The following is a 57,671-nucleotide window of genomic DNA, read 5'->3' as shown; positions in this document are numbered from 1 at the left end:
GCCGATGACCGATCAGAAGTTCAGCCTGCTGCTCGCTTCCGGCGATATTCCGGACATCTTCATGAATACGTGGCTGCAATACCCGGGCGGTCCGGAGAAAGCGGTCGAGCAAGGCTATATTTTGAAGCTCAACGATTATATCGATAAGTATGCGCCCAATCTGAAGAAGGCGCTCGAGGAAAATCCCGAGATCGACAAAATGATCAAAACGGACGACGGCACCTATTACGCCTTCCCGTTCATCCGCTCGGAAGCGGGCCGCGTCTACGGCGGACCGATCATCCGCAAAGATTGGCTCGACGAGCTGGGTCTTCCGATTCCAGAGACGATCGACGAATGGCACACCGTGCTGAAGGCCTTCAAGGAAAAGAAAAACGCCGCATCGCCGGTTACGTTCCGGACGATGTTCCTCGGCGAGCGCACAGGCGGATTCGCCGGCGCGTTCGGCGTCATGGGCAATTTCTACGTGAATGACGGCAAGGTGACCTACGGTTACCTGGAGCCGGCGTATAAGGAATATCTCAAGACGATGAGCGAGTGGTATAAGGAAGGACTCATCGACAAGGACTTCGCCTCCATCGACGCGGCGACGGTCGACAAGAAGATGACCTCCGCGGTGAGCGGCGCGACCTTCGGTTGGCAGTTCTATATCGAGAAGTACAACGCGACGGCGCAGACGACCGATCCGAAAGCGAACTATGTCGCGGCGCCATATCCGACGCTTACGAAGGGGACGAAGCCGGAGTTCGGCCAACTCGACAACGCCTATGCGGGCACAAGCTCGGCCGCTATCTCCGCGAATAGCAAGAATATCGAAGCGGCCATGCGCTGGCTGGATTACGCGTATTCCGAGGAAGGCAGCCTGCTGAACACGTTCGGCATCGAAGGCGTGACGTATGCGCTGCAAGACGGCAAGCCGGTCTACACGGACCTCGTCGTCAAGAATCCGGAGGGCCTCGGCAGCGACCAGGTGATGCAGCAATATTCGCACGGCACGAACTTTCCGATGATTCAGCAAGACAACAATCTGCCGTCGAAATATCCGCAGACCGCAGAAGCCATCGGGATCTGGAAAGAAACGAATCATGAGAGCCATCTGCTGCCGCCGGTCACGCCAACGGCCGAGGAAGCCGACGAAATGGCGAGCATCATGAACGACATTAACGCGCTCGTGAAAGAAGCGGAGCTCAAGATCATCATGGGCACCGAATCGATCGAGGCATACGACAAGTACGTCGAGCAAATGAAGAGCCTCGGCATCGAACGCGCGCTAGAAATCCAACAAGCCGCCTACGAGCGTTACCTCCAACGTTAAGCGTAACCGCCGTTTGCCAGCAAACGGCGGTTTTTCTAAAAGGCGTCAAGCCTTTTAGAAGAACGTAAAGCGTGTCCACGAAGATGGACGTCAAGCGAGGACCAGCACGTTGATGATTCAACGAGTAAACGCGGAGGTCACCACTAAGCAACCCAACGTAAAGCGTGTCCACGAAAGTGGACGTCAAGCGAGGCCCAGCACGTTGATGCTTCAACGAGTAAACGCGGGGGCCACCACCAAGCAGCCGAACGTAAAGCGTGTCCACGAAGGTGGACGTCAAGCGGGAGTCAGCACATTGATGATCCAACGAGTAAACGCGGGGGCTACCTCCAAGCCAACGTAAAGCGTGTCCACGAAAGTGGACGTCAAGCGATGACCAACACGTTGATGATTCAACGAGTAAACGCGGGGGTCACCACCAAGCAGTCGAACGTAAAGCGTGTCCACGAAGGTGGACGTCAAGCGATGACCAGCACATTGATGATCCAACGAGTAGACACGGGGGCCACCACCCAAGGCAAACCATACTGAACGAAGCTCGAGCCGAGAGCTTTGTTCCACGGGGGATTGGTGCCAAACCAATCCCCCGTGGAACAAAAGCGGGCCAACCACGAAAGGACACATCGAGGACGGCCGCGTAACGAGCGACGCCGATTACGGGTGTCCAGAGGGCGGTTGCCCTCTGGTTCCCCTCCAATGGAGGGGGAAGGGGCGAGGATAAAAGCAAAGGTCTTAGGGGCGCAGCCCCTTAATAAAGGAATATGCGGGGTCACAAGGGGCGGCAGCCCCTAGAATCTGCAGGGTTTAAGGGGCAGCAGCCCCTAGAATCTAGCAGGGTTTTAAGGGGCGGCCAGCCCCTAAAATGTAAGGGAGTCCAGAGGGCCCACCCTCTGGTTCTCCCCAGGAGGAAGGAGGATTTTTCAATGACACGGCTCACCAAAGATCTCATCCGCAACAAATGGCTCTACATCATGATGCTGCCCGTGCTGGCCTATTATGTCATGTTCCACTACGTGCCGATGTACGGCGCGATCATCGCCTTCAAGCAGTTCGTGCCGGCCAAAGGCATTCTCGGCAGCGAATGGGTGGGCTTCAAGCATTTTCGGGAGTTTTTCGACAGCATCTATTTCTTCCGGGTCATCAAGAACACGATCCTGCTCAGCTTCTTCAACCTGCTCTTCGGCTTCCCGGCGCCGATCATGCTGGCGCTCTTGCTCAATGAGTTGAAGAGCTCGTGGTTCCGCCGGGTGACGCAGACGATCACGTATATGCCGCACTTCATTACGCTCGTCGTCGTGGCGGGCATCATCCGCTATTTCACGCTATCGGACGGACTGATCAACGACGTCATCGCGTTCTTCGGCGGGGAGCGCGTCGCGTTCCTGCAGCAGCCGGAATCGTTCCGGGCGATCTATGTCATTAGCGAAATCTGGCAGCAGGTCGGCTGGGGCACGATCATCTATCTTGCGGCGATCTCCGGGATCGACCAGCAGCAGTACGAGGCGGCGAAGATGGACGGCGCGACGAAGTTCCGGCAGATCTGGCACATTACGCTGCCGGGCATTATGCCGACCGTGATGATCATGCTCATCCTGTCGCTCGGCAATCTGATGAACGTCGGCTTCGAGAAGATCATCTTGCTCTACAGCGCGGGCATCTACGAGACGGCGGACGTCATCTCCACATTCGTGTACCGCAAAGGGATTCTGGAGTTCGACTACGGCTATAGTACGGCGGTCGGGTTGTTCAACTCGGTCATCAACTTCACGATTCTGCTGTTGGCCAACTATTTCAGCAAACGGGTCAGCCAGAACAGCTTATGGTAAGGAGGTAAAGCGCAATGAACAAAATCTCTATCGGCGAACGGGCTTTCGACGTCGTCAACGTCACGATCATGCTGATCTTGATGGTCGCCACGCTGTACCCGATGCTCTATATCTTGTTCTCGTCGCTGAGCGACGGCAACCGTCTGATCGCCTTCGACGGCGTGCTGTTGTGGCCGCAGGGCTTCTCGCTCGACGGCTATAAGGCGGTATTCAGCAACGAGACGTTCCTGCAGGCATTCAAAAACACGTTTTTCGTCCTGATCGTCGGCCTCATCATCAACTTGTCGCTCACCTCGTTCGGCGCGTATTTCCTGTCGAGGGACGGACTTCTGCTGCGCAAACCGATCATGTTCTTCATCGTCTTCACGATGTTCTTCCAGGGCGGGCTCGTGCCTCTCTACCTGATCGTCAAAGCCTACGGGCTGCTCAATACGCTATGGGCGCTCATTCTGCCCTCGGCCGTCAGCACTTTCAATCTGATTATCATGCGAACCTACTTCCAAGCGCTGCCTAAGGAGCTCGAGGAGTCGGCGTTCCTAGACGGCGCCGGGCATTTCACGATACTGTTCCGGGTCTTCATCCCGCTGTCGATGCCGGTCATCGCGGTCATGATCCTGTATTACGGCGTCGGCCACTGGAACAGCTGGTTCAGCGCGATGATCTACCTGCGCGACCAGGAATTATTTCCCGTACAGCTTGTCGTCCGCAACATCTTGTTGGACAATGATAATGCGAACATGATCGGCACCTCAACGCTGCAGCATAGTCAAAGCGTCGCCGAGACGTTGAAGTACGCCGCCATTATCGTAACTACGGCTCCGATCCTGCTGCTCTATCCTTTCCTGCAAAAATATTTCGTGAAAGGCGTGCTGGTCGGCGCATTGAAGGGATGATCTTTCGATGAATAGCAAGACGTTGTTTAATGACGGATGGGCATTCGCCAAGAGCGGCCTTGCGGCCCAAGACCCATCCGGCCTGCAATTTGCGCCGGTCGATCTGCCGCACGATTGGCTCATCTATGACACGCTGCAGCTCTATGAGGACAGCATCGGCTGGTATCGTAAGCGCTTTACTTGTGCCAAAGGAGACAATCGTCTGCTGCTCGCTTTCGACGGCGTCTACATGGATTCGTCTGTCTACGTGAACGATCGGTTGGTCGGCGAGTGGAAATACGGCTACTCCGCGTTCGAGCACGATATGACGGATGCGCTCATCGACGGGGAGAACGAGATCGTGGTGAAGGTCGTTCACGAAAGCCCCAACAGCCGCTGGTATTCCGGCGCAGGCATCTACCGCAACGTGTGGCTGAAGACGAGAAGCCGCGATTATATCGAGACGGATGGCGTCTACATCTCGACCGAACGGGAGGATGACGGCAACTGGCTGATCGAGCTCGACACGGCGCTCAGCCTGGCCGGGGGCGCTACGCTCTCGCATTCGTTAGTCCATCAAGGTCAGGAGATAGCCAATGTTACCGGCAGTTTCACGGCTACAGACGGCATGATAGCGACGAATCGATTAACGCTGCATGTCGCGAATCCGCTCCTATGGAGCACGGAAGCGCCCCATCTCTATCAATTGGTTACGGAGCTGCGGAGCGCAGGTTCACCTGATGAAGCAAGCGGCGGCGAGCTGATCGAGACGATCACGCAGCCTGTCGGCTTCCGGGAATTCCGACTGGACCCGAACGAAGGTTTCTCGCTGAACGGACAACGGATGAAATTGAACGGCGTATGCGAGCATCATGATCTGGGCGCGCTTGGAGCTGCTTTCAATAAGGAAGCGGTGCGAAGACGGCTGCTTATCCTGAAAGAAATGGGGGCCAACGCGATCCGGACCGCGCACAATATGCCGGCTGCGGAGCTGATGGACTTGGCCGACGAGATGGGACTGCTCATCGTCTCCGAAGCGTTCGACATGTGGGAGCGTTCGAAGACGCCTTACGATTACGCGAGATTCTTCCCCGAATGGGCAGCGCGCGACGTGGAGAGCTGGGTGCGCCGGGACCGCAATCATCCGAGCCTCATCATGTGGAGCATCGGCAACGAAATCTATGACACCCATGCCGACGAGCGCGGGCAGGAAGTGACGCGCATGCTGATGGCGGAAGTGCTGAAGCATGATCCGAAAGGCAACGCGGCCATTACCATCGGCTCGAACTACATGCCGTGGGAGAACGCGCAGAAGTGCGCGGATATCGTGAAGGTAGCCGGCTACAACTATGCGGAAAAATATTACGACGCCCATCATGCGGCGCATCCCGATTGGATCATCTACGGCAGCGAGACGTCCTCGGTCGTTCAGAGCCGCGGCGTCTATCACTTCCCGCTCGAGCGCTCGATCCTGACCGATGACGACGAGCAATGCTCATCGCTCGGCAACAGTCCGACGAGCTGGGGCGCGAAGTCCGCGGAAGCGTGCATCTTGGCGGAACGCGACAGGCCTTACTCGCTCGGCCAATTCTTGTGGACCGGATTCGATTATATCGGCGAGCCTACGCCTTATCATACGAAAAATTCATATTTTGGCCAGATCGACACGGCGACGTTCCCGAAGGATGCGTATTACGTCTATCAGGCGGCATGGACGGACTACAAGGCTAAGCCGATGATACATCTTTTCCCGTACTGGGATTTCAGCCCGGGACAGCTGATCGATGTCCGCGTCGCGACGAATGCGCCGCGCGTCGAGCTTCGGTTGAACGGCGTGTCGCAGGGCGTTCGGGACATCGATCATCAGCATGGGCGCGAGCTCGTTCCGACGTGGAAGCTGCCGTATGAAGCGGGCGAGCTCGAAGCGATCGCCTACGACGAAGCCGGGCAGGTCATAGCATCCGAGGTGAAGCGTTCCTTCGACGATGCGAGCGCGATCAGCCTGGAGGCGGACAAAACGACGCTCGTGTCCAATGGCACCGACGTGCTCTATGTCGCGATTACGATGAACGATCCGGCCGGCAATCCGGTTGAGAATGCGAATAACCGCGTCCGCGTCGACGTGACCGGCGCAGGTCGGCTGCTCGGCTTGGACAATGGCGACAGTACCGATTACGACCCTTATAAAGGGACCAGTCGCAGATTGTTCAGCGGCAAGCTGATGGCGATCATCGGCGCAACGACGAAGCCGGGCGAGATTCGGATTGAAGTCAGCTCCAAAGGGATGTCTGCCGAAACAATTGTCGTCGAATCAACCCCATACCATGGCGATTTGTCCGGCATTACGGCGACGGCAAGCAATCAGGCGATGCCATGCGTGACGGGAAGCGAAGACGAGATACCCCTTCGCAAAATCGAGATCGTAAGCGAATCCGGACAGCTCTTCACGGAGACGGCGCGGGAGATGGTCGTGCAGGCGGTACTGCACCCGGCCAATACCTCCTATCGCGAAGTCGAGTGGAAGGTCGTGAACGATGCGGGCATTCCATCCAATCTGGCCGTGATCGAAGCATCTGGCCTGGAAGCGATAATTACGGCTCTCGGCGACGGCGACTTCCGCGTGCGCTGCATGAGCAAGAACGGTACGGACAAGACGAAGCTCATCTCGCAGCTGGAATTTCGGGTCGAGGGGTTGGGGACCGCCTATAAGGATCCGTATAGCTTCGTATCCGCAGGACTCTATGACTTCAGCAAGGGCGAAGTCGGCAACGGCAACGAACGCGGCGTGGCGACGAGCCGGGACAGCGAGACGCAAGTCGGTTTCCGCGATCTGGATTTTGGTCCGCTCGGTTCCGACCGGATTACGATGCCGATCTTCGCGCTGTCGAGCGAGCCTTACGAGCTGCAGATCTGGGAAGGGATGCCGGGCGAAGCGGGCAGCGAGCTGATCGCCGACGTCGTCTACCAGAAGGAATCCAGATGGAACGTGTATCAAGAGGATACGTATCGGTTATCCAAAAGGCTTCGCGGCATCACGTCGATCTGTTTCGTCCTGCAGAAGAAAATCCATATCAAAGGCTTCTCGTTCGAGCCGCTCAATCGCGCCTTCGTACGGAACAACGCGGCGGATTGCGACCGGATCTACGGCGATTCGTTCGCCGTCCAGGCAGAGAGCGTGGAAGGCATCGGCAACAATGTATCGCTCGAGTTCGGGGGCTTAGATTTCGGTGAAGAAGGCGCCTCCAGACTTGTGGTGTACGGCCGGTCGCCGATCGACAAGAATACGATCCATGTCCGCTTGTCCGGCGATGGCGGCGAGAGCAATCAGCTGATTGAATTTGCCCGTACGGAAGGCTATGAACAACGCGAATTCGAGCTTAGTCCGATTAAGGGCAGGCAGCATGCGACCTTCGTGTTCCTGCCGGGCAGCAACTTCGATTTCGGCTGGTTCCAATTCAAGAGATAAGGAGATTTGTCATGAGTCAGCAGACGATAAACGAGCAATTCGGTTACCAAGCTTGGCTAGCGTATCATCCTTTGGCAGATGAAGCGAAGCGGGAAGCCGCGAATTACCGGTGGATCGCGTCATGCGAGCAGGAGGAGACGGTGCAAGCCGCCGTCTCCGAGCTCGTCCGCGGCATCGGCGGGTTGCGAGGCGAAGCAGTGCAAGTCTCGAAGGAGCAGGAACCGATCACCGGGAAGGGCATTCGGATCGGGACGTTCAAGGGCAATGAAGAGGTACGGCTTCTATGCGGCGATGCTGTTGAGCGGCTGAGTATGGAGGGTTTCGTCATCCGGACAGTCGGGGACATCACGGTCATTGGGGCTAATACATCAGCCGGCGTCCTGTACGGCGCCTTCCATCTGTTGCGGCTTCTGGCGCTCGGCAACGCTCCTGCCGACAGCGATATCGTCGAGAAGCCGGCGAACGGTCTGCGCATGATCAACCAATGGGACAATATCGACGGCAGCATCGAGCGCGGTTACGCCGGCCAGTCGATTTTCTATGCCAATAACGAGATCTCGTACGATTCCGAGCGCATCCAAGATTACGCCAGATTGCTCGCCTCGACCTCGGTGAACGCGATCGCGATCAACAACGTAAACGTCCATCGGCTGGAGACGATGTTCCTTACCGAGGCCTATCTGCCGCGCATTGCGGAGCTGGCCGCGATCCTCCGCCGCTACGCCATCAAGCTGTACTTCAGCATCAACTTCGCGAGTCCCATTGAGGTTGGCGGCCTGCAGACAGCAGATCCGCTGGACGCTGAAGTACGGGAATGGTGGAAGTCGCGTGCGGCGGACATCTATGCGGCGATCCCGGATTTCGGCGGTTTCCTGGTGAAGGCCGATTCGGAGAACCGTCCCGGGCCGTTCACGTACGGCCGTGACCATGCGGATGGCGCCAATATGCTGGCGGAGGCGCTCGCGCCTTACGGCGGGCTCGTCATCTGGCGGTGTTTCGTCTACAACTGCAAGCAAGATTGGCGGGACCGCACGACCGACCGCGCGCGTGCGGCTTATGACCACTTCATGCCGCTGGATGGCGCATTCCACCCGAACGTGCTGCTGCAGATCAAGAACGGGCCGATGGACTTCCAAGTGCGGGAGCCGGTCTCGCCCCTGCTCGGCGCCATGGAGCATACGAATCAGCTCATCGAATTCCAGATTACGCAGGAATACACCGGTCAGCAGCGGCATCTCTGTTACCTCGTTCCGCAGTGGCGAACGGTGCTCGATTTCCAGACGCTGGCCCAAGGCGCGGCTTCCCCGGTGAAGCGCATCGTCGATGGATCGGTGTACGGCAGGGAACTGGGCGGTTTCGCGGCCGTGTCCAACATCGGATCGGACGCGAACTGGACGGGACATCCGCTGGCGCAGGCGAATCTGTACGGTTACGGACGGCTGGCCTGGAATCCGGAGCTGACGGCGGAGGAGATTGCCCGCGAGTGGGCGGCACAAGCGATAGGCCCGGATGAAGCGGTTATCGATACGGTATGCGAGATGCTGATGGCGTCGCTCGATATCTACGAATCGTACACGGCGCCGCTCGGCGTCGGCTGGATGGTGAATCCGAACCACCATTACGGACCGAACGTGGACGGCTATGAGTATGACCGATGGGGAACGTACCATTTTGCCGATCGGGATGGTATTGGGGTCAATCGCACGGTCCAATCGGGGACCGGCTACGCAGGGCAATATATTGGGGAAAACGCGGCGATATATGAGTCGCTCGAGCGCTGCCCGGATGAGCTGCTCCTGTTCTTCCATCATGTACCTTATACGCACCGGCTGCATAGCGGGATTACGGTGGTTCAGCATATCTATGACACGCATTTCGACGGGGCGGAACGAGCGGAAGGGCTTGTCCGGAAGTGGCAGTCACTTACGGGCCTGGTGAACGAGGAACTCTACCGGCTTGCCCAAGCCAGATTCTCCGAGCAAGCCGCACATGCGAAGGAATGGCGCGATATCATCAATACGTATTTCTATCGTAAGAGCGGCATTGCCGATGAGCGGGGACGGACGATCTATTAGGTTCGCCGCCATGGGATCGATGGCGACTGCAAGCCGCGACAAATTGTCAGTACATTGCGGTTATGCGGCATGCAGCAAGCGGAATAGCATACGACGCCAAAGCGCCGCGAGGGTTGAAACCGCACGGCGCTTAAGTGCCTGCTGCCTGGCGATGTAAAGGCTGCCAAGAAGCCGCAATCTAGTGCTATTTTTACGCAATATCGATTCACAAATGCGCAGGCGGATTTGTTAGAATTGTCGGCAGGAAGAGAAGTCAGCCTTCTAACAGGTTTCGGTCGCGCCACTGCTTCCGGTACCGGTAAGGGGGCAGCCCGAAGTAGTCTTTGAATACTTTGCAGAAGTAAGACGTGCTTACGACTCCCACCTCCTCGGCAATGAGGGAGACCGCTTTATCGGTCGACAGCAAGAGCAACACGGCCTGCTGCATGCGCTTGGCCGTAAGGTAGTCGGAGATGCTGCTTCCGGTACATTCGCGGAACAGATGAGACAAGTGATAGGTGGACAGATGCAGGTCTTTGCTCATTAGTTCAAGCCTCAGCGGTTCCTTGTAGTGGCCCTCGAGCCATTCGAGAATTCGTTCCGCCTGATGGGGCTTGCGGAGCTCTTGCTTGCCTGCCGCACCTTTATGCTGCTTGTCCCATAGCTGCTTGAACGCGCGGAAGAAGCTGACGATGAAGAGCGAGGACTCCTCCATATATTGATCCTTCGACAGGCCGGGCAGCCGTTCGTCCAGATCGCGGAGCAGGAAACTCAATGGCGCAAGTTCCGCTTCATGCCAAATATGCGCCGGTAGCTTTCCTTTGTGGATGTGCTTGAAGAACCCCTGCAGGGCGGGCCACTGATCGAGGAAGGACTCGTATCGTGCCGGCTCGTAGTGGATAATGGTTCGGATGAAAGGCGTATTCTCGCTAAGCTCCACCTGAATATGGTGCAGCTGGTAAGGCTGGAACACGCAGACCAGACCGGGCTGAAGCTCATAGCTTCGCTGATCGATTATGAGCGTCCCTTTGCCCTCATGAACAATGAGGATCTCGACGCCCTGATGGGCATGGAACGTGCCTTGGAATTCGGTCTCGCTGGTGCTCGTGCGCTTGTAGGCGAAATATAAGGGCATATCGGTAAGGCCGAAGTTGGCGATGAACGTCATTGGCGTATTCCCCCGTAACGTGAAGGTGGACGAGCGGATGCGAAATAGACGCTCTTAAGTTAGTATAAAGCCAGGAAGTAGAGATGCAATAGAAAACGTTCACATGGAAGGGGCGTTACCCTATGAAAATGGTATTCCGCTGGTATGGAGAAGGCAATGACTCGGTTACGCTGCAGCAGATCAAGCAAATCCCGGGCGTAGAAGGCATCGTATGGGCGCTTCACGATATGCCGGCAGGCGAAGAGTGGCCGATGGACAAAATCCTCGAATACAAGAAGCTCTCCGATGAATACGGCCTTCATCTGGAAGTCGTCGAGAGCGTGAACGTCCACGAGGACATTAAGCTGGGCTTGCCGACGCGGGACCACTATATCGAGAATTACAAGCGGACGATCGCGAAACTGGCGACCGTGGGCGTGAAGACGATCTGTTACAATTTCATGCCGGTATTCGACTGGATGCGGACCGATCTGTACAAGGAGATGGAAGACGGTTCGACGGCGCTGTTCTTCGATAAGGCCAAAATCGCGGCGATGGAACCGCAAGAGCTCGTGCGCAGCATCGCGGAGAATCCAGATTTCACGATGCCGGGCTGGGAGCCGGAGCGGCTGCAGCGCGTAGGTCCGCTCATTGAGCAGTATCAGCAGGTAACGGAGGAAGAGCTGTTCGAGAATCTCGGTTACTTCCTCCGCGAAGTCGTGCCGGTTGCCGAAGCGCACGGCATCAAGATGGCGATTCACCCGGACGATCCGCCGTATTCGGTATTCGGGCTGCCTCGGATCGTGACCAGCCAAGCGAATATCCGGCGCATCCTGGAGCTTGTCGACAGTCCTTCCAACGGCGTCACGCTCTGTTCCGGTTCGCTCGGCGCGAATCCGGAGAACGACCTCGTCGCGATGGTCCATGAGTTCGCCGGCCGTATTCCGTTCGCGCATATCCGCAACGTGAAAGTGTACCCGAACGGCGACTTTATCGAGACGTCCCATCGGACGAGCGACGGTACGGTCGACATTACGGGCATCGTGCAGGCTTATCACGATACCGGATTCGAAGGCTACGCCCGCCCGGACCATGGCCGTCATATCTGGAACGAGGTTTGCAGACCGGGCTACGGCCTGTATGACCGCGCGCTCGGCATCATGTACCTGTGGGGCGTCTGGGATGCGGCGGCGAGAGCGGCGAGGAGGGAAGCGTAATGCTGCCATTGCATGCGAATTTGAAAGGGAAAGTAGCGGTCGTCACCGGCGGAAGCGGCGTATTATGTTCGGCGATGGCGATTGAGCTCGGCAGGCAGGGCGTGAAAGTAGCCATCCTGAACCGGACGGCGGAGAAGGGCGAACAGGTTGCGGACGCGATCCGGACAGCCGGAGGCGAAGCGATCGCGGTGGCCTGCGACGTGCTGAACCAAGCGAGCGTGCAGGAAGCGGAGCGCATCGTCCGGGAAAGTCTGGGCAGCTGCGATATTCTGATTAACGGCGCCGGCGGCAATCATCCCAAAGGCATTACGACGTATGAGACGTTCAAGCCCGAACATCTGGAAGAGGATGGCGTAGCGACGTTCTTCGATCTCACCCGCGAAGGGGTCGAGCATGTGTTCAACCTGAACTTCCTCGGCTCGCTGATCCCGACGCAAGTATTCGCGCGCGGTATGGTGGAGAAGCAGGGCGCGGTCGTCATCAATGTCTCGTCCATGAGCGCGCCGAGCCCGATGACGAAGGTGCCGGCGTACAGTGCGGCCAAGGCGGCCATCGACAACTTCACCCAATGGCTCGCCGTCCATATGGCCGAATCCGGCATACGAGTGAACGCGATCGCTCCTGGATTCTTCCTGACGGAGCAGAATCGGAAGCTGCTGACGAATGAGGACGGCTCGCTCACCGAACGTTCGCATAAGATCATCACCCATACGCCGATGCGCCGATTCGGCAAGCCCGAGGATCTGCTCGGCACGCTGCTCTGGCTCGCCGACGATTCCGTCTCCGGCTTCATCACCGGCATTACGGTGCCGGTCGACGGCGGATTCATGGCATACTCGGGCGTATAAATAGCAGTTTGATTCAGGAAGCCATGTGACAGTTCATGCAGGAACGGTTCACATGGCTTCAAAACGATGAAGGGAGCTCTCTACCAATGACCGAACCAGCGAAAGCGAGTCAGCCGCTAGTCACGCACATCTATACCGCCGATCCTTCGGCTCATGTATTCGAGGGCCGAATCTATATCTATCCGTCCCATGACCTGGATCGAGACAACGCCTCCAACGACAATGGCGACCAGTATGACATGGAGGACTACCATGTGTTGTCGATGGAGCATGCCGAAGCGCCTTGCACCGACCATGGCCAGGCGCTTCATGTGAACGATGTCCCGTGGGCGTCCAAGCAGATGTGGGCGCCGGATGCCGCATACAAGAACGATACGTATTATCTGTTCTTCCCGGCTAGAGACCATGACGGAATCTTCCGGATCGGCGTGGCGACGAGCGCATCGCCGGCAGGCCCGTTCAAGGCGGAGCCGAATTACATTCCGGGCAGCTTCAGCATCGATCCTGCCGTGCTGGTCGACGAAGATAACCGGGCCTATATGTACTTCGGCGGCTTGTGGGGCGGACAGCTGGAGAAGTGGCAGACGGGCGAATACGATCCGGAAGGCGCCGAACCTGCGAAGGGGCAGCCTGCCTACGGACCGCGCGTCGCCGAGCTGAGCGAAGATATGCTCACCTTCATCGAGAACCCGCAAGAGATTGCCATCGTCGACGATGCTGGCAATCCGATTACGGCAGACGACGAGGACCGCCGCTATTTCGAAGGACCGTGGATGCATCGCTATAACGGGAAGTACTATCTCTCTTATTCCACGGGAACGACCCATAAGATCGTCTACGCGATCGGCGACAACCCGAAAGGGCCGTTCGTCTTCCAAGGCACGATCCTCGAGCCGGTCCTCGGCTGGACGACGCATCATTCGATCGTGCAATTCCAGGACAAATGGTATCTGTTCTACCATGACAGCTCCCTGTCAGGCGGTGCGGACAACAAGCGCAGCGTAAAAATGACCGAGCTGACGTACAACGAAGACGGCACGATTCGAACGATTCAGCCGTATGCGGTTGCGGCAGAATAACGTATCTATAGAAGCAAAAGCTCCTGCCATCGTCAAGATGGCAGGAGCTTTTGCTATGCTCTAAAGAATGAAGTAAAGCGTGTCCGCGCCAAGCGGACGAAAGCGAGGGTTAGCACGATGTAATGCATTCCGCTATACGTCGATGTCTCCTCCCAAGGCACAACGTGGCGAACGAAGCTCGAACCAAGAGCTTTGTCCACAGCGGATTGAGCTCTATCAATCCACAGCGGACAAAAGCGGGCCACCTTAGAAAGGACACATCAACGACGGCCGCGTATCGAGTCACGCCCATTACGGGTGTGCAGAGGGCCGTGGCCCTTGCATCCCCTCCGTTGGAGGGGTGGGGGAGGCAACATAACAAGGGGGATTACAAAGGGCAGCGCCCTTAGTCCAACTGCACCACGAACGTAGTCTTCTCGTTCGGCACGCTCTTCGCGCTAATCTTGCCTTTGTGCTGTTCGACGATCGATTTGGCGATGGCAAGGCCGAGGCCGTAGCCGCCGTTCTTCCGGGCGCGGGAGGAATCGACGCGGTAGAAGCGGTCGAAGATTTTGTCCAGATGCTCGGCGGGAATGCCAGCCCCGGTATTGCAGACGGTAAGCTGAATGTGCCCGTGGTGCCGTTTGAGCGTAACCTGGATCGTTCCTTGCGGATTCGAGTATTTGATCGCGTTGTCCAGCAGAATCATCGCCACTTGCTTCATCTGCTCGCTGCTGCCGCTTACCGTCAGGTTCGGCTCGATCTCGTAATCGAGCGTGAGATCCTTCTCGTAGATGACGGCTTCCATCGTCAGAATGATGCTGTCGATCGCTTCGCTCAAGTCGAATGGGACGTGCAGCATGCGCGTTCTGGCGTCGTCCATCTCGGTGAGGTAGAGCAGATCGTTCGTGAGCGTCTTCATCCGTTCGGTCTCCGACTTGATATGATGCAGCCACTTGGCTTGAGTGTTAATCGTATCCTGACCGTTCGCGAGCAGCACGTCGGCGTTCGTATTGATGACCGCAAGCGGCGTCTTCAGCTCATGCGAGGCATCGGCGATGAACCGCTTCTGCTTCTCGAACGCTTCCCGCACCGGCTTGATCGAACGGCCGGCGAAATAGCGGCTTGCGAGATAGATGACCCCAAGCATGGCGAGCGCAACAGCGGAGAACGTATAAGTGAGATTATTCAAGATGCTCTGCTGCGCGTTGACATCCATGAAGAAGACCGAATAGCCGGTGCCGGACAAATCCGGCTGCACGCTGTAAGCCCAGCGCGTCCCATCGATGGTCACTTGGCCGAAATCCACCGGGTGCGCCTTGGCTTCTTCCAAGGCGGCCGCGTACACCTCGCTGCCCATATCGAAGCGGGAATTCGTCTCCGTGATCGACCAATTCTCATCCGTCTTCAGGATGAAAGCGATGGCGCGGTCATGACCTCCTCCGGGAAAATCTCCATCCAGCTTAGGCGTCCCATCGAGATTAGCCATGCTATCCGCTGCGTCCGGATTAGCGGATCCAAGCCGATCATTGACTCCTGTTCCACCAGCACCGTTGACTCCGCCAGGCGCTTCCATCTTGCGGTTCGGTTCCGCCATGCGGTGTAGATCCATATTAATCTCTTTGTAGACGTTCCGGTAGGTGATGGTATAAATCGTTCCGAACGCCACGAGCATGATAATCGTAATGATGACCATGTTCATCAGCAGGAACCGGTTACGAAGTTTGTTGAACATCATTTCGCTCCCTCCTCGAGCACATACCCTACGCCTCGAATCGTACTGATACGAACCGAAGACTGGAGGAAGGTTAGTTTTTTGCGCAAGAACGAGATGTACACTTCCACATTGTTATGTTCGGCTTCCGAGTCGAAGCCCCATAGCTTCTCGATAATTTGCTCCTTCGAGGTTACGGCCTGCTTCCTCGTCATCATCAGCTCGAGGAGCTGGCTCTCCTTCAGGATGAGCTTCAGTTCTTTCCCTCTGCAGGTCAGCTTCAGATTCGTCGCATTGAGCTCAATATCGCCGAACTTCAATCCATCTTCCGGCATAACCTCGCCCTTGCGCCGCGTCGCGGCCCGAATTCGCGCCAGCAACTCTCCTGTATTGAATGGCTTGGCAACGTAGTCATCGGCGCCATAATCCAGACCTGCTATTTTATCCGGCGTCTCGCCTTTGGCCGTCAGCATAATGACCGGCGTCGAGATCTCCTGGTTCCGAATGGTCTTCAATATGGTGATGCCGTCCATACCGGGCAGCATGATATCAAGCAGGATCAAGTCATAGATTCCGGTCTGCGCATTATCCAGGCCGGCCTCCCCGTCATGCACGACATCGACCGTGTAATTCTGCTGCTTTAGTATTTGCGACAGAGCCTCCGCCAGATTAACCTCGTCTTCCACTATTAGTATTCGCATAGGCGTAAGTCCCCTTTCGATCTTCATGTCTCCATTGTAGGAACGAAACCTTTAATCAACCTTAAGCGAAGGTTCAGCTTCGTGTTTCTACTATTATAGCCGAAGCAGCATTCCGCTCCCTCACAAAAAGATTTTACACTCCCTTAACAATTTAAGTTTCGTTAAAGGTTCGCTTCGTAAGATACAGACATGAAGAACAGCGACAACGATTGAACGAAAGGGGCGCGAGCCGCATGGCGATTGAAGTGTTTAACCGCTATGAGAACAAATACTTGATGGACACCAAGGCTTTCTACAATTTATATAACCGCCTGACGGAATATATGGAGCCGGATGCGCACAACAAAGATAACAAGTTCTACTCCATCAGTAATTTGTACTTCGATACTGAGCATCATACCTTGATCCGTAACAGCCTGTCGAAACCGAAGTATAAGGAAAAATTGCGGGTTCGGGCATACGGCGTACCGGCCCCGGACGCGAAAGTCTACTTGGAGCTGAAGAAGAAAGTGTTCGGCCTCGTCAACAAACGGCGGACGGCGCTAAAGCTGCAAGAAGCTTATGAATTCGTCAGAACCGGCAAGCCGCCGGCGTTCCGCGAAGGCATGAACAAGCAGGTTATTGCGGAGATTGAATATTTCCTCTCGCGCTATGAGCTGGAGCCGATGACGTATCTGGCTTACGACCGGATCGCGATGTTCGCGAAAGGCAACCGGGATCTGCGGATTTCCTTCGACACGAATATAAGGCACCGCCGCTACGATCTGAAGCTGGAGGCCGGCGACCACGGCGAACAGCTGATGGAGAAAGGCCAATGGCTGATGGAAGTGAAAGCGGAGAAGACGGTGCCGGTCTGGCTCGCAAGGCTCTTGTCCGAACATGAGATGTACCGGACGAGCTTCTCGAAGTACGGCAATGAATATAAGAAGTCGATTCGCAACTCGATTCACACTGACAACACCAATAAAGACATTCAACTTCAACAAGAAAGGGAGCTTATCATCCTATGATCGAACAACTCTTCTCCTCCACAACAGTAACGGAATTAACCGTCACGCATGCACTTCTGTCCTTTGCCATCGCCATCCTTCTTGGCGGGGTGATCAGCTGGACGTATATGAAGACGCAGCCGCAGTATTCTCCGAGCTTCACGCTCACGATGATGGTACTGCCAACGATCGTCGCCATCATCATTCTGCTCATCGGCAGCAACATTGCCCGCGCATTCAGTCTCGCCGGCGCTTTCTCCATCATCCGGTTCCGAAGCGCGCCCGGTGATTCCAAAGACATCTCGTACGTTCTGTTCTCGATGGCAGCCGGCCTTGCTTGCGGCGTAGGCGCTTATGGTTACGCGATATTGTTCACAGTCGTATTGTGCTTGCTCATGTTCGTCCTGAAGGCATTCAAATTCGGCGCTCATAAAGATACCGTGAAGACGCTCAAAGTTACGATTCCAGAAAGCTTAGGCTACGAAGAAGCATTCGATGAAATCTTCAAGAAGTTCAACATTGAGTATGAACTCAGGAAAGTTCGCACGACGGAACTAGGAAGCTTGTATGAACTGGTCTACGCGGTGAAGTTGCGGCCGGAGACGAACCAAAAAGAACTGCTAGACGCCGTCCGTACCCGGAATGGCAATCTCGATATCACATTGACCATGAGCCCGACCGTACAACCGGAATATTAATGAGAGGATGACTTCTTATGAAGAAATCGAATAAAGGCAAATTACTGACGATTCTGCTCCTTAGCACCATGCTTGCAGCCGCTGGCTGCAGCTCCAATACAAGCACGACGGAATCTACGGTTTCCGTGAATACGTCCACTACGGCAACGACGGCCGGCACAGACCAAGCGAGCACGACGGCCAACACGGCCGATCTGCAGCTGGCTGGACAAGATGTTAACGAACAGGCAGACTTCGAGGAGAACGATACGCTTACGGCATGGAGCCAAGATAGCTCGACGATGATCGCGCTGAGCGCTTCCGGCGCCAGCGTGACGGGAGAAGGAGCGAAGGCCGAGAGCGGCGTCGTGACCATCTCTGCTGCGGGCACTTACGTGGTCAGCGGCACGATCGCAGACGGCCAGCTGGTCATCAATGTGACGGAAGACGATGACGTGCATGTGGTGCTGAACGGCGCTCAGATTACGAACAATGACGGACCAGCCATCCAAGTGATCGAAGCCGGCAAGGTGATCGTTACGCTGCAAGAGGGAACCGATAATGCGCTGACGGACGGCGCGACCTACTCCGACACATCCGACGAAGCGCCGACGGCAACGCTGTACAGCAAGGGCGATCTGACGATTAACGGCGCCGGTAAACTGACGGTGCAAGGCAATGCGAATGACGGCATCACGAGCAAAGACGATCTGAAGATCATGAGCGGCACGATCGTCGTGAAGGCGGCTGATGACGGGATTGTCGGCAAAGATCTGCTGGCGGTCAAAGACGGTACGATCACGGTTGACGCAGGCGGTGACGCCATGAAGACGACGAATGACACCGATGCGGACAAAGGTTATATTGCGATTGCGGGCGGCACGTTCGACCTGACTTCCGTGAACGACGGCATTCAGGCAGCATCTTCGCTTCTGATCGGCGGCGGCACGTTCGATATCGTATCCGGCGGCGGCAGCGCGAAGTCGACGAAGACGCACCAAGACGATATGCGCGGCGGGTTCGGCCAGCAGGCGCAGGAGCAGACAACGACGACAACGACTACGGAAGAAACAGAGTCCACGAGCGCCAAAGGGTTGAAAGCAACGGCCAACGTTGCGATTACGGCCGGTACGTTCAAGATCGACTCGGCGGACGACGGCATTCATAGTAACGCGAATATCGCGATTGCGGGCGGCGAATATAGTGTTGCCTCCGGGGACGACGGTATTCACTCGGATACGGCACTTGCCATCTCGAGCGGTACCATTCAAATTACGAAGAGCTATGAAGGCATCGAGAGCGCGAATATTACAATCTCCGGCGGCGACATCCATGTCGTTGCAAGCGATGACGGCGTGAACGTCGGCGGCGGCAATGACGCATCCGGCGCAGCGGGCGGCGACATGTTCGCGGCTACAGACGGCATGCTGACCATTAGCGGCGGTTACCTCGTCGTCGACGCGACAGGTGACGGACTGGATTCCAACGGCAACATGGTTATGACAGGCGGCACCGCGCTCGTCAACGGTCCGACGAATTCCGGTAACGGTCCGCTTGATTACAACGGTACCTTCGAACAATCCGGCGGCACGCTGATTGCAGCGGGCAGCTCGGGCATGGCGCAGGCGCCATCCGAAACTTCTTCGCAGCTGGCTGTAATGATGACATTCCCAAGCACGCTGGAAGCGGGGACGCTCGTTACCTTGACAGACAGCACGGGTGCGGTCGTCGCAGCGTTCCAACCTACGAAAACGTTCAATAGCATCGTTATTTCTTCGGCAGCGCTGAAGAGCGGCGAGAATTACACGTTCTCGACAGGCGGTACTGCGAGCGGCACGGCTACAGATGGCTTGTACGAAGGCGGCACGGTTAGCGGCAGCACGAAGGTGGTTACCTTCGCGATGGGCGACAAAGTGACGTATGTGAACGAGTCCGGCGTAACGACGGCCAACACCGGCCGCGGCGGATTCGGCGGCGGCGGCGGACGCGGTATGGGAGGCGGCGCTCGCGGCGAAAGACCGGCTCAAGGCGAAGGTTTCCCGGGCGGCGAAGCGCCTAGCGGAGCCCCAGGCAGTGCGCCAACCAGCGAGCAAAGCGCGACAACAGGAACAGCAAGCTAAGCCTTTCCAGCTGACATATGTGCAGCAGGCAAGCATGAATCCTGTCCCGGGAACGGGGCAGGATTTTTCGTATTTAAATATATAGTGCTTGACTTTAGGCTAGAGACAGGCAGGTTCTTGACAGCCGTGTGCTATAGTGAAAAAGATCGATACGAGATCAGTCCTGATACAATCGAAATTTTATATGTCTTATGGAGGCAAGCCCATGTTTCAATACAGCAGCCAGCATTATGAAGGCGTCGATTTCGGCGCACAAGATTTGAGGTTTGGCGAGCTCATCAGCTGTACCTTCGACCACTGCACCTTTGCCAATGGATCGCTGGAGGAGATCACCTCCGAGAATTGCCGGTTTATCAACTGCAACTTTCGCGGAGCGCTGTTGAACGGATCGATTCACAAAGAGTCGGCATTCGAGAATTGCAACTTCAGCGGGGCCAATCTGTTCGTCGCCAAATTCGATGCCTGCAAAATGACCGGATCGGATTTCACGAACGCGAATATGGATGGCATTACGATTGCCGGAGGGGATTGGTCCTATACCAACTTGCGGAATTCCCGATTGGTCCGGCAGGATCTGCGGGGCGTGAAATTCTATGAAGCGGACTTGCTGGGCGCAAACCTGGAGAAGGCAGACCTTAGGGACAGCGACCTGACCGGAGCATCGCTCGCCAAGGCGAAGCTTGCGGGCACCGACATAAGAGGGGCGCAGCTGAAAGGCGTCGATCTCAAAGCATTCGAGGTCAAAGGGCTCCGGATGGATCGGGAGCAAGCGGTGATGCTGGCCATCGCCTATGGCGCTAAGGTGGACTAAGGAAGAGCATCCTGTTCCCTTGACTGGAGCGGGTAGACAAAAGAGACGGCAGCCCGATGGGCTACCGTCTCTCGTTCATTCAGGCTTTCCTATCGTTGCTGCCTCTCCTTGCGATGTTCTTACGCAGCTAGAGGCAGTTCGAACCAGAAGACGACCCCGTCGTGCACGTTAGCGGCACCGAAGGGCATATGGTGGAGATCCATAATTCGCTTAACGATGGATAAGCCAAGGCCAGTCCCGCCTTCACCTCGCGTACGGGCTTTATCCACTTTATAAAAGCTGGTCCAGATCTGGTCCATTTCATCTTCCGGTATATGAGGTCCCGTATTATAAACCGATACGCGGATACGCTCGCCCTCCCGTACGGTCGCAATGCGAATGCGCTTCTGCTCATTGACGAAATACAACGCGTTGGATAAATAGTTGGCGATGACTTGGTCAATCTTATTCCTATCGCCGATGACCTCGGCGGCATCCTCCTGCACGTTCAGCTCAAAGGCGATTTCCCGGTTAGCCGACAAATGTCGGAAGCGGGTTGCGGCGGTCCGCAGGCCGCTTGCGATATCGAACCTCTCGATGCTCAGCGCATCTTGGCCGAGCTCTAGCTGCGACAGCAGGAGCAGCTCCCGGACAAGCTCGTTCATTTTTCTTGCCTCGTCCATAATCACGTCGCAGTATTCTTCACGACTGGCGCTGTCGGTGTTCACATCGACGCGAAGTCCCTCCGCATAGCCTTGGATCAGCGCGATCGGCGTTTTCAGCTCATGAGATACATTGGAGACGAATTGCTTGCGCATCCGATCTAGCTTGTTCTTCCTCTCGAGCTCGGATTCGAGGAGCTCGTTCTTGCCCTTCAACTCTTCTATGAAGTTCCCGATGATTAACATCAACTTATTCATGTTCGTTCCCAGATTGCCGAGCTCGTCGCGGCGGCTCTCATGCCATTGCTGACTGAAATCGAATTGAATCATCCGGTTCGTCATTTGCTGCAGCGTGACGATCGGCTTGGAGAAGTAGTCGGCAAACCTCCTCGCGCAGATCCACACTAAGATCACGAAGAGCAACAGGACGATGAGCAAGAATTCGTTGAGGATGGCGACGCTTTGCTCGATGGCTGCCATAGCGGAGCTTAGGGACAAGATTTCGCCCCCCGGCAGTAGTCTGGAGACCACGATCAGCGTTTGGTTATGATGCGGATTGTAGATTTGCTTGACGAGGATTCGGCCGTCCTGGAGCTTGCCCCGTTCTTCATCGCTGTACATCGGTCTGATATCCATCGGACGATTCTCCCGGGAGTTACGGATGGAAGAGTAAATAAGTTCATCCTCCGCGTCGAACACGTCGACAGCCGCTTGGTCCCGGTATTGCGTTTTTTCGATCAGTCTTAAGAACTCCTGGTTCTGCGGGTCGACGGCGACATCGTCGTAATGGCGGCTGACGGACTTGAGCTGCTCCGTCTTCGTCCATACGTAGAACGGCTTGAGCAGAAAGATGTTCGATAACGAAATCAAGCCGAACAATAGGATGAGAAATGCGAGAAAGACGAGCAGAAATTGAATGCGAATCGGCTTATTTTTCATCATAGCCCTCGAATCGGTAGCCTTTGCCCCGGATGGTATGGATGAATGTATCGTAAGGCGAGATCTTCAGCCGCAGCCGGTTCATATGCGTATCGACGGTACGTACATCTCCGAAGTAGTCGTAACCCCACACATTCTCGAGCAGCTGCTCTCTGGATAGCAGAAGTCCCTCGTTATGGATGAAGTAGATGAGCAAGTCATATTCTTTGGGGCTCAAATCCACTAACTGCCCGTCCACCCACACTTTCCCGGCCGACAGCTTCACGTGCAGTCCTTGCCTCATCCATTCCTTGGCGCTTGGCTGCTCGGACTTCATCTTCGTTCGTTTCAATAACGCGGCTACCCGCGCCACCAGGATCGAGGGGCTGAAGGGTTTGGTTACATAATCGTCGGCGCCAAGCTGAAAGCCGAATAGTTGATCGTACTCTTCTTCCTTAGCGGTCAGCATAAGGATCGGAACATCCGATTGCTGCCTGATTTTGCGGCAAACTTCCCAACCGTCGATTCCGGGCATCATAATATCGAGAATGATGAGGTCGAGCGGCTTGATCTGCTGAAATTGAAGCATGGCTTCGTTCCCGTCGCGGGCTTCATGGACGGTATAAGCTTGGCGGGTCAGAAAATCCTTAAGCAGTTTTCGCATGCGCGCGTCATCATCCGCTATTAAAATTTGAACCATGCAATCACCTGCGGATCATTTCGATTTTACCCACAACATTACCCATCCTCCTGCGCAAAAGCAAGTAAACATCCGTTGATATTCAGACAAGCAACGTTGAACAAGCTGTAAAAAAACTGTGACATTGGCGCTCTATACTTAAACGGTATTCGCGAACGATCGAACATGGAGGATGGAGGCAAGAGGCGTGAAGAAGAAAATCAACTACATCAAGCTGACGTTGGACCTGTTAATGGGAATCGCATTTGCGCTGCTATTCAATAAGCAGGTGCTCGGCGGGTTAAGCTTTCACGAATGGACCGGCACAATTATAGGAGGCGCATTCCTGGCGCATATCGCATTGAACTGGCGTTGGGTGAAAAATATGACGTTGAAGCTGTTCGACCGGAAGATGCCGGCGTTAACCCGATTCGGCTATATCCTGAACGTACTGCTGCTGATCTCGATGACGACGATTATCGTATCCGGCGTGTTCATCTCCCGTATTCTCTTCCCCGGCATGAACGTCGGCGATCAGGCCTGGTTTAAGGTTACGCATATTTCGTTGTCATTCGTGACCTTGATCACGGTCGGCGTCCACATCGGCCTGCATTGGAAATGGGTCATGACAGTGGTTCAACGGCTTGCGCCTTCTTCTAAGGGACAAGTCTGGTTGAGTTATATCGCCAAGGCAGCCGCTATTCTTATCCTCGTATTCGGCGTGTACGAGATGAATCAGACGAGCTTCGTCCAGCGCGTCTCCTCGGCGGTGAGCATTGTTGGCGGCGGATCTCAGATGGGTATGGGAGGCCGTCCGTCGTTTGAAGGAGAGAAGGGTGAACGCGTTATGCCGGACGAAGACGCGGCAGAGGGACAAGAGGGACGGCCTGAAGGACGCGCCGGTTTCGAAGGCGGGTTCCGGGGCGGTCAAGAAGGGCATGGCGGAAGCGCCAACGCGTTCCAAGTGCTGGCCACTTATTTCGGTATCCTGGCCGTATTCGTAGTGATCGTGTATTACTTGGAGAAGCTGTGGAGCCGGCGGAAGAAGAAGCTGAAGCTAGGCTGATCCAGAGCTAGCGAAAAGAGGCAATTCCAGCCCTAGACAGGGTCGGAGTTGCCTCTTCTAATTATGGGATAAGGGGAGTTAGGCCAAATACGTAAGTTTAGAGTCGATCGGCGTTCGAGCTCTCGCTGCAGGCACATCCTCCGGATAGCCGATCCCGAGGACGCCGATTACATCGTAGCCTTCCTGAACGCCGAGGATCGCGCGATTGTGGGGAAGGGCGCCAAGCGAAGCCCAATAGACGCCTGCGCCGGCTTCGTGGGCGGCGAGCAGGAGGTTCTGGACGAAGCAGGAGACGGCCATCACATTCTCGTCACGCTCGAATGCCGTCGGGGCAGGCTTGGACAAGACCGCAAGCACGACCGGCGCGTGGCCGAAATCGGTCTTGTGGTTCAATTTGGCTCTTGTCTCCGGCCCGACGACGAGCAGTTCCCACGGCTCATTCATCCGGTGATTCGGCGCGAAGCTGGCAGCGGTCAGCCATGCTTGCAGGTCCTGTTCCTCGATCGGCCGCGGCCCGAACGCTTTAATCGTTCTGCGGGTCTTCATGATCTCAATGACGCTCATCTTGTTCTTCCTCTCCCTCGGTTGGTTTCGTGTCGCCCGCCTCGCTAGGCGTATCGCTTGCATCGTCGCTTTCCGCAGGCATCTCGTGCAATTCGAACGTATGGATAAACTCCTGAATGATCGTGTCCACGGCTTTCAATTCTCCGCTGATGACCTGCTTGATCGAATCGAATTCCGGTTGATTCAGCTGTTGCAGCAGCGTTGCCCGTTTGAGATGCAATTTCTCGAGAAAATGTATCGCCCGTCCGCGGCGGAAGGTCTGCGCGCTCTTGATCCGGTGGTGCTCGCCGCGGCCTCGTCCTTCTCCATGTCCGTGATGCCCATGATGTCCTCTATGTCCATGTTTGCCTTCTCGCATGGTTGTGGTCCTCCTTCGTCCGTATACGATTGTATACGAATGTTGTTGTGTATACAAATGTATACGAATGCGAAGGCAGTGTCAAGTGAGTGTTGGCTGAATGCGCTTAAGCTAAGGTAGGCGTCGGATCTTCTAGTCAAAGATGACGGTTGGGACGGCCCCGGTTCATTTTTTAAATCAGGATAGGTTACCAAATTCACTGTGCAGTCAAATGTTCTTCCGCTCGCTGTTGTTCGGGGATTCCTTGAATGAATAGGCTAAAGTGGGAATTCCCCTCACAAAGGCGACCGCTAGCGCTTCTCCAGAATCATTGACCTGCTCCGTTTGGGGTTAACCTTCAAATTTTAAAATCGATTGAAGCCAATGCGAATCGGTACGCATTTGTCTGGGGCAAGGCCGTCATCAAACATAAAATGAGGCTGCAAGAATATGTGCAGACTTTGTTCGCGACGATCGAAGAAGCCGAGAAACAGGAGGCTGCACGTAATAGCCTAGATCTCCGTTAGCTTGGAGAAGCCACAGCCATTACAAGCGAAAAGCTGGAACGGATAAAATAGAAAAAGTGACCGTGCAGGTTAAGACCTGCTCGATCACTTTTTTGTTCCAATTGAGCTATTAAGGGTTCACAAGAGTGAAATTGAACCCTTATGGAACAGCCTCTTGCTCTGTCTATCGTTACATGCGCATGAAGTAACCGATCAATTCTTTGGTTTCCGGGTTGATGACTACCGTAAGCGGACCGAGCAATGCATCCTGGTCGGTATTGTACGTGACCGCGATTACTTTGCTGCCGTTTGCGGCCAGTTCAGCCAACGCTTTCTTTTGCTTGTCGTCTGCCGGCAAGATGCCCGCGCTGTTGGCATCCGCATACACCACTTGCGCTTCGTCTTGTTTGGTCGTCAGGTGGGATTTCTGCTCTTCCGGCACGAAAGTCCATGCGAGGCTGCGGTATTCCTTCACGCTCTCGGCGTCAGGCATGTCTTGCAGTACAACGAGCACGTACAGCGGGCTCTGCGGCGGGAGGCTCTTCGTCATAATCGGGCCATAGTAAGCGCGAACCTTCGTGCCCGGTTTGATCTGATACCAGTCTACCGGCTGGCCTTCGGCGTTAACGACCATCGTTTCTTTGCCTGCATTGAGCGTAAGCGTTGGGGTCTCCACGCCGTCCTTCAGCTCGGCGAATTGCACTTGCCAGCCGTCGTCCGTCTTCGTAACGGCGTATACCGGTTCTTCTTTCACGAGACGCTGCGCCTGGACTTGAATCGTTGCCGCGTGCGATTGGCCCGGGTAGCTGAGCGCAACGATCGGACCGTATTCGGCGATGATCTGCATGCCTGCCTTCAAGTCCTTAGCAGCCAGCTTCTTGCCTTCGGCATCGGTCAGCACCGTATCTTTGTCCGCGGTCAGCAGGATCCACGTATTCGTCCCGTGGCCGATCACATCCAAGCGATAGCCATCATCCGTCGGCGTAACGCTCGTGATTACGCCGGAGATAGTCGCAAGATCCGCTTCTTCCTCTTCGGCGGCATTGCTCAGCTGCAGCTGCTTGCCGCTCCAGCTCAATTCATAACCGAGCGCTTCCGCCGTATCGCGGACCGGCAAGTACGCTTTGCCGTTAATATATACCGGGTGAAGCGAAGTTTCCTCGCCGTTCACCGTTACCGTCACATCCCCGCGCAGAAGGCCGCTTACCTTCTCGACTACCGAACTTGCGCCTGCGACGGCGCTCGTCGTCAGTACCCCTGCAGCTGTGATCGCAATCATCCAATTCCGTTTGTTCATCGTCATCCGCACCTCTCATCTGTTCAATCGATTTGTCCTTCTGACGCACCTTGGTTCGAAAAGGTTACAACAGGTTGCAATTTTTGTGGATTTAATGAAAATCGTACCTCCCATGCCAGCGGCTAGCTGTTATGATGGAAGGAGCGTGAAGCATTGCCAATCCATAGCATCCGGAGTTGACTTGATGGTGCAAATCAATACGAAACCAGTCGGAACGATCGTGAAGGCCCGCTTCTTGGTCTTCCTGGCTTTTATCCTCATAAGTACGCTGATCTTCGGAATCGTCGGATTTACTATTCTGCAGCCGAGCAGAACGGATACGATGAACGAAGCTTCCGTCATAAACTTGGACGAATCACAGCCATGGCAAGTCCATCTGGGAGACCTGCCGATGGAAGCGGGCAAACCGGTCGTGACGGCGGGACATTGGCAGCCCTTACGGGCAGCTCAGAATACGGAGGAGGGCCGCAGCCGGCATGCGGTATTCTGGCTTAAGCTGGAGATTCCGGCATTCCTTGCTCAGCTGCGCGATCCGGTCATCTGGGTACAGAAACAGTCGAGTTTCGAGGTGTACATCGACCGTGAGCATTATCTGGGCTTAAAGCCGGAGGAGCAATCCTATCGGCATCCTCGCATGTGGTCGATGGCCCAATTGCCGAATAACGGTCAGATGAAGGAACTCCTTATCCGAACCGAGCCAAGGCTCGAAGGACTGCGCTTCGGCCAGTACGAGATCGGCAACGGCAAATCGATCCTGCTCACCATGGTGAAGAGGGATCTGTTCAATTTTATTTACGTCTTCTTCCTGGGCTTGCTCGCCGTCGCGGCTTTTCTTTATTATTTGCGTTCCCGCAAGGACCATGCTTTCCTGGGCTTCGGCCTTCTGACGGCCAGCGCCGCCGCCGCGCACCTGCTGCGGTCGGACTCCATTCAGTATTTGCCGATCCCGGATTTCGTCATCTATTGGGGCGACATTCCGGGGGTTATCGGCACGGGATCATTCATGCTGTTTCTGTACCATTTTGCAGGGCAGGAGCGCCCGCGGATCTTTCTTGTCCAGGCAGGCGTCTACGGTATGCTCACCTTGCTATTGACGGTATTGGCTTATACCTTGCCCTACTATACGTTCCTGGACGTACATCGATATCTGATTCTCTCCATGTTCGTCATCAGCTTCATTACTTCCGCACGGTACATGGTGAGGCGGTACCGGGACAATCCGGACAGAGAGACGGGATGGATACTCGGTGGTCTATTCTGCGTTACGTTATTCATGTTTCTGCATGTCAGCAACATGTTGGTTCCGGGTGTTGCGGCGAACGAGATGACCTTCGCATCGACGTTGCAAATGTACCTCATGGATAATGCGGCCGGCTTCGGCGTCCTGTTGTTCGCCCTATCGATCGGCATGGCCATGGTGACGCGGATTGCCCGCATCCGGGATGAGCACGAACAGCTGAACTTGCATCTCGAACAGATGGTGGAGCGGCGTACCGACCAGCTGGAGAAGGCCAACCGGCTGCTCGAACATTCCATCCAAGAGCGGTCGGAGGCGATGGCCGAACTATTCGTGCTCGAAGAGCGCAATCGGATTGCCGGCGATATCCATGATGTCGTCGGCCATACGCTCACGGCGACCGTCCTTCAGATCGACGCCGCTTCCCGGCTGATCCGCAAGCAGGACGAACGGGGGCTGGAGAAGCTGGATCTCTCGGCGGATCTGATCCGCAAGAGCCTTCAGGATATCCGCGAATCGGTCCATATGATGAAGCTGTCCAACCAGTCGTATGACTTGGCGGACGCGATGCGCGTCCTCGAATGCCGGACGGAACAGGCGGCGGGGGTGATGATCGAGAGGGAGATCGGCGAGTTGCCCGAGCTGAGTCTCATCCAGAAGAAAGTGCTCTACCATGCGCTTCAGGAGGGACTGACGAACGGGATCCGCCATGGGGCTGCCGGGTATTTTCATTACGAGCTGCAAGCCGGCGAGGGGGAGGTTCGATTCACGCTTTGGAATGACGGGCGGCCTTATGCGAGGGAAGCCTACGGTTTCGGATTGACCAATATGCTGGAGCGGGTCCGTCAGATCGGCGGTACGCTGGAAGTCATGTCGCCGGAAGGCCGGCCTTATCAAATAATAATCCGGTTCCCCTACTGAGAGCGGGTAAATACCGAATAGCGCCGCAGGGCTATGATCCCTGCGGCGCTATTTGGCGTCCTTGACTAACCGGAGCGCTATCGACCCTGCTCGCGGAATTGCAGCGGACTCATGCCCGTCCATCGCTTGAATTGGCGGCTAAAATGGGACAGGTGGGCATAACCGAGCCGCTCCGCGATTTCCTTAAGCGACAGATCGGGCTGTTGGATAAGCACTTTCGCTTCATGAAGCTTCAACTCGGACAAATACTGCCGCGGCGATAACCCGTACACTTTGCGGAATACCTCGAGCGCGTAACCGGTGCTGATCCCCAAGGAAGCGGCAATCCGATCGATGCGGACCCGGTTATCCGGCGACTCGCTCCGGTCGAGCTGATGCGGATTGAATTGCGCCTTCATGGCTTCGGCGATCGCCTTGGCATATTGGACGGAGGCCGGCGCGGCAGGCTCGGCTTGCTGCGCATCCGCGGGAATGGAGAAGCTGGCGAGCATTCCGAGCAGCTCGAACAACTGGGCCTGCAGACGGAAGCGATCTTCGGTCGAATGTCCGCCGCCGCGCCGAACCATGAGCAGCCAGTGGTCCAGTAACGAACGGAGCCGGACATTCTCAGCCGTTCCGCTGCGGAAGATGATACGGTTGTGCTTGATCATCTCCTGCCGGAAGTGGGGATCATCGACGTTGAAATGGACGCAGAAGTAGCGCATGCCTTGGTCGGATTCGCATCGATTCCTATGCGTAATGCCCGGCGGGATCAAGATGATATCGTTCGCGTGCAGGATGTACCGGGTACCGCCCATTACGGTTTCCTGGCTGCCTTCCAGGACGAGGATAATTTCGAACCCGATGTGGGATTCTTGAGGCATTGCCCAATGTCGATCAACGGCGCGTTCGTGCCCGCCGAACAGCTTGACGTTCCAATCGATCGCGGGCAGCCACTGCACCTGATGCTGCCAATCGGGGTAGCTTGGTTTGTTCATCGTATCCCTGCCTTGGATTTGGGTAAATTCCACGTGGTTTGGACAATCGCTTGTCCGTTGGACCCAATTTATAATAAAGGACAATGATGTGCAAGATGTGACGAGTCCAAATCCGAACGCGGAGGGTTAACGATATGAGCAGATCGATTCAATGGGTATCAAGCACGGAGAACGCGCAATGGGTCGCGCAACAACCAACGCAAGCAGCGGCCGCGGGGGCGGCCAATCTGGAGCTCACAAGCGAGGTCTATCAGCTGATCGAAGGCTTCGGCGGCTGCTTCAATGAACTTGGCTATACGGCGCTGCAGCATTTGACGGACGAAGACAGGGAATCCGTGCTTGATGCGCTGTTCCATCCCGAGGGCGATCATCGCTTCAGCGTTTGCCGTCTGCCGATCGGCGCGAGCGACTATGCGTTGGAATGGTACAGCCACAATGAGCATGACGGTGATTACGCGATGGAACATTTCTCGATCGAACGGGACCTGAAGCACTTGATTCCATACATTCGAGAGGCGCTGAAACGCAACCCGGAACTCAAGCTGTTCGCTTCGCCATGGAGTCCGCCGACGTGGATGAAGTTCCCGAAAGCTTATAACTACGGCACGCTGCGCTGGGAGAAGGAAGTACTGGAGGCTTACGCGCTGTACTTCGTCAAGTTCGTGCAGGCGTATGCGGAAGAAGGCATTACGATCCATCAGATTCATGTGCAGAATGAAGTCGCGGCCGATCAGAAATTCCCTTCCTGTCTCTGGACGGGCGAGCAGCTGAAGGAGTTCATTCGCGATTACCTCGGTCCTGCCTTCGAGAAACACGGGCTTGCGACCGAGATTTGGCTCGGGACGATCAATGCGCCGGATCCTTGGCAGGAACTGATCAAGAAGACGACTTCGGATTATGACGTGTTCGCGGCCGTCGTGCTCAGCGATCCGGAGGCGTATAAGTATGTCAAAGGCGTCGGCTACCAATGGGCCGGCAAGTACGCGATCCAGCGTACCGTCCAGAGCTATCCGGAGCTGCGCTATATGCAGACCGAGAACGAATGCGGCGACGGCAACAATACGTGGGACTATGCCAAATACGTGTTCAACCTGTACCAGCACTACTTCACCAACGGCGTGAACGCCTATGTGTACTGGAATATGGCCCTGGAACCGAAGGGGCGCAGCACATGGGGCTGGGAGCAGAACGCGATGATTACGGTCGATCCGGCGACGCGTCAAGCGGTGCATAATCCGGAATACTACGTCATGAAGCATTTTGCCCATGCGGTAGCGCCGGGCTCTCGGCGAATCGGACTGCGCGGACCATGGTCCGGCCATGCGGTGGCCTACCAGCTGCCTGACGGAGATCGGGTTATCGTCCTGGCGAATCCGTTCAAGGACACGCGGACGCTTACGCTCTCGGCCGGTGAAGAGGCCTATGCCTTCGAACTTGAGCCGGAGTCGTTCCATACGATAAGATTGCCTCAAGCTTAAATAAGCAATGAACCAGACGTCTCTCGCGCAATAGGGGGGCGTTTGTTGTCATATACAAAGACTCGGAGAGGCGCGTGCAAGGAATGGCAATAGGCAAGCTCTGGCGCTCGGTCATCGATCCGTTCCGGCGCAGCATCCGCAACCGGCTTATCTTGACGATGATCCTGCTGTCGGTGATCCCGACGCTCGCCGTCACCGTGCTTGCGGCGGAGAATAACCGGCGGACGATCGAAGCGGAAGTGATCGATACGAACTTATCCAACATGAAATGGACCGGCGTCTACTTGGGCGATCAGTTCGCGCAGCTGAACAATCTCATCTACACGATGCTGATCAGTCCGAGCATGAATGCTTATCTTATGCCGGTCGATGACGCGCAGGAGCCGCTCGACTTCGCGGCGCAGCGCACGATACTCGACACGCTCACGAGCTTGTTCTATACGGCGGGCAATCATGTGATCGGGGTGGAGATGTACCTCAAAGGGCGCAGCTCCCTCATTACCGTCAACGCCAGCCAGAGCGATATCGATACGGTAAGCGAAATTCCGCCGATCTACGCGAATCTGTTCGAGGAGAACAAAGATTTCAGCATCGATAATTCTTCCGAAGATGAGGGCCGTTTCCGCCTGATCCGCAGCATCAACCGGTTCGAGAACCAAGAGAAGCTTGGCGGCATCGCTTTGACGGTGCAGTGGGGCATATTCGATCAGACACTCGATCTGCTGGGGCGGGGCGAAGATCAGGCGGTTCTCATCGCAGACAGCGACGGCCGCATTCTCTACAACCCTTCCGGCGTGGAGGCATCGGATGAGGTGACGGCCGTTATTGCGAAGCAGACCGAAGGTCCAGGATATGTGCAGACTACACACTCGTACGTGTTCACGAATACGATCGACCCGGTGGGGCTCAAGTTAGTTACTATCATTCCCGCCGGCGTAATCGATCATAGCGCCCGGTCGACCGCGCGCTATGGCTTGATCATCGGCATTATCTCCGCAGCGGTATCGCTATTCATTGCTTTTGCAATCGCGTGGAAGACGGCAAGGCCGATCGTGACTTTGGCCAGATCGATGCAGGGCCTCAATCTGATCCGCGAGCAAGAGAAGACGCTCGTGAAGCGGGTGGACGAGATCGGTCTGCTCGAGAACCGGCTGCAGCAGATGGCCGCGCGCATCCGCGAACATATCAAGGTTGAATACAGCATCAATCTGGAGCGGAAGACGGCGGAACTCAAAGCGCTGCAGGCGCAGATCAACCCGCATTTTCTGCAAAATACGCTGCAGCTCATCGGCAGTATGGTGTTCTCCAAGCAGCCGGCCGAGAGCTATGAAGTTATCCGTTCTTTAAGCGATATGTTCCGCTACGTCATTCGCGAGCCGGGCGATCTGGCGATGCTGAAGGCGGAGATCGGCCACCTGAATAATTACATGCTCATACAGGAGAAGCGTTATACAAGCCGGCTGCGCTATACGCTTGACGTGGAGGAAGCGGCCATGCGCAGCTTGCTGCCCAAGCTGACGCTGCAGCCGATCGTCGAGAATGCATTCATGCATGGCTTGGAGACGAAGAAGGGCAGCTGGGAACTAAGCGTCACGGCAGCGGTCGTGATGGACGATGTGGTGATCCAGATTCGTGACAACGGGGCGGGCATGCCGCCGAAGCGGCTGACCGATCTGAGGGAGCGCCTATCGAGTTATCGCGGCCAAGTGTGGACGCACGGCGAACGAATCGGGCTCAACAATGTGGCGTCCCGTCTGAAGATGCATTTTGGCGATGAATATGGCATTAAGGTAGATAGCGAAGCCGGAATCGGGACGGTCGTAACCGTTCGGATTCCGCACGGAATTGGAGGAGAGGAAGCTTGACGTCGTATAAAGTCATTCTGGTCGATGACGAGCAGTGGAATCGCGATCTGATCCGCACGTTCGGACAGTGGGAGCAGCTAGGCTTGCAGATCGTAGGCGAAGCGGAAGACGGCGAGGCGGCGCTGAAGCTGGTGGAGGAGACGCGCGCGGACATCGTCATTACCGATATGCGGATGCCCGGCATGGACGGCGTTCAGTTGATGGAGCAGATGCATGTGCGCTTCCCCGCGGTCCGAATGATCGTCATTAGCGGCTATGACGATTTCAATTATATGAAGCAGGCGATCCGCTATCGGGCGGTCGATTACTTGCTCAAGCCGATCGATCCGAAGGAGCTTAATACGATTCTGCAGAAGTGCGCGGCGGATTTGGCGGCCGCAACGCAGAGCAGAGCGCTGCCTCTCGAGCTGTCGCGTGCCATCGCTTCGGCCAGACAGCTGCTGCACCGGCATTTTAACGAGCTGAATCTGGCAGGGATCGAGCATGTGCTGGAACTGCTCAAGGCCGACCTTGGCGAGGCGCTTGCGCAGCCTGCGCATCTGGAGCGGGTCGTCACGGATCTGCTGCTGGCGCTAAAGGATATGATGAATGCCAACTCGCTGCCGGACGATGAACGGGCTGCTGCCGGGAGCGAGGTGTTCTCGACGGCCGGGAAGGCGGTCGACTTCATCAAGGAGCAGTACCGGCACGCGTTGGAACAGTTGATCGCCAGCCGGAAGTATAAGAACAAGCTCAACCTCGAGGACGTGCGTCAGTACATCGAACGGCATTTTGCGGAGAATCTGTCGCTCGAGCAGCTGGCCAAGGCATTCTTCGTCAGCAAGGAGTACTTAAGCAAGGTGTTCAAGCAAGAGTTCGGACGCAACCTGACGGACTACATTCTGGGGCTGCGAATGGAGAAAGCTAAGGTATGGCTGCTAGACGAGCAGCTGTCGATCAAAGCGGTCGCCGAGATGATCGGCTACGAGGACGTTACGTACTTCTACCGGGTATTCAAGAAACATTACGGCGTCGCGCCGGGCGAAATGCGCAAAAATCGAGAGGTTTAAAATAGTCCAATGAAAGCGATTAATTCCGTCCAATTAAACGCTTTCATTTTTCTTATACAATGAAAGCGTAAACAAAACGAGCTTAAACTTTAAGGGAGGTCGCAAATAAGATGAAGATGTGGACAGGTGTTCTGACGACAGTAATGGCAGCTTCGCTGCTGGCTGGATGCGCATCCAACAATACAGGTAACGGGAATGCGGCGAATACGGGGAATGCCGGCGGCGACAGCGGCAGCGGAGAAGCGAAGAGCGTCACTCTGAAGATGTTCGTGGCCCAGCCTCGATTGAAAGAACATTACGATAAATATATTGCCCAATTCACGGCCAAAGAGAAGGCGGAGAAGAATATCGACGTGACGGTGCAGATCGAGATGCCGCCGGCGGACAATGCCGCGCAGATCTTGAAGACGCGCCTGGCTTCCAACGACGCGCCGGATATCTTCGCGCTTCATGCCATCAACGACATTCCTTCCTACTATAAGGCCGGCTACCTCGAAGATCTGTCGGATCAGCCGTTCGTCGGCAAACTGCTGGACAGCGTGAAGCCTGCCGTAACGACGACCGACGGCAAAGTCGTGGCTCTTCCGCTCGAGACGCTCTCCTGGGGCTATCTGTACAACAAGAAGATGTTCGCCGACCTGAGCCTGACGCCGCCAACGACGCTGACCGAGATGAAGGCCGTCGTCGATAAACTGAACGCGAACAACATTACGCCGTTCCTGCTCTCGTACAAGGAGTCCTGGATTCCGCAGCTGTTCCTGCCGCTGGCCGCCGGCGCGCTCATTAATACCGAAGATGCGGAGAAGGACTTCATTACCCGCATGAGCAATGACGAAGGTTCCTTCTCGGAGATGAAATCGATGTTCGACGTCATCGATCTGGTCAATGCCAACGGCACGGACAAAGCGCTCGAGGTAGGCGGCGATGACGGCGCGGCTGCTTTCGCGGCAGGCAAAGCGGCGATGTGGCTGCAAGGCCCTTGGTACGCGGAGACGATCCTCAAGTCGAATCCAGACTTGGACTTCGGCGTAGCGGCACTGCCGATCAACGATAACGCGAATGCGACGATGATTAATCTGAGCGCTTCCACGTCGCTGGCCGTCTCCAAGACGAGCAAGAACAAAGAGGTTGCGCTGGACTTCCTGAACTACGTGCTCGACGACACGGATTCCAATGCGTTCTTCCAAGCGCTCAAATTCAACCCGATCGCTACCGTGCACACGTTCGACAGCTATCCATGGGTGAATGACGCGACCGAATACGTCAAAGCGGGCAAGTCGTATCAAGATCCTGCCATTCCGCAAGCGGTTAAGGATGAAGTCGGCAAGGATCTGCAATCCTACTATGCGGGCCAAATGTCGCAAGACGAAGTGTTCAAAGCGCTGGATAAAGCGTGGAAGTCGTTCAACAAGGTGAACAAGTAACCTTCCGTTAACCCGCATGCGAGACAGGGGAAGAGGCGATTGCCGCCTTTTCCCCGCCCTATAGACACAAGATTGGCAAGGAGAGGGGAGAACGTTCATGCCGACCAAAGCATACAAGACCTATCTGTCCCTGCTGGCATTCACCGCGCCGGCACTTATTCTATACGCGATATTCCTGCTAGTCCCGACGATCGGCGGCATGTATTACAGCTTCACGGATTGGAACGGCTTGAACAGAAGCTACGATTTCATTGGTCTCGGCAATTTTGTGGAGGCGCTTACAGATGATCCGGACTTCGTGAATTCATTGTGGTTCACGCTCAAGTACGTTCTTTTCATGATCGTGCTGCAGAACGCGATTGCTCTTGTGCTCGCCGTCTTCATCGAATCCCGCAAGAAGAGCAAAGGATTCTTCCGCACGATCTTCTTCATGCCGAACATGATCAGCACCATTATCAGCGCCTTCATGTGGACCTTCGTATTCACGCAGGTACTGCCGCAAATCGCGGAGAAAACGAGCATGCTCTTCCTGGACCAATCGTGGATCGGCGATCCGAAATATTCGTTCGTCTCGATCTTGATCGTCTCGTTGTGGAACGGCGTCGGCTACATGATGATCATCTATCTGGCCGCGCTGCAAGGCGTGCCGCAAAGTTTGAAAGAAGCGGCGATCATCGACGGGGCGAATGCCTTCCAGACGTTCCGGAGCGTGACGATGCCGATGATTACGCATGCGATCACGATCTGCTTTTTCCTGACGCTGAACGGCGCATTCAAAGTGTTCGAGGTCGTATTCGGCTTAACCGGCGGCGGCCCTGGGCGCAGCACGCAGGTCATCACGATGAACATCTACGAAGAAGCGTTCTCGAATAACTTCCGGTACGGCTATGCCAGCGCCAAATCGGTCATCCTGTTCGTCATTATCCTGATCTTCACGCTCGTCCAAATTACGGTCATGAAGAGAAAAGAGGTGGAAGCATGAGGAATCGTTCAATCAGCTCTCTTCTGATTACCTTGGTGCTGGCGATCGGCGCGGTGGTGGCGGTATTCCCGATCTATATGGCGGTCGTGAACTCGGTCAAGACGCAGGGGGAAATGTTCGAATCGTTCATTTCCTTGCCGACGGCCTTCCACTGGGAAAACTACAGCGACGCGTTCACCAAAATCAATATGCTCAATAGCTCATGGAACTCGGCCGTCATCTCGATTCTGGGCATCGGCGGCATCGTGTTCTGCGCCTCGCTTGCCGGCTATAAATTATCCCGGACAGGGGGGAAGCTGAGCGGGTTTATTTTCTTCCTGTTCATCGCCTCCATGCTGGTGCCGTTCCATTCGATCATGATTCCGCTCAACCGGATGGCCAATGCGCTGCATGTGCAAGGCAGCACGTACGGGCTTGCGCTGATCTATATCGGCCTGGGCGTGAACATGGCGGTCTTCCTGTACCACGGCTTCGTCAAGTCGATTCCGAGAGAGCTCGAAGAATCGGCGCAGATGGACGGGTGCAACCAGTTCCAGACGTTCTTCCTGATTATTTTCCCGTTGCTCGTGCCGATTACGGTGACGATCGCGATTCTCGATTTCCTGTGGATCTGGAACGACTTCCTGCTGCCGCTGCTCATGCTGACGGACGTGAACAAGTATACCTTGATCCTCTCCACGAACATGCTGTTCGGCGAGTATAACAAGGAATGGTCGCTGATTCTGGCCTCCCTTGTGCTGACGGCCATCCCAGTCGTTCTTATTTATGCCTTCTTCCAACGCTTCATTATGCACGGAATTGCGGAAGGCGCAGTCAAAGGTTAAGCGAAGGAGACATGCGAAGATGGAGAAGCTGCTGTTCGGCGTTGCCTATTACGATGAATACATGCCTTACGACCGACTTGCGGAAGACATCCGGATGATGAAGGAGGCAGGCCTCAACGTCGTCCGGATCGCGGAATCGACTTGGAGCACGCATGAGCCGCAGAACGGCGTCTTCGATTTCAGCTCGGTCGACCGGGTGCTGGATGCGATGCACGAAGCGGGTATCCACGTGATCGTGGGAACGCCGACTTACGCGATTCCGACCTGGATGGTCAAGGAGCATCCCGAAGTGCTGGCCGTCACGCCGAGAGGGCCGGGACGCTACGGCGCCCGCCAAATCATGGATATCACGAACAAGACGTACCTGTTCTATGCCGAGCGGATAATCCGCAAGCTGCTCAGCCACGTCAAGGACCATCCGGCGATCATCGGCTATCAGACCGACAACGAGACGAAGCATTACGATACGGCCGGAGCGAACGTACAGCTGCAATTCGTCAAATATATGCGCGAGCAGTATGAGAGCCTGGATGCGATCAACCGCAAATTCGGGCTCGATTATTGGAGCAACCGCATCAACAGCTGGGAGGACTTCCCGTCCGTGGTCGGCACGATCAACGGCAGTCTCGGCGCCGAATTCGCGAAGTTCCAGCGCGGTCTCGTCACCTCTTTCCTGAAGTGGCAGGCTGATCTTGTCCGGGAATATAAGCGCGACGATCAATTCGTCACCCAGAACTTCGACTTCGAATGGCGCGGCTATTCTTACGGGGTGCAGCCGTCCGTCGACCATTTTGCCGCTTCGGAAACATTCGATATCGCAGGCGTAGATATTTACCATCCGTCGCAAGATAAGCTGACCGGCATCGAAATTTCGTTCGGCGGCGATCTGACAAGATCGCTCAAAGGTTCGAACTACCTGGTGCTGGAGACGCAGGCCCAAGCCTTCCCGGATTGGACGCCGTTCCCGGGACAGCTGCGCCAGCTGGCGTTCAGCCACCTTGCTTCCGGTGCCAATATGGTCGCCTATTGGCATTGGCATTCGATCCACAATTCGTTCGAGACGTATTGGAAAGGCTTGCTCAGCCACGACTTCCTGCCCAATCCGGTCTACAAGGAAGCGATGACGATCGGCCGGGATTTCGCCCGGCTGAGCGAGCAGCTGGTCGATCTGAAGAAGGAGAGCCTTGTAGCGGTGATGGTCAGCAATGAGGCGCTCACGGCGATGGAGTGGTTCAAGCTGCCGGGCGGCAAGACGTATAACGATGTGGTCCGCTGGATGTACGACGAGCTGTATAAGTTGAATGCCGGATGCGATTTCATCCCGGCATCGAGCGATCAATTGGACCGCTACAAGCTGATCGTCGTCCCGGCGTTATATGCGGTGTCGGACGAGACGCTCCATCGGTTGAACGATTACGTCAGCAAAGGCGGCCATGTCGTCTATTCGTTCAAGACCGGATTCACGAACGAGCTCGTGCAGGTGCGCCCGGCGCAGCAGCCGGGCATCATTCACGAGGCGTGCGGCGTGGCGTATAGCGTGTTCGTGGAGCCGTCGAACGTCGGATTGAAGGAACATGCATTCGCTATCGCGGCCGAAGAGGGCCAAGTGCAGACATGGATGGAACTGCTGACGCCGACGACCGCGGAGGTGCTCGCTTCCTACGACCATCCGCAATGGGGGCAATACGCGGCGATTACGCGCAATCGCCATGGCGCGGGCACGGCGACGTATGTAGGCTGCATGACGAGCGGCGCAGTCATGCGCAAGGTGTTCGAAGGCGCGCTGAAGGAAGCCGGACTGTGGGGCGTGGAGCAGCAGGCTGCTTTTCCCCTCATCGTGAAGAAAGGGACGAATCGGGCAGGACGCACGGTGCGTTACTACTTCAACTATTCGAGCGAAGCTGTCCATTACGCTTATCCGCATGAATCGGGGCATGAGCTGCTGAGCGACCGTCCGGTTGACGCCGGCGGACAGATGGAACTTGCGCCTTGGGGCGTTCACATTATCGTCGAATAAACGATGACGGCCGCTTGCAGGCACTATGCCTGCTAGCGGCCTTATTGCGCTTGCTCGGGCGAAAGCGGTTTCGGTGCATATCCGGGGAGCGGCTGTAGCCGTCGATAAGTGAAAAGCAAATCATTCGACGATTTTTTAATAAAAGTGCCACATTTGTTTGACAGAATGATGATGGTTTTGCTTCACAAGCGAACAAGTCGCCTCTTCTATGATAGGATAGGACTATAGCGTAGAGGAAAGGCGGTTTGGAAAGATGGATAAGGCACAAGGCAATCATCTGGAGGCTGGCTTAGAGCTGCCTGCAGTTTCATTTTCGAAGGTATTGTTCGATACGATCAAGACCGGGATCATTAAATCAAATCTAATCGCGATGTTCGCAGGCCTATGTATGGCGCTGTACGTTCACGACATTCCTTTCTTCGATAGAATCGGCAGCATCGTGCTGTCCTTAATCGGCGCGGCGCTGATCATCGGATCGGCTGGCGCCTTCAATAATCTGTATGACCGGGACATCGACGCGATCATGGACCGCACGAAGAACCGTCCGACCGTAACGGGGATCGTCGATACGCGCAATGGATTGATTCTCGGTTTCGGGATGGCGATCGTCGGCCTGATTACGCTGTATGCGGCTTCCCCGCTGGCGGCGTTATTCGGCTTCCTGGGCTTATTCCTGTACGTCGTCCCTTATACGATGTGGACGAAGCGCAGAACGATCTACAATACGGAAGTCGGCAGCTTGTCCGGCGCAATGCCGCCGCTGATCGGCTGGGCCGCGATCTCCAGCGATATGACGAACATGAGCATTATCGCGCTGTTCGCGCTGATGGTCGTCTGGCAAATGCCGCATTTCTACGGGATCGCCATCCGCCGTTACGAAGAGTACAAGGCGGCAAGCGTTGCGATGCTGCCGGTGGTTAAGGGCATTCACCGGACGTACGTGCAGACGAATATCTATCTCGTGCTGCTGCTGCTCACCAGCTTCCTGTTCTGGAGCTTCAGCCCGGTCATTGCCATTATCGCAGCGCTGCTTAGCGCCGTTTGGCTGGTCCTGAGCGTAAGAGGCTACCGCAAGAAGGATGACGGCGTCTGGGGGAAGACGATGTTCATTTACTCGCTGAACCATATCACCATCGTGCTGCTCATCGTGATCGGCTACTCGCTCATTAAGCCGCTGTTCTAAGATTGTCAGCGTGAAAGTTAAGCACTCGATCTAATGATTGTGGCTGTGCAGGCGGACATGCTTGCGCAGCCATTTTTTGTCCAACCTATCGCCTAAAGAAAAGGCAACGGGTTATAATGAGATACGTATGTGTAGTTACCGAAAAACGATAGGGGGTGAATACATTGTTCGAATTCGAATTACAGGAACTGTTCCCGTACTTGCTGTCGGTCAGCTTGCTCTACTCGTTCGTCTATGCCTACGCGCATCGCTTGCAGCCGAGCGAGCGACTGGATTGGGACCGGGACGGGCTCTACCAGACGCTGACGTTGGTATGGCCCAATCTGGACATCAGGAACGTGCCGATCATCGATTGGCTCGTTCGGAAGGTGAAGCGTAAGGAAGCGCCTGACGATGACATAACGGCCTGTTCCCCCTCGTTGCTGCTGACGCCAGACAACAACGAGGAGGATTTCAATGAAGAAGAACGATGTATTCGCCGCCTTTACCACCAATCGCCGTTTGCTGGTCATCCTAGCGCTATTCGGATTGCTGCTGCTCAGCGGCTGCGGCATGAACCAGTCCACGATCGACAGCAGTACGCCAGGGCTGTTTAACCATTATGTGATCTACCCGTTATCGTGGTGCATTCAGGAACTAGCGAGCTTCCTGCAAGGCAGCTACGGCCTGGCCGTCATGGCCGTCACCGTGATCATCCGGATCGTGCTGCTGCCGCTGTTCTTGCGCCAGTACCGCTCCCAGATGGCGATGCGCCAGAAGATGTCCGTTCTGCAGCCTGAGCTCAAGGCGCTGCAGGAGAAGTATAAAGGCAAGACGGACGCCGAATCCAGGCAGAAGCTTCAGCAGGAGACGATGCAGCTATACTCCAAGCACCAGGTCAATCCGCTTGCGATGGGATGCTTGCCGATGCTGATCCAGCTGCCGATTCTATCCGGGCTGTACTCCGCCATTAAGCTGACGCCGGAAGTGGCCTCCCACAGCTTCTTGTGGTTCAAGCTCGGCTCGACGGATATCGTGCTGCCGATCCTGGCCGCAGTCGTCTACTTCGTGCAATTCAAGGTTTCGCAGCGTACCGTGGACCAGAAGCTGACGGGACCGATGGCCATGATGGGCTTCTTGTCGCCGATTATGATGGCGGTGTTCGCCTTCTCGGCGCCTGCAGCCATCTCGCTCTACTGGGTGACGGGCGGATTGTTCATGATCGCCCAGACCTTACTGATGCAGCGGTTGTACCCGGTCAAGGGCGCCGCTCCGATCGAAGCCGGCGGCCAAGCCGTAGTGAAGACGCCATAGGGATGACCGAATAACAAAAAGCAGATCTGTCTGAACGTGACCTCCTTTCAAGAGGTACCGTTCAGTCCGGATCTGCTTTTTTTGTGCCGTTCAGCCTTAATCACCATCTACGAGCAGCTTCCGCAGATGCTCTCTTTTGGCCGCGTCAATCGTCAAGCTCTCCTCCAAATAACGGTCGATCGTGCCGAATTTGTCCGCGATCTCGTCGAAGGCCGCCTGCAAATATTCGCGATTGACGCTCATAATCGCGCGTACGAAGCCGGGATCGCTGCTAATCTGATTCGCTTCCGCTTCCTGTTCGTGCTGGGCGACGAACGCTTCGTAGAACAGGTTCGACAGCTCGTAGTCCTTCATGATCGTCTCCATCGGCACGCCGATGGCATAGAGCAGGAGGGCGATCGCAAGACCGGTCCGGTCTTTGCCTTGCGCGCAATGGACGACAACCGGCCGACCCTGCGCTTCGAGCACCTGCTGGAACAGACGCTGCAGCGCCTCGACCGCATGCACGAAGGACCGGTTCAGGAACTTGAAGATTTCGACGGCGTTCTCATAGCCGAGATTCTTCTGGTCGTGCTTGAACGCCGAGTTCCAGAAGTGGCGCATCAGATCGACGCTCACCTGCTCCGCCTCGGATAGGCTGCGGTTCGGCTTCTTGGCCAATTCGTCGGGCCGCCGCAGATCGCATACTCTCACAATGCCGAGCTCCTCGAGATAGTCGCGGTCCTCTTCCGTCAGCGCGGACAGTTCGCCCGAGCGGTACAGCCGTCCCCATTTGACCATGCGGCCGTCCGTCGTCTCGTAACCGCCTAAATCCCGGAAATTAAGCGTGCCTTCCAAGGGCAGGATTCGGTCCGCAACGATGACGCGCTCCCCGGAGTCAAACCGCAGATGGAAGTAGACGCGGCTGCCCGGAGCAGGGTCCTGTACGGTGAACGAACCGCCGTCCGCAGTGCCGAGCAGAATGGCTTCCGCCCCGTCGTCAACCGGATTTTTGCTCCAATAGAAGTTGGTGCGGCCAAGCCGATTCTCTCCATCGTCTGACTGCCAGTCGAAATGCAGCGTGCCGTCCGTTCGACGGGTGAAGCGGATGCGGGCTGCTCCGGACTGCACGATTGTTTCATAGCTGTTCAGACCGGCCGCGAATGGCGGATGGTCGGCAGTTTGGCGCTGCATATGTTCATGTTCCATATGTTCCATAGTCGATGCTCCTTACGTAGCTTGACGTATTGGCTTCATTATAGCAAAATCGGGACTAGTTTTGCTTGAGATAGAGGCTGGAGTAAAAGTTACAACCTTATACTCCAGCCTCTATGTCACCGGAATGAAAATCGCCTGTGCCAATAAAGACGGCGGCAACCGTTTCACCTTGAGACGTCCGAATGAGCAGCTATTGTCCTATGCTCGCTATCCGCCTTTCGGACTATACATAAATTTCCACCCTAAAGTCAATTTATTCGCCTAGGCGAAGCGCGGCACAGCCCTTTACAATCTATTTTGCAAACGCTTTTATTAGCAGTAGCCGACGGGGGAATGCCGGCGGTTTATGCAAACGTTTGAATGATGGGAGGGAGGCGGTCGAGTCAGCAGTACCACTTCGAAATTCCATACACATTGGGGAGGAAAGTGATTTATGCGACAGCTTTACTTGAAGCGTTGGTTCACGGCGGTAATGGGCTGCATCCTGTTATTGACCTCGCTTGCGGTGCCGCCAAGCGACAGGACGATCGCGCAAGCCGAAGGGACGACGGCGGTGATCTATTATTACAAGGCGACGAGAAACTGGACGACCGTTAACATTCATCACAATGGGAGCGGAACTTGGACGGGAGTGCCGGGAACGCTCATGGACGCGGCTTGCGCCAATTGGGTGAGCAAGAGCGTTACGCTCAGCGGCTCGACGTTCGAGCTCGTGTTCAACAACGGCTCGGGCGTGTGGGACAACAACAATGGCAGCAACTACAAAGCAAGCGCGGGCATCCATCAGGTGAAGGACGGCCAGCTGCTCGCGAATGCCGGCAATCCGTGCGCTACAGCGGATACGACGGCTCCTAGCGTTCCGGGTAGTCTTGCGCAGAGCGCGGTTACGAGCGCTCAAGCTACGATCACCTGGCAGGCTTCCGCGGATGAAGCAGGGGGCAGCGGCGTCGCCAGCTACGACGTCTACCGCAATGGCGCGCTCGTGAAATCAACCGTAACGGCGACTTCTTATACCGATACCGGACTGAGCCCTTCCACGACTTACAGCTATACGGTACTGGCAACGGATGCGGCAGGGAACAAGTCGGCCCAATCCGCGCTGCTCGCGGTAACGACGGCGGCAGGGAACCAGGCTGTCGTCTACTACTACACGAAGACGAAGGGCTGGAGCGCGGTTAACATCCACTACATGCCGGCGGGAGGAAGCTGGACGACGGTGCCGGGCGCAGCGATGAACGAGACGGCGTGCGCGGATTGGACGCGCAAGACCGTTAATTTCGGTTCGGCCGCGAATATGAAGGCCGCCTTCAATAACGGCTCGGCGTGGGACAATAACGGCGGGTCCGACTACACCTTGCCTGCGGGACTCGTTACGGTGAAGGACGGGGTCGTGACAGCCGGAGCGGCGAGCCCATGCGCCCCGGTCGTCGAGGACGTAACCGCGCCATCGATTCCTGCAGGCGTAAGCGCGACGGCAAGCGGGCTCAAGATTACGCTCACGTGGACCGCTTCGACCGATAACGCAGGCGGCAGAGGCGTGGACGGGTACGAGATTACCCGTACGGGCGGAACAAGCGGCGCGAAGACGTTCACGACGACGGGCACTTCGTACCTCGATTCTTCGTTGGAGGCGCAGACGACGTACAGCTACACGGTTAAGGCCTATGACAAAGCCGTGCCTGCCAACAAATCGGCAGCGAGCGCCGCAGTAACGGCCAAGACCGGCGATGCGCCGGCACCGGTTCCCGGCGGTACGCCGATCGGCAACGATATGCGCGAGGACTCGATTTACTTCGTCATGACGGCACGTTTCTATGACGGCGACGCCACGAACAACCGCGGCGGCTCTGCGCATGTGACGAGCGGGAACGCGGCGAACGACGATCCGATGTTCCGCGGCGATTTCAAGGGCTTGATCGAGAAGCTCGACTACATTAAGGCGCTCGGCTTCTCCGCGGTCTGGATTACGCCGGTCGTGCTCAATCGCTCCGATTACGATTACCACGGCTATCATGGCTATGATTTCTTCCAAGTGGACCCGCGCCTGGAATCGGATGGCGCCTCCTACCAGGACCTGATCAATGCCGCGCATAACAAGGGCCTCAAGATCATCCAGGACGTCGTCTACAACCACTCCAGCCGATGGGGCGCGAAAGGATTGTTCACGCCGAAGGTGTTCGGCGTACGCGACAGCCAGTGGAGCTGGTACTATGACGAGCCGCAGGCAGGCGCGGAATATGATGGACTGACGGTTAACGCAGCCGGCAAGCCGTACAATGGCGACCTGTGGTCGAATGCCGAGCCTGCGGGCAATACATGCCGGAACTGGGGCGTGCCGACGGGGAACAAGAGCAAGGAAGGCTACACCATCTACAACTGCCAATGGCCGAATCCGACGTCGGGCATGTTCCCTTCCATGTTCTATCACGGCTGCTGGATCGGCAACTGGGAAGGGGAGGATTCCCGCAGCTGCTGGATTCACGAGGATCTGGCCGATTTCAACACCGAATCGAAGCCTGTGCAGGATTATCTGATCGAGGCGTATAACCGATTCATTGATATGGGGGTCGACGGATTCCGGATCGATACTGCCGTCCATATTCCGCGCGTTACCTGGAACCGCCACTTCCTGCCGGCCGCGCAAGAGCATGCGGTCGCCAAGTTCGGCGAGAAGGGCAAGAACTTCTACATGTTCGGCGAGGTCGGATCCTTCGTCAATGACAAATGGAACCGCGGCTCCGTCAACCACTCCGCCCAGTTCTTCACGTGGAAGGAGCGCATGACGTACAGCACCGACGATACGGCGGCCGCGCTCGAGCAATACAATTACGAGAATACGATGGGGACGTCGAATCAGCCGACCTCGACGAATGCGTTCTTAAGCGGCAACGCGTACCATCAGCCGGACCACTCCCAATTCTCCGGCATGAACGTCATCGACATGCGCATGCACATGAACTTCGGCGACGCCGGCAACGCGTTCTGGAACGGCAAAGATTCGGACGACAGCTACAATGACGCTACGTACAACGTCGTCTATGTCGACAGCCACGACTACGGTCCGAACAAATCGTCGACCCGCTACGCAGGCGGCACGGCGGCATGGGCCGAGAACATGAGCCTGATGTGGACGTTCCGCGGCATTCCGACGCTGTACTACGGTTCGGAGATCGAATTCCAGGCCGGCAAGCCGATCGATTGCGGACCGACGTGCCCGCTCGCCACGACAGGCCGCGCTTACTACGGCGACAACATCGAAGGCACGGTCGTAGCCAGCGATTTCGGCAAGGTCGCTTCGGCTTCCGGCAAGGTCGCCGAGACGCTCCAGAAGCCGCTCGTGAAGCATCTGCAGCGCTTGAACCAGATTCGCCGCGCGATCCCTGCCCTGCAGAAAGGGCAATACTCGACCGCCGATATTAGCGGCAACATGGCTTACAAGCGCCGTTTCACCGATACGGCCAAAGGCATCGACAGCTTTGCGCTCATCACCGTCAGCGGATCGGCTACCTTTAGCAACATTCCGAACGGCACGTATAAGGATGCCGTTACCGGAGACGTGAAGGTGGTCACGAACGGCACGTTGACGGCGAGCGTCAGCGGCCAAGGCAATCTGCGCGTCTACGTGCTGGATCTGCCGGGTAACGCTGCGCCAGGCAAAATCGGCGAGGACGGTCCTTATCTGAAGGCGTAATCAAACTGGGCTTGCATCCGGCACGAAGGCGCCCGGTCCCTACTTGGCGGGCGGCAGCCGGCTCATCTTGGCCCTTGAATAGCAAGCTGATTGGCACTGCAGGGACACTTGTACCTGCAGTGCTTTTTTTCGCCCACGAACCGCGCTGTCTGGCAGCACCGCCTCGACCAACAAGTCAAAAAAACGCCACAAGGAGTCAATATAACGTTACGAGTCCGCGCCGTGCGCTTCATACACTGAGGAGGAAGGCCATTCACGCGAAGTTCGGAAAGGGGGTGAATCGTAATTTGTAAGCGTTTTACCGTCATCGGATAAAAATCGAATCCAATGGAGGTATCGGGTATGGGGAACAAACGGCGCATTACGGTTAGTCTCGCGTTGTCGATGCTGCTGCTCGCTGTCGCGGGCATGCAATTGTTCGCGGGAATAGGGGTCGCGGCATCGGTAAGTTTGCTTAATGCGGTCCAGTTCAAGAGCTCGGACGGGAACGTCCTGCACGCGCACGGCGGGGGCGTCATCAAGGTGGGCAGCTACTATTATTGGGCAGGCGAGAACCGGGACGGCACGAACTATGTGTCCTTGTACCGGTCGACCGATCTGAAGAATTGGCAGTTCCGGGCGCATATCCTGTCCAAATCCTCGGCGGCGGAGCTTGCCACCGCCAACATTGAGCGGCCGAAAATCATTTACAACGCGGCCACGAACAAATATGTGCTCTGGGCGCATAAGGAGAATGGCGTGGACTACGGCGAAGCGCGCGTGGCCGTCGCGTCCTCGACGAATATCGAAGGGCCGTATACGTATCACGGCAGCTTCCGCCCGCTCGGGTACGATTCGCGAGACATGACGGTGTACAACGATAACGGCACCGGCTATCTGATCTCGGCGACGAAGGTGAACGCCGATCTGAACATCTACCGGCTGACCCCGGACTTCCTGGGCGTGGAAGCGCTGGTGACGACCTTGTGGCCGGGTTCGTATCGGGAGGCGCCGGCGATCTTCAAGCGTGGTTCTACTTACTTCCTGCTCACTTCCGGGGCGACGGGCTGGAATCCGAATCAGGCCAAATACGCGACGGCCTCGAGCATCAGCGGTCCGTGGAGCGCCTTGGCGAACTTCGGCGACGCGACGACCTACGGTTCGCAATCGACCTATGTGCTGCCGGTCGAAGGCTCTTCGACGACCTCGTACTTATACATGGGCGACCGCTGGGCGGGGGCGTGGAGCGGGCCGGTGAACGATTCGAAGTATGTATGGCTGCCGCTGTCCTTCCCGACCGCGACGACGCTCTCGATGACCTGGTATCCGAAGCTGAATATCGATACGGCGACGGGTTCGGTGAGCGGTGTCGCGTTCTCGGTAGACACGAATGCCTATTATGAAATCGTCAGCCGCAAGAGCAATAAGCTGCTCAGCATAAGAGGGAACTCGCTTGTGAACGGGGCCGACGCCGAGCAGATGACGGATACGAATTCGGCAAGCCAGCAATGGCGCTTCATCGATGCGGGCGGCGGTTATTACAAAATCCAGAATCGCGCGAGCGGCCTCATTCTCGGCCTAACCAACGGGAACACCGCGGACGGCACGATTATCGAGCAATGGGCCGACGGCGGCTATGCCAACCAGCAATGGCAGCTCGTCCATACGGGCGGAGGCTTCTTCAAGCTGAAGAACCGGGACGGCGGCAAGCTGATCGACGTGTCTTCCGGCTCGCTGGACGACGGGGCGAATGTAATCGAATGGACGGACAACGGCGGCACCAATCAGCAATGGCAAATTGTCGAGGCCAATTAATAGTCTTGCAGAGGGCGCAAGGGTTAAGGGTCATTCCAGTGGCGGAATGGCCCCTTTCCGTATTATTTTCATTTAAATGATAGATTATATGACAAATAATGATAACAAAATGGACATGTCTAGTTAAATTTATCTATGACTCTCCCAACTCTTGTGTTACGATTGGAAAAAAACGTGTTACGCATTCATCGTAAAGGAGGGATAACGATGCATAATGACGAGCTGAGCCGGTTCGGCGTCTCGATCCCGGGCGACCTGCTCCAGCAATTCGACAAGCAAATTCAAACCCAAGGGTACGGCAACCGATCGGAGGCCATCCGCGATCTCATCCGCAAGTCGCTGCTGCAGCCGCCTAACTTCCCGGCTTCCCAGTGCGTAGCCGGCACGATCGTTATGGTGTACGACCATCATGTTAGCGAGCTGCCCCTGTCGCTGATCGAACTTCAACATAAGCATCATCATGACATTATATCTACCATGCATATCCACCTGAATCATGAGCAATGCCTGGAGATTCTCGTCGTTCGAGGCGAGGTGCAGCGTCTTCGCGAACTATGCGATCAGATCCGGGTGCTCAAGGGCGTGCTGTATGCCGAGTTGTCCGTCACCCACATCGACTCGGAACATCGCCCGCATCATCACGACCATCTTCACGCAGATACATAAATACGCTCAGCCATTTTTAGCCAAATGAAAGCCGGGGCCTTATAACCTTACTAGTACAGATTTAGGAGTGTAGAGATGACAAGCATACCGTTCAAATTCATTCCCGCCGCAATCGTTCTGGCTACAACCGTCCTGCTGTTATCGGCATGCTCTTCAGCCACCAGCAATTCAGCGCCGTCAACGGCGGCAGAGAGCCAGCCGAAGGACGAACTGATTCTCGCTGTAGGCGGAGAAGCCGAGGACGGCTTCGACCCTACGACGGGTTGGGGCCGCTATGGATCGCCGCTGTTCCAGAGCACGTTGCTTAAGCGCGACAGCAGCATGGCCATCGTGAACGATCTAGCGACCCAATATAGCATTAGCGATGACCGCCTGACGTGGACGGTCGACCTGCGCGACGATGTCCGCTTCAGCGACGGTGAACCGCTGACGGCCGCGGACGTGGTCTATACGTTCGAGACGGCCAAATCCAGCAACTCGGTCATTGATCTGACGAATTTGTCGGCAGCCAAGGCAGTAGACGATGATACCGTTGCGCTGACGCTCAATCAGCCGCAATCGACGTTCGTCGATATTCTGGCTACGCTCGGTATCGTACCTAAGCATGCGCATACGAGCGACTATGCGGAGCACCCGATCGGCTCCGGCCCTTATACGCTGGTCCAATGGGATAAAGGGCAGCAGCTGATCGTGGAGCGCAATGCGAATTACTACGGTGAGCAGCCGAAATTCGCGAAATTAACGTTCCTATTCCTCGACGAGGATGCGGCATTCGCGGCGGCCAAGGCGGGCACGGTCGATGTCGCTTATATTCCGTCGGCGTTCAGCCGAGAGGAAGTCGCCGGCATGCGGCTCGAATCGCTGCAATCCGTCGATAACCGCGGCATTATGTTCCCTTATGTCCCTGCCGGCGGCACGACGAAGAATGGCGATCCGGTAGGCAATGACGTCACGGCAGATCTTGCGATCCGCCAAGCGATCAATATCGGGATCGACCGCGAAGCGCTGGTCGAGGGCATTCTGGAGGGCCAAGGTACGCCGGCCTACTCGGTCAGCGATAATACGCCATGGTGGAATCCGGATACCGTCATTGCCGACGGCGACGCTGACAAGGCGAAGGGAATTCTAACAGGCGGCGGCTGGAAGGATGAGGACGGCGACGGCATCGTGGAGAAGAACGGGCTGAAGGCGCAGTTCACGCTCATCTATCCTTCAGGCGACGTCACTAGGCAGTCGCTGGCGATCGCTTCGGCCGATATGATCAAGCCGCTCGGCATCGAGGTCATCGTGGAAGGCATGAGCTGGGACGAGATCGGCAAACGGATGTACGCCACCGCGGTCATGTTCGGCTGGGGCAGCCTCGATCCGCTCGAGCTATACAATGTGTACGCGAGCAAGTATGCCGGCGTCGACTATTACAATCCCGGCTACTACAGCAATGCGAAGGTCGATGCCTACATGGAGCAGGCTTTAGCAGCCGCAAGCGAAGACGAGGCGAACGTCTACTGGAAGAAAGCGCAGTGGGACGGGGCGACGGGCATGAGCGCAGCAGGCGATGCGCCATGGGCATGGCTGGTGAATCTCAATCACCTTTATCTGGTCAACGAGAAGCTTGATATCGGGCAGCAGCAGATCCACCCGCATGGCCATGGCTGGCCGATTACGAGCAATATCGAGCAGTGGACTTGGACGGAGTAACGCATGAAGCGCACCGGTATTAGCCGTTTCCTGCTCCGGCAGGCAGGCAAGCTTGCCCTCTTGCTCGCAGCCTCATGCGTCATCACGTTCATTCTTGTCAGCCATTCGCCGATCGACCCGACGCAAGCGTATATCGGCGCTGACCTGCTGCGGGTTGGCGCCGAGCAGCGGGACGCGATCGCCGAGTATTGGGGACTGAACGACCCGCCGCTGCAGCGTTTTTTCTTCTGGTTCGGCTCCCTGCTACAAGGCGACTTCGGCACGTCGATGATTCATCGGGCGCCGGTTAGCGAAGTCATAGCCGACCGCTTCCTAAGCTCGCTCGTCTTAATGATTACCGCCTGGGTGATGTCCGGTATCCTCGGCTTCACCGCGGGTGTTACAGCTGCCATGAAGCGGGGCAGCTGGCTGGACCGCGCGATCCAATGGTATTGCTACACGCTGTCGTCGACGCCGACCTTCTGGGCGGGTCTGCTGCTGCTGATCGTATTCACGGTGTGGCTGCCGATATTCCCCGTAGGATTGGGGACGCCGGCCGGCGTGCTGGCCGAGGATGTCACTTGGCTGGACCGCGTGCGTCACATGATCCTCCCCGCGCTTACGTTGTCGATCACGGGCCTTGCGAATATCGCGCTCCATACGAGAGCGAAGCTGATCGACGTGCTCGGCAGCGATTATGTGCTGTTCGCCCGGGCCAAAGGCGAAGAGGGCTTCGTTCTCTTCCGCCGCCATGGGCTTCGTAACATTCTGCTGCCGGCGATTACGCTGCAATTCGCGTCCTTCAGCGAGCTGTTCGGCGGCGCCGTGCTGGTCGAGCAAATTTTCTCCTACCCGGGACTTGGCCGCGCGACGGTGGAAGCGAGCACGAGAGGGGATGTCCCGCTGCTTCTCGGGATCGTGCTGTTCAGCACCTTGTTCGTCTTTACCGGGAATTTGTTGTCAGAGCTGATCTACCGCTGGATTGATCCTCGCATCAGAGAGGGGCAATCCATATGAATTTGCGAAAGAAAACGTTAGGTTATGCGATTGTGGCGTTCGTCCTGCTGCTGCTTCCGGTCGTATTGTCGCCGCTGCTGGGTAGCGAGCAGCTCGCAACGCATCTGACAGCTCGCAACGAAGCGCCATCCTGGAGCCATCCGTTCGGGACGGACTGGCTGGGCAGAGACATGTTCACGCGTTCGATCAAAGGCCTCGCCTTGAGTCTTGGCGTCGGGCTCACCGCCGCGCTCGCCAGCGGCCTGATCGCGGGAACGCTCGGGCTTATGGCCGCTACGCTCGGCAAGGCTGCGGACCGCTTCATCTCTTGGCTGATCGATCTGTTCCTCTCCGTGCCCCATCTGGTGCTGCTGCTCCTGATCGCCTTCGTGACGGGGGGCGGCGTGAAAGGCGTCATTATCGCGGTCGGGCTGACGCACTGGCCGAGTCTGGCCCGCCTCATCCGCGCGGAGATTCTGCAGCTGAAGTCAAGCGAGTTCGTCTTGGTGTCGCGGCATATGGGCCGCTCCCGGTGGTGGATTGCGACCCGTCACTTGCTGCCGCATCTGTGGCCGCAATTCATCGTCGGGACGCTGCTGCTGTTCCCGCATGCGATTCTGCACGAAGCGGCGATTACGTTCCTGGGCATGGGGCTGTCGCCGCACCAACCGGCCATCGGCATTATCCTGTCGGAGTCGATGCGCTATCTGTCGACGGGGATGTGGTGGCTGGCGTTCTTCCCGGGATTGTGTCTGCTGATTCTCGTCCGGTCCTTCGACGTGCTGGCAACCAATCTGTACGCGCTCGTGGACCCGAACCGTTCGCAGGAATAAAGGAGGCCCTACAAGATGCCTTTGCTTGAAGTCAATCAATTATCGATTACGTTCACCCAATACGACAGAGGTCTGCGCCAGAAGAAGGTGCCGGTTATCCAGAATCTCTCCCTTGCCGTTGAGCGGGGAGAGATCGTCGCCGTCGTAGGCGCCAGCGGCTCGGGCAAAAGCTTGCTTGCGCACGCCATTCTCGGCATTCTGCCGCATAACGCGGCGGTCAGCGGGCGCATGGCCTTCGACGGGCAGCCGCTGACGCCAACCGTGATCCGCAAGCTGAGAGGGAAGCGGATCGCGTTCGTGCCGCAATCCGTGCAGTCGCTCGATCCGCTCATGCGCGTCGGCGACCAGGTGCGGCAGGCGGTGCGGACCGGCGACCCTGCCGCGGAGCAGCAGCGGGCATTCGCGCAATATGGCCTTGCGCCGCAGGTCGCGCGGCGCTACCCGTTCCAGCTGTCCGGCGGCATGGCGCGGCGAGTGCTGGTCTCGATCGCGACGGTGAGCGGCGCGGAGCTGCTTATCGCCGACGAGCCGACGCCCGGCATGGATCCGGCGGTCGTGCAGGAGACGCTGCGCGCATTCAAGGCGTTCGCCGACAAGGGGACGGCCATCGTTTTTATTACTCATGATTTGGAGGCGGCGCTGACGATCGCCGACAAGGTGGCCGTATTCCACGCTGGCGCGACGCTAGAGGTTACACAGGCAGCTGATTTTGAAGGGAAAGGCGAGCGGCTGCGCCATCCGTATACGCGGGCGTTGTGGCTGGCGCTGCCGCAGAATGGTTTCGCTATTCCGGATGAGGAAGCAGGTGAAACGCAAATATGCAGCTTGAAGCACGAAGCATAAGCAAGCGCTATGGCGAGGAACAATGGCTGTTCCGGAATGCCAACGCTGCCCTGCAAACAGGTGAAGTGGTCGGCTTGCTCGGACCGAGCGGCTGCGGCAAGTCCACCTTCTGCCGCATTCTGGCAGGCTACGATTCGAGCACAGAAGGGGAAGTGATGCTGGACGGAGAACGGCTGCCGAGCAAGGGCTACCGCCCGGTCCAACTCATCTTCCAGCATCCGGAGCGGGCCGTTAATCCGCGCTGGAAGGCAGGCGCTATTATGAATGAAGGCTGGCAGCCGGACGGCTCGATGCTCGAATCGTTGGAGATCAACCCGGAGTGGCTGAACCGCTGGCCCTCCGAGCTATCCGGCGGCGAGCTGCAGCGGATCTGCATCGCGCGCGCGCTGGCGCCTCACACCCGGTTCATACTAGCGGACGAGATGACGACCATGCTCGACGCGATAACCCAAGCGAGAATATGGAAGACGGTGCTAGAGCTGGCCGCAAGCCGCCAGATGGGGCTGATGGTCGTTAGTCACGATCGCCATCTGATTGACCGGATTTGCACGCGTGTCATCGATTTTCGAAGCCTGGGCTGAATAGACGCTGATTTACGTATCTGCTTCACCAGATTGACGTCTCGATTTCATGCCGATTTCACAAGTGAAGCTTGTAAATGGGCAAGACTGGGCGTAACGTTAAGGTATGGCGGAGATGGAAGAAATGCATCTGCCGCCGCAAACGGATTGGGAACAGGTGCCAAGGCGGCCCGGGCATAAGCTCGTCCGCCGAAGGCTTAATAGGGAAGTCCGGTCTAACGCCGGCGCGGTCCCGCCACTGTAATGGAGGAGCATGCAGCATTCATGCCACTGATCGCTTCGATCGGGAAGGCAGCTGCCTTGCGCGGATTCCAGAGCCAGGAGACCTGCCTGTTCTAACGCACTGCTGTACCTACGGGAGATAGGGAGGTGTAGGATGAACCGTCGGCCGAACAAGGCTTGAGGGCGTCTTTCCCTATGCATGAGGAGGGGAGGACGTCCTTTTTTATTCTTCTTTAAGAGGTGATCGCAAACAAGCTAAGGGAGGCATGTGGAATGCGGCTCGAGCTGATCCATTTTTTGTCCACGGTGAATGAGGAACATGTCATGCGTACGGTGCTGAACAATCTGAATGCCGAAGGGATGGCTACATTGTTCCACCATTTGGAATACGCCTCATCGGATACCAAAGAACGTTGGCTGTCGCAATTCAACCAGATGATGCGGTAAGGCGAGCAATCATAATCGTTACCCTCCGAGGACCTATGCGGCAATGATGCCGCGTAGGTTTTTCTTATTCGGAGCGAGGGGAAAGGGGAATTGTTCCACCTTTTCCTGAAGTCCGCCAGCCGCTTCACATTGATGTACAAAAAGTCACATCTTATCCACGAAAACGACCCAATTCGGTCACACGCAATGCTGCGACGATTACCCTATGATGGACGTAGGAAGGCATAGGCACAACTATGCGCCTTACGAGCTTAGCTTATGCTGGATAGAGAGAATAGCCCGGGCCATAAGAGCCAAGAGGCGAAATAGACAGGAATAGAGACATACTGGAAGAGAGTGGAGAACAACATGGAGAAGAGACAGGAGCGTATATTGCTTGTTGACGACGAACAACGAATTCGCAGCTTGCTTGGCATGTACCTAGAGAAGGAGCATTACGAGATCGATCATGCGGAGGACGGCAAGGATGCGCTTCGGAAGGCGCTTGCCTACGATTACAAGCTGATCGTGCTTGATGTGATGCTGCCGGGGATGAACGGAATCGAGGTGTGCCAATCGATCAGGCGGCAGAAACAAACGCCAATCGTCATGGTCACCGCCCGCAGCGATGAATACGGCAAACTAGCCGGTTTCGAGGCCGGCGCGGACGATTACGTAACCAAGCCGTTCAGCCCGCGCGAGGTGGTGCTTCGGATAAGGGCGCTTCTTAACCGTTCCGCTATCTATGATCGGGAGGAGTTGCCAAGGACGCCAGGCCGAATCGTGCTGCCGTATCTCACCATCGAAGCGGGAGCTCATCGCGTGCTCGTCATGGGGACGGAGATTCGTTTGACGTTGAAGGAATACGACTTGCTTTATTTCTTGGCGCGCCATCATGGGATTGCTTTTACGCGGGAGGAGCTGCTCCGCGAGGTATGGCGCTACGATGCGGATAAGAAAGGGGATCATCGCACGGTTGATACCCATGTGAAACGGATCCGGGAGAAGCTTGCTGCCGTCTCGGAAGAAGCAAGTAAAATGATCTTTACGATCTGGGGACTGGGTTACAGTCTGCGCAATCCGTTCGAAGCAGTCGCGCGCGTCGCCGGCGAGAAGTCATAAAGCGTTCATAATAGAGGGGGATAATAGCCCCATCGAGTCATAGCGATACCAGCTTGACGGGGTATAATATAACGAGGATCGCACAGAAAGGAATGACGAGATTGAGAGCGAAGGTATTGCTGATCATCATGAGCTGCTGTCTCTCGATTGCGCTGCTTAGCGGCTGTACGAGCAGTGCTTCCTCAGAGCAAGAGGGGAATGCGGAGGCGGTAACCGTCGAGCTTGCGACGGAGCCTAACACGATGGAGGCCGGACGAGCCGGCAAGCTAGTGGCGAATGTAACCGGGCTGGCCAAGCAAGAGGGGGCGCAGGTCACCTTCGAACTCCGCCGGCCGGATAACAAAGGATTGCCTGAGTTTATTGAAGCCGAGGCTGATGGCGACGGAAGATTCACCGCGGAAGCGACGCCGGAGGTTCAAGGTTCCTATACGGTATATATTCATTTGTATCAGGACGAGTTACATGTGACCAAGATGAAGAAGCTTGAGGTGCAATGAGTAAGGAGGGGAAGGCCAATCGGCCTTCCCCTTTCTTCTATCTTGAACGTTAGGATGCAGCATCTGGCATTTTGTGCGTAAATTTGCAAAATGTTTACCGATTTTTCTATTTTCTAATTCGTGTAAACGCTTTATAGTGGTCTGTAGAGGAAAAATCAGGAAGGTTTAGAGGGGGCGATCGTTCGGCTGATCGGCACAGATGACTGTGATTGCAATGACCGCATTAATGCATTCATGAACAGGACGATATCGGTGAAAGGCAGGTTCATACGGATGAACAAGAGGACAGGCTTATTCGTACTTGCACTTCTTCTACTGTCAGTCATAAGTGTTAGACCTTCTATAAGCTGGGCGGCAGAGGCAAGCCCTTCTGTCTACGGACAGCTCTCCGAGCTTGCTGCTGTGGAAGCGGGTCAAAGTTTCGAAACCTTCTACACGCTCGAAGGAACGACCGAACCGGTGCTCGCGCAGGACATTCTCATTACATACGATCCTTCGCAAGTGGAATTCGTAGAAGCCGGGTCGGCGAATGAGGACTGGATCGTTGCCGGACAGCTTGAGGGTGAAGGCGAACTTCGTCTGCTCGCGGCAAGCAGTGGCAGCGGCAATACGGCAGGCAATCAGCTCGTCCTGCGGTGGAAAGCGCAAGATCTCAGCATCCCTGTCGTGCCGCAGATCGAAGTAACCAGCGTTGCGGTCTCGACAGGCGGCAATGAAGAGGCCGCGCTCCGCAGCTTCGCCCGCGCCGCAGCTATCGACGGCGATCTGAACGGGGACGGTTCCTTATCGATCGGCGATCTGGCGCTCGTCGTGAAGGCGCTCGGCAAGACGGACGCCGATCCGGAATGGGCTTCTTACGCGAAGGCCGATCTTAATGCGGACGGGATGGTCGATTACCTGGATCTGCTCATCGTGGCCGAGCTTATTCTCCGCGGAGAAGTCGGGCCGACTGCGGCAACACTGACCGGACCTCAAGAAGCGGCTGCCGGCGACACGGTCGATCTCGTATTCGGCATCCAGAACCTCTATCAGCACGTGTATGCGCAGGATATG

The 57,671-nt window shown here is 56.3% G+C and carries 46 protein-coding genes and 1 riboswitch (2 of these 47 cut by a window edge); of the genes, 36 read left to right on the top strand and 10 right to left on the bottom strand.

What is annotated here, in order from left to right; all coding sequences use genetic code 11:
• The 5 genes from FHS18_RS24195 to FHS18_RS24175 all read left to right on the top strand — a co-directional run.
• Positions 1-1,315: the 3' portion of an extracellular solute-binding protein gene (locus FHS18_RS24195; RefSeq protein ID WP_183602951.1), read on the top strand. The gene continues 293 nt to the left of window position 1, outside the view; the window shows 1,315 of its 1,608 coding nt (coding positions 294-1,608); its start codon lies beyond the left edge, outside the window; its stop codon occupies positions 1,313-1,315.
• 923 nt (positions 1,316-2,238) lie between these two features.
• Entirely contained in the window at positions 2,239-3,141 is a 903-nt protein-coding gene (locus tag FHS18_RS24190; protein ID WP_183602950.1) for an ABC transporter permease, read from the top strand.
• 14 nt (positions 3,142-3,155) lie between these two features.
• Entirely contained in the window at positions 3,156-4,034 is an 879-nt protein-coding gene (locus tag FHS18_RS24185) for a carbohydrate ABC transporter permease (RefSeq protein WP_183602949.1), read from the top strand.
• Positions 4,035-4,041: 7 nt separating this feature from the next.
• The gene (locus FHS18_RS24180; protein WP_183602948.1) at positions 4,042-7,479 is read left to right on the top strand and encodes a glycoside hydrolase family 2 TIM barrel-domain containing protein; all 3,438 of its coding nucleotides are present in this window, start codon (positions 4,042-4,044) and stop codon (positions 7,477-7,479) included.
• A gap of 11 nt (positions 7,480-7,490) precedes the next feature.
• Positions 7,491-9,554 carry an alpha-glucuronidase family glycosyl hydrolase gene (locus FHS18_RS24175; RefSeq protein WP_183602947.1) on the top strand — a complete coding sequence of 688 codons (2,064 nt, stop codon included), beginning with the start codon at positions 7,491-7,493 and terminating at the stop codon, positions 9,552-9,554.
• Between the two features lie 253 nt (positions 9,555-9,807).
• Here FHS18_RS24175 and FHS18_RS24170 read toward each other — a convergent pair whose 3' ends face one another.
• The gene (locus FHS18_RS24170) at positions 9,808-10,701 is read right to left on the bottom strand and encodes an AraC family transcriptional regulator (protein WP_183602946.1); all 894 of its coding nucleotides are present in this window, start codon (positions 10,699-10,701) and stop codon (positions 9,808-9,810) included.
• Positions 10,702-10,823: 122 nt separating this feature from the next.
• Between FHS18_RS24170 and uxuA the strand changes: the two genes are divergently transcribed.
• From uxuA to FHS18_RS24155, 3 genes are all read left to right on the top strand, one after another.
• Positions 10,824-11,897 (top strand): mannonate dehydratase, encoded by a 1,074-nt coding sequence (gene uxuA / locus FHS18_RS24165; protein WP_183602945.1) that lies wholly within the window; start codon positions 10,824-10,826, stop codon positions 11,895-11,897.
• A complete protein-coding gene (locus tag FHS18_RS24160) occupies positions 11,897-12,745 on the top strand; it encodes an SDR family oxidoreductase (RefSeq protein ID WP_183602944.1) in 849 nt (282 codons plus the stop codon). The genes uxuA and FHS18_RS24160 overlap by 1 nt, the downstream gene beginning before the upstream one ends.
• Positions 12,746-12,831: 86 nt before the next feature.
• Positions 12,832-13,824, top strand: coding sequence for a glycoside hydrolase family 43 protein (locus tag FHS18_RS24155; RefSeq protein WP_183602943.1), 993 nt, complete (start codon positions 12,832-12,834; stop codon positions 13,822-13,824).
• Positions 13,825-14,209: 385 nt separating this feature from the next.
• Here the strand turns inward: FHS18_RS24155 and FHS18_RS24150 are convergent, their stop codons facing one another.
• Together FHS18_RS24150 and FHS18_RS24145 are read right to left on the bottom strand one after the other, a co-directional pair.
• Positions 14,210-15,541, bottom strand: a complete 1,332-nt coding sequence (locus tag FHS18_RS24150) for a sensor histidine kinase (protein ID WP_343060658.1) — start codon at positions 15,539-15,541, stop codon at positions 14,210-14,212.
• Entirely contained in the window at positions 15,538-16,218 is a 681-nt protein-coding gene (locus tag FHS18_RS24145; protein ID WP_183602942.1) for a response regulator transcription factor, read from the bottom strand. Before FHS18_RS24145 ends, FHS18_RS24150 begins: the two co-directional genes overlap by 4 nt.
• 233 nt (positions 16,219-16,451) lie before the next feature.
• Here FHS18_RS24145 and FHS18_RS24140 point away from each other — a divergent pair, with 233 nt between their 5' ends.
• The 4 genes from FHS18_RS24140 to FHS18_RS24125 all read left to right on the top strand — a co-directional run bounded on the left by FHS18_RS24140 (position 16,452) and on the right by FHS18_RS24125 (position 20,815).
• On the top strand, positions 16,452-17,228 hold the full coding sequence (locus FHS18_RS24140) for a polyphosphate polymerase domain-containing protein (RefSeq protein WP_183602941.1): 777 nt from the start codon (positions 16,452-16,454) through the stop codon (positions 17,226-17,228).
• Positions 17,225-17,905: a DUF4956 domain-containing protein gene (locus tag FHS18_RS24135; RefSeq protein ID WP_183602940.1), complete on the top strand. Its 681-nt coding sequence runs from the start codon at positions 17,225-17,227 to the stop codon at positions 17,903-17,905. The genes FHS18_RS24140 and FHS18_RS24135 overlap by 4 nt, the downstream gene beginning before the upstream one ends.
• Positions 17,906-17,922: 17 nt before the next feature.
• Positions 17,923-20,004, top strand: a complete 2,082-nt coding sequence (locus FHS18_RS24130) for a carbohydrate-binding domain-containing protein (RefSeq protein WP_183602939.1) — start codon at positions 17,923-17,925, stop codon at positions 20,002-20,004.
• A 205-nt stretch (positions 20,005-20,209) separates the two neighbouring features.
• Complete coding sequence (locus FHS18_RS24125) at positions 20,210-20,815, top strand: pentapeptide repeat-containing protein (protein WP_183602938.1); 606 nt, start codon at positions 20,210-20,212, stop codon at positions 20,813-20,815.
• A 119-nt stretch (positions 20,816-20,934) separates the two neighbouring features.
• Here the strand turns inward: FHS18_RS24125 and FHS18_RS24120 are convergent, their stop codons facing one another.
• Together FHS18_RS24120 and FHS18_RS24115 are read right to left on the bottom strand one after the other, a co-directional pair.
• Positions 20,935-22,398: a sensor histidine kinase gene (locus FHS18_RS24120; RefSeq protein ID WP_183602937.1), complete on the bottom strand. Its 1,464-nt coding sequence runs from the start codon at positions 22,396-22,398 to the stop codon at positions 20,935-20,937.
• A complete protein-coding gene (locus FHS18_RS24115; RefSeq protein ID WP_183602936.1) occupies positions 22,385-23,074 on the bottom strand; it encodes a response regulator transcription factor in 690 nt (229 codons plus the stop codon). The genes FHS18_RS24120 and FHS18_RS24115 overlap by 14 nt, the downstream gene beginning before the upstream one ends.
• A gap of 187 nt (positions 23,075-23,261) precedes the next feature.
• On the opposite strand from FHS18_RS24115, the gene FHS18_RS24110 reads away from it, so the two are divergent.
• Complete coding sequence (locus FHS18_RS24110; protein WP_343060657.1) at positions 23,262-24,119, top strand: DUF4405 domain-containing protein; 858 nt, start codon at positions 23,262-23,264, stop codon at positions 24,117-24,119.
• A gap of 78 nt (positions 24,120-24,197) precedes the next feature.
• Here FHS18_RS24110 and FHS18_RS24105 read toward each other — a convergent pair whose 3' ends face one another.
• From FHS18_RS24105 to FHS18_RS24095, 3 genes are all read right to left on the bottom strand, one after another.
• Positions 24,198-24,683, bottom strand: coding sequence for a nitroreductase family protein (locus FHS18_RS24105; RefSeq protein WP_183602934.1), 486 nt, complete (start codon positions 24,681-24,683; stop codon positions 24,198-24,200).
• Positions 24,670-25,041 (bottom strand): hypothetical protein, encoded by a 372-nt coding sequence (locus FHS18_RS24100; RefSeq protein WP_246427871.1) that lies wholly within the window; start codon positions 25,039-25,041, stop codon positions 24,670-24,672. Before FHS18_RS24100 ends, FHS18_RS24105 begins: the two co-directional genes overlap by 14 nt.
• Positions 25,042-25,716: 675 nt before the next feature.
• Positions 25,717-26,823, bottom strand: a complete 1,107-nt coding sequence (locus FHS18_RS24095; protein ID WP_183602933.1) for a stalk domain-containing protein — start codon at positions 26,821-26,823, stop codon at positions 25,717-25,719.
• Positions 26,824-27,007: 184 nt separating this feature from the next.
• Between FHS18_RS24095 and FHS18_RS24090 the strand changes: the two genes are divergently transcribed.
• Entirely contained in the window at positions 27,008-28,981 is a 1,974-nt protein-coding gene (locus tag FHS18_RS24090; RefSeq protein ID WP_183602932.1) for a sensor histidine kinase, read from the top strand.
• A 77-nt stretch (positions 28,982-29,058) separates the two neighbouring features.
• On the opposite strand, the gene FHS18_RS24085 is transcribed toward FHS18_RS24090, so the two are convergent.
• Positions 29,059-29,958, bottom strand: a complete 900-nt coding sequence (locus tag FHS18_RS24085; RefSeq protein WP_183602931.1) for an AraC family transcriptional regulator — start codon at positions 29,956-29,958, stop codon at positions 29,059-29,061.
• A 134-nt stretch (positions 29,959-30,092) separates the two neighbouring features.
• On the opposite strand from FHS18_RS24085, the gene FHS18_RS24080 reads away from it, so the two are divergent.
• The 10 genes from FHS18_RS24080 (at position 30,093) to yidC (ending at position 42,073) form a co-directional block, all read left to right on the top strand.
• Positions 30,093-31,436 (top strand): glycoside hydrolase family 30 protein, encoded by a 1,344-nt coding sequence (locus FHS18_RS24080; protein ID WP_183602930.1) that lies wholly within the window; start codon positions 30,093-30,095, stop codon positions 31,434-31,436.
• Between the two features lie 83 nt (positions 31,437-31,519).
• Complete coding sequence (locus FHS18_RS24075; RefSeq protein ID WP_221401437.1) at positions 31,520-33,301, top strand: sensor histidine kinase; 1,782 nt, start codon at positions 31,520-31,522, stop codon at positions 33,299-33,301.
• The gene (locus tag FHS18_RS24070) at positions 33,298-34,350 is read left to right on the top strand and encodes a response regulator (protein ID WP_183602928.1); all 1,053 of its coding nucleotides are present in this window, start codon (positions 33,298-33,300) and stop codon (positions 34,348-34,350) included. The genes FHS18_RS24075 and FHS18_RS24070 overlap by 4 nt, the downstream gene beginning before the upstream one ends.
• A 110-nt stretch (positions 34,351-34,460) precedes the next feature.
• Complete coding sequence (locus FHS18_RS24065; protein ID WP_183602927.1) at positions 34,461-35,774, top strand: ABC transporter substrate-binding protein; 1,314 nt, start codon at positions 34,461-34,463, stop codon at positions 35,772-35,774.
• 97 nt (positions 35,775-35,871) lie between these two features.
• Entirely contained in the window at positions 35,872-36,756 is an 885-nt protein-coding gene (locus FHS18_RS24060) for a carbohydrate ABC transporter permease (protein ID WP_183602926.1), read from the top strand.
• Complete coding sequence (locus FHS18_RS24055; RefSeq protein WP_183602925.1) at positions 36,753-37,580, top strand: carbohydrate ABC transporter permease; 828 nt, start codon at positions 36,753-36,755, stop codon at positions 37,578-37,580. Before FHS18_RS24060 ends, FHS18_RS24055 begins: the two co-directional genes overlap by 4 nt.
• Positions 37,581-37,599: 19 nt before the next feature.
• The gene (locus tag FHS18_RS24050) at positions 37,600-39,597 is read left to right on the top strand and encodes a beta-galactosidase (RefSeq protein ID WP_183602924.1); all 1,998 of its coding nucleotides are present in this window, start codon (positions 37,600-37,602) and stop codon (positions 39,595-39,597) included.
• Positions 39,598-39,850: 253 nt separating this feature from the next.
• The gene (gene cyoE / locus FHS18_RS24045) at positions 39,851-40,780 is read left to right on the top strand and encodes a heme o synthase (RefSeq protein ID WP_183602923.1); all 930 of its coding nucleotides are present in this window, start codon (positions 39,851-39,853) and stop codon (positions 40,778-40,780) included.
• Positions 40,781-40,944: 164 nt separating this feature from the next.
• On the top strand, positions 40,945-41,376 hold the full coding sequence (locus FHS18_RS34615; protein ID WP_246427870.1) for a hypothetical protein: 432 nt from the start codon (positions 40,945-40,947) through the stop codon (positions 41,374-41,376).
• The gene (yidC, locus tag FHS18_RS24040) at positions 41,282-42,073 is read left to right on the top strand and encodes a membrane protein insertase YidC (protein WP_246427879.1); all 792 of its coding nucleotides are present in this window, start codon (positions 41,282-41,284) and stop codon (positions 42,071-42,073) included. Before FHS18_RS34615 ends, yidC begins: the two co-directional genes overlap by 95 nt.
• 96 nt (positions 42,074-42,169) lie before the next feature.
• Here yidC and FHS18_RS24035 read toward each other — a convergent pair whose 3' ends face one another.
• Positions 42,170-43,270 carry a tyrosine-protein phosphatase gene (locus FHS18_RS24035; RefSeq protein WP_183602921.1) on the bottom strand — a complete coding sequence of 367 codons (1,101 nt, stop codon included), beginning with the start codon at positions 43,268-43,270 and terminating at the stop codon, positions 42,170-42,172.
• Positions 43,271-43,703: 433 nt separating this feature from the next.
• Between FHS18_RS24035 and FHS18_RS24030 the strand changes: the two genes are divergently transcribed.
• The 12 genes from FHS18_RS24030 to FHS18_RS23975 all read left to right on the top strand — a co-directional run.
• The gene (locus tag FHS18_RS24030) at positions 43,704-46,961 is read left to right on the top strand and encodes a carbohydrate binding domain-containing protein (RefSeq protein ID WP_246427869.1); all 3,258 of its coding nucleotides are present in this window, start codon (positions 43,704-43,706) and stop codon (positions 46,959-46,961) included.
• 384 nt (positions 46,962-47,345) lie between these two features.
• The gene (locus FHS18_RS24025) at positions 47,346-48,755 is read left to right on the top strand and encodes an RICIN domain-containing protein (RefSeq protein ID WP_484549400.1); all 1,410 of its coding nucleotides are present in this window, start codon (positions 47,346-47,348) and stop codon (positions 48,753-48,755) included.
• 207 nt (positions 48,756-48,962) lie between these two features.
• On the top strand, positions 48,963-49,421 hold the full coding sequence (gene nikR, locus FHS18_RS24020; protein ID WP_183602919.1) for a nickel-responsive transcriptional regulator NikR: 459 nt from the start codon (positions 48,963-48,965) through the stop codon (positions 49,419-49,421).
• A gap of 75 nt (positions 49,422-49,496) precedes the next feature.
• Positions 49,497-51,119, top strand: a complete 1,623-nt coding sequence (locus tag FHS18_RS24015; protein ID WP_183602918.1) for an ABC transporter substrate-binding protein — start codon at positions 49,497-49,499, stop codon at positions 51,117-51,119.
• 3 nt (positions 51,120-51,122) lie between these two features.
• Positions 51,123-52,115, top strand: a complete 993-nt coding sequence (locus FHS18_RS24010; protein WP_183602917.1) for an ABC transporter permease — start codon at positions 51,123-51,125, stop codon at positions 52,113-52,115.
• Positions 52,112-52,927, top strand: a complete 816-nt coding sequence (locus FHS18_RS24005) for an ABC transporter permease (protein WP_183602916.1) — start codon at positions 52,112-52,114, stop codon at positions 52,925-52,927. The genes FHS18_RS24010 and FHS18_RS24005 overlap by 4 nt, the downstream gene beginning before the upstream one ends.
• Before the next feature lie 15 nt (positions 52,928-52,942).
• Entirely contained in the window at positions 52,943-53,770 is an 828-nt protein-coding gene (locus tag FHS18_RS24000; protein WP_183602915.1) for an ATP-binding cassette domain-containing protein, read from the top strand.
• On the top strand, positions 53,746-54,351 hold the full coding sequence (locus FHS18_RS23995; protein ID WP_183602914.1) for an ABC transporter ATP-binding protein: 606 nt from the start codon (positions 53,746-53,748) through the stop codon (positions 54,349-54,351). The genes FHS18_RS24000 and FHS18_RS23995 overlap by 25 nt, the downstream gene beginning before the upstream one ends.
• Positions 54,352-54,489: 138 nt before the next feature.
• A riboswitch (cobalamin riboswitch) is annotated at positions 54,490-54,699 on the top strand.
• A gap of 147 nt (positions 54,700-54,846) precedes the next feature.
• Positions 54,847-55,020, top strand: a complete 174-nt coding sequence (locus FHS18_RS23990; protein ID WP_183602913.1) for a hypothetical protein — start codon at positions 54,847-54,849, stop codon at positions 55,018-55,020.
• 348 nt (positions 55,021-55,368) lie between these two features.
• Positions 55,369-56,121, top strand: coding sequence for a response regulator transcription factor (locus FHS18_RS23985; protein ID WP_183602912.1), 753 nt, complete (start codon positions 55,369-55,371; stop codon positions 56,119-56,121).
• A 92-nt stretch (positions 56,122-56,213) separates the two neighbouring features.
• Entirely contained in the window at positions 56,214-56,618 is a 405-nt protein-coding gene (locus tag FHS18_RS23980; RefSeq protein WP_183602911.1) for a hypothetical protein, read from the top strand.
• Between the two features lie 273 nt (positions 56,619-56,891).
• Positions 56,892-57,671, top strand: the 5' portion of a protein-coding gene (locus tag FHS18_RS23975) for a cohesin domain-containing protein (RefSeq protein WP_183602910.1). 513 nt of this gene lie beyond the right edge of the window; 780 of the gene's 1,293 nt are visible here — the first part of the coding sequence; its start codon is at positions 56,892-56,894; its stop codon lies off the right edge, out of view.

The organism is Paenibacillus phyllosphaerae, assembly GCF_014192105.1.
GTDB classification, from domain to species: domain Bacteria; phylum Bacillota; class Bacilli; order Paenibacillales; family Paenibacillaceae; genus Paenibacillus_Z; species Paenibacillus_Z phyllosphaerae.
The sequence above is the reverse complement of the archived record's forward strand: the minus strand, read 5'-3'. Positions and strand labels throughout refer to the sequence as shown.

Excerpts from the sequence above, each read along its gene's own strand:
- FHS18_RS24190 (WP_183602950.1), top strand. The coding sequence starts at position 2,239 with ATGACACGGCTCACCAAAGATCTCATCCGCAACAAATGGCTCTACATC.
- FHS18_RS24185 (WP_183602949.1), top strand. The coding sequence starts at position 3,156 with ATGAACAAAATCTCTATCGGCGAACGGGCTTTCGACGTCGTCAACGTC.
- FHS18_RS24180 (WP_183602948.1), top strand. The coding sequence starts at position 4,042 with ATGAATAGCAAGACGTTGTTTAATGACGGATGGGCATTCGCCAAGAGC.
- FHS18_RS24175 (WP_183602947.1), top strand. The coding sequence starts at position 7,491 with ATGAGTCAGCAGACGATAAACGAGCAATTCGGTTACCAAGCTTGGCTA.
- FHS18_RS24170 (WP_183602946.1), bottom strand. The coding sequence starts at position 10,701 with ATGACGTTCATCGCCAACTTCGGCCTTACCGATATGCCCTTATATTTC.
- uxuA (WP_183602945.1), top strand. The coding sequence starts at position 10,824 with ATGAAAATGGTATTCCGCTGGTATGGAGAAGGCAATGACTCGGTTACG.
- FHS18_RS24160 (WP_183602944.1), top strand. The coding sequence starts at position 11,897 with ATGCTGCCATTGCATGCGAATTTGAAAGGGAAAGTAGCGGTCGTCACC.
- FHS18_RS24155 (WP_183602943.1), top strand. The coding sequence starts at position 12,832 with ATGACCGAACCAGCGAAAGCGAGTCAGCCGCTAGTCACGCACATCTAT.
- FHS18_RS24150 (WP_343060658.1), bottom strand. The coding sequence starts at position 15,541 with ATGATGTTCAACAAACTTCGTAACCGGTTCCTGCTGATGAACATGGTC.
- FHS18_RS24145 (WP_183602942.1), bottom strand. The coding sequence starts at position 16,218 with ATGCGAATACTAATAGTGGAAGACGAGGTTAATCTGGCGGAGGCTCTG.
- FHS18_RS24140 (WP_183602941.1), top strand. The coding sequence starts at position 16,452 with ATGGCGATTGAAGTGTTTAACCGCTATGAGAACAAATACTTGATGGAC.
- FHS18_RS24135 (WP_183602940.1), top strand. The coding sequence starts at position 17,225 with ATGATCGAACAACTCTTCTCCTCCACAACAGTAACGGAATTAACCGTC.
- FHS18_RS24130 (WP_183602939.1), top strand. The coding sequence starts at position 17,923 with ATGAAGAAATCGAATAAAGGCAAATTACTGACGATTCTGCTCCTTAGC.
- FHS18_RS24125 (WP_183602938.1), top strand. The coding sequence starts at position 20,210 with ATGTTTCAATACAGCAGCCAGCATTATGAAGGCGTCGATTTCGGCGCA.
- FHS18_RS24120 (WP_183602937.1), bottom strand. The coding sequence starts at position 22,398 with ATGATGAAAAATAAGCCGATTCGCATTCAATTTCTGCTCGTCTTTCTC.
- FHS18_RS24115 (WP_183602936.1), bottom strand. The coding sequence starts at position 23,074 with ATGGTTCAAATTTTAATAGCGGATGATGACGCGCGCATGCGAAAACTG.
- FHS18_RS24105 (WP_183602934.1), bottom strand. The coding sequence starts at position 24,683 with ATGAGCGTCATTGAGATCATGAAGACCCGCAGAACGATTAAAGCGTTC.
- FHS18_RS24100 (WP_246427871.1), bottom strand. The coding sequence starts at position 25,041 with ATGCGAGAAGGCAAACATGGACATAGAGGACATCATGGGCATCACGGA.
- FHS18_RS24095 (WP_183602933.1), bottom strand. The coding sequence starts at position 26,823 with ATGAACAAACGGAATTGGATGATTGCGATCACAGCTGCAGGGGTACTG.
- FHS18_RS24090 (WP_183602932.1), top strand. The coding sequence starts at position 27,008 with ATGGTGCAAATCAATACGAAACCAGTCGGAACGATCGTGAAGGCCCGC.
- FHS18_RS24085 (WP_183602931.1), bottom strand. The coding sequence starts at position 29,958 with ATGAACAAACCAAGCTACCCCGATTGGCAGCATCAGGTGCAGTGGCTG.
- FHS18_RS24080 (WP_183602930.1), top strand. The coding sequence starts at position 30,093 with ATGAGCAGATCGATTCAATGGGTATCAAGCACGGAGAACGCGCAATGG.
- FHS18_RS24075 (WP_221401437.1), top strand. The coding sequence starts at position 31,520 with ATGGCAATAGGCAAGCTCTGGCGCTCGGTCATCGATCCGTTCCGGCGC.
- FHS18_RS24065 (WP_183602927.1), top strand. The coding sequence starts at position 34,461 with ATGAAGATGTGGACAGGTGTTCTGACGACAGTAATGGCAGCTTCGCTG.
- FHS18_RS24060 (WP_183602926.1), top strand. The coding sequence starts at position 35,872 with ATGCCGACCAAAGCATACAAGACCTATCTGTCCCTGCTGGCATTCACC.
- FHS18_RS24055 (WP_183602925.1), top strand. The coding sequence starts at position 36,753 with ATGAGGAATCGTTCAATCAGCTCTCTTCTGATTACCTTGGTGCTGGCG.
- FHS18_RS24050 (WP_183602924.1), top strand. The coding sequence starts at position 37,600 with ATGGAGAAGCTGCTGTTCGGCGTTGCCTATTACGATGAATACATGCCT.
- cyoE (WP_183602923.1), top strand. The coding sequence starts at position 39,851 with ATGGATAAGGCACAAGGCAATCATCTGGAGGCTGGCTTAGAGCTGCCT.
- FHS18_RS24035 (WP_183602921.1), bottom strand. The coding sequence starts at position 43,270 with ATGGAACATATGGAACATGAACATATGCAGCGCCAAACTGCCGACCAT.
- FHS18_RS24030 (WP_246427869.1), top strand. The coding sequence starts at position 43,704 with ATGCGACAGCTTTACTTGAAGCGTTGGTTCACGGCGGTAATGGGCTGC.
- FHS18_RS24025 (WP_484549400.1), top strand. The coding sequence starts at position 47,346 with ATGCTGCTGCTCGCTGTCGCGGGCATGCAATTGTTCGCGGGAATAGGG.
- nikR (WP_183602919.1), top strand. The coding sequence starts at position 48,963 with ATGCATAATGACGAGCTGAGCCGGTTCGGCGTCTCGATCCCGGGCGAC.
- FHS18_RS24015 (WP_183602918.1), top strand. The coding sequence starts at position 49,497 with ATGACAAGCATACCGTTCAAATTCATTCCCGCCGCAATCGTTCTGGCT.
- FHS18_RS24010 (WP_183602917.1), top strand. The coding sequence starts at position 51,123 with ATGAAGCGCACCGGTATTAGCCGTTTCCTGCTCCGGCAGGCAGGCAAG.
- FHS18_RS24005 (WP_183602916.1), top strand. The coding sequence starts at position 52,112 with ATGAATTTGCGAAAGAAAACGTTAGGTTATGCGATTGTGGCGTTCGTC.
- FHS18_RS24000 (WP_183602915.1), top strand. The coding sequence starts at position 52,943 with ATGCCTTTGCTTGAAGTCAATCAATTATCGATTACGTTCACCCAATAC.
- FHS18_RS23995 (WP_183602914.1), top strand. The coding sequence starts at position 53,746 with ATGCAGCTTGAAGCACGAAGCATAAGCAAGCGCTATGGCGAGGAACAA.
- FHS18_RS23990 (WP_183602913.1), top strand. The coding sequence starts at position 54,847 with ATGCGGCTCGAGCTGATCCATTTTTTGTCCACGGTGAATGAGGAACAT.
- FHS18_RS23985 (WP_183602912.1), top strand. The coding sequence starts at position 55,369 with ATGGAGAAGAGACAGGAGCGTATATTGCTTGTTGACGACGAACAACGA.
- FHS18_RS23980 (WP_183602911.1), top strand. The coding sequence starts at position 56,214 with ATGACGAGATTGAGAGCGAAGGTATTGCTGATCATCATGAGCTGCTGT.